The following is a 56,218-nucleotide window of genomic DNA, read 5'->3' as shown; positions in this document are numbered from 1 at the left end:
GAAACCATCGTGACCGAGGGCGGCGATGCCCTCCGGGACCAGATCGAGTCGTTTCTGGAATCGGTGGCTGCCCGCAGGGACCCGGTGGTGAGCGGAGAGGACGGGCTGCACGCCCTGCGCATCGCCTCTGCCATAAGCGAGCGCTTGTGATGACGAATCACGCATCCCCGGGGAAGCGGGCGGCCGAGGTGATGCTGGTGTGCGGGGAAGCCTCGGGCGACGCCCGCGGGGCCGAGCTGGTGCGGATCCTGAGGCGGCGCGACCCGACGGTGGAGGTTTTCGGCATGGGCGGCGCAGGCCTGCGCCAGGCGGGCATGAAGGTGGTGCACGACTTCGCCAAGGTGTCGGGCGTGGGGTTTTGGGAGGTGGTGGGCAGCTTGCGCCACGTTTGGCTGGCCTACCGGCTCTTGCGGCGCCTGTTGCTGAGCACGCGCCCGGCCCTGCTTATTCTCATCGACTTCCCGGAGTTCAACATGCGGTTGGCGCGCCTTGCGCGGCGCCACGGCATCACCGTGCTCTACTACATCAGCCCGCAGGTGTGGGCCTGGCGCCGCTACCGCATCCGCCAGCTCGCCGCTTGCGTCGACGCCATGGCCGTGGTGTTCCCGTTCGAGGCCGAGCTGTACAAGTCCTCGGGCGTGCCGACCGTCAACTTCGTCGGACACCCCCTCGTGGACGTCGTCAACCCGAGCCGGGAGCGCGACGCCAGCCTTCAAGGGCTGGGGCTGGAAGCCGCGAAGCTCACCGTGGCGATCATGCCCGGCAGCCGGGAGAAGGAAGTGGCCTCGCTCATGGGTCCCATGCTGGACGCGGCGCGGGGTCTGGCGCGCGAGCGCGAGGTCCAGTTCGTTGTGATACGGGCCAGCACCATCGAGCCCGGCGAGTTGGAGCGGGCCGTGGCGGAAGCCCCCTTCACCGTGCGCATCGCCGACGGCGACGCCTACAACGTGTTGGCGGCGGCGGACCTCGTGTGGGTGGCGTCCGGGACGGCGACCCTGGAGGCGGGTCTGCTCAAGAAGCCCATGGTCATCACCTATCGTTTGTCGCCCCTGAGCTATTGGCTGGGGCGTCTGCTCATTCGGGTGGAGCATATCGGCATGGTGAACATCATCGCCGGCGAACGGGTGGTGCCCGAGTTGATCCAGAGCGAGGTCACGGCCGAGGGGATACTGGCCGAGACCCGGCGTCTGCTCCGGCCGGAGGTCCACCGGGCGGTGGTGGCGAAACTCGAGGCGGTGCGCCGGCGCCTGGGTCCTCCGGGCGCTCCCGGACGGGTCGCGGACATGGCGATGCGGTTGCTGGCACGCGCCGGCACGGGAGCGCCGTCATGACGCCCTACCGGCGTTTGCTCTCATATCTGAGACCCTACGTGTGGCCGCACTTTTCGGGGGCGGTCGTGTGCATGCTGCTCTTCAGTGCCTCCACCGCCGCGCTTCCCTTCGTCGTGCGGGACATGGTGGACCGGGTTTTCGTGGACAAGGATCCCGGGATGCTGCTCTACGTCCCGCTCATGGTGGTCCTGGTCTTCGCGGTTCGCGCGGCGTCCAACTTCGGCCAGATCTATCTGATGGACTACGTCGGCCATCGGATCATTCGCGACCTGCGCTCGGCCCTGTGCGAGAAGCTCCAGTGGCTTTCGCTGGCCTACATCCATCGGAATCCCTCCGGCACGCTGCTGTCCCGGGTCACCAGCGACGTGAGCCTGGTGCGGGTCGCGCTTACCAGCTCTGTCGCCTCGCTGGCGCGCAATACGACCTCGGTGACGGCGTTGACGCTGGTGGCCTTCTACATGGACTGGGTGCTGGCGTCCATCGCCTTCGTGGCCTTCCCCGGGGCCGTCCTTCCGGTGCGGCGGCTCACGGGTCGCGTCCGTACGGCCACCCGGCGAAGCCAGGCCAGCACCGGCACCCTTGCCGCGATCCTTCAGGAGAGCCTGCAGGGGAGCCCCATCGTGAAGGCTTTCGGCATGGAGCAGTACGAGCTGGACCGCTTCAACCGCGAGAATCGAGAGGTCCTGCGCCACAGCATGAAGGCGAGCCGCGCCCGCGCCATCATTCCCTCGGCGATGGAGGTGCTGGCGTCTCTCGGCATCGCCGGCGTGCTCTGGTACGGGGGCAGCTCGGTCATGGCCGGCGGGCGCACCGCGGGCGAGTTCTTCGCCTTCATCACCGCCATGCTGCTGGCCTACGAACCCTTCAAGCACCTGAGCCGCACGCTGCCGGAGATCTATCAGGGCATCGCCGGGGGCGAGCGGATCTTCGACGTGCTGGACGCGCCGCTGGACATCGCCGACGACCCGGACGCCGTTCCCGCCGAACGGTTTTCCGATCGTGTCTCGTTTCGGAAAGTGACCTTCGGGTATGCGGGGGAGCCTGTCCTCAAGGACATCGACCTGGAGGTGCGGCGCGGTGAGACGGTGGCCCTGGTGGGTACGAGCGGCGCGGGCAAGACGACGCTCTCTGCCTTGCTGCCGCGTTTCTACGACGTCACATCGGGCGGCATCACCCTTGACGGGACGGACATCCGCAAGCTCACCGTCGCGTCGCTCCGGCGCCAGATCGCCATCGTCACCCAGCACACCTTCCTCTTCAATGACAGCGTCAGGAACAACATCTCCTACGGCGATCCCTCCAAGGGCATGGACGACGTCATCCGCGCCGCCAGGGCGGCTCATGCCCACGACTTCATCATGGAGTTGCCCGAAGGATACGATACCGTCATCGGAGAGTTGGGCATGAAGCTGTCCGGGGGACAACGGCAGCGCATCGCCATCGCCCGCGCCGTGCTCAAGAACGCGCCGATCCTTATCCTCGACGAAGCCACTTCCGCCCTCGACTCCGAGTCGGAGCGGCTCGTGCAGGATGCTCTCGACGCGCTTATGGAGAACCGCACCAGCCTCGTGATCGCCCACCGCTTGTCCACGATTCGCAACGCCACGCGCATCGTGGTCCTCGCCAAGGGCAGCGTCGTGGAGGAGGGCACTCACAAGGATCTGCTGGCCCAGCGGAAGGAATACAGCCGCCTCTATCAATTGCAGGCCGTCGAAGACAGCGCGACGGAAAGGAAATACCTGCACTGACGCCGGCCGCCCCTCCCACGCGGCCCGGTGGCGACGGACGGAGCCGGAACGGGTGTTGAGCCTCTACAATACCGTGTGGCACGCGGGCCTGTTGCTTGCGCTTGTGGCGTGGCCTTTGCTGTTCGTCCTCCCGCGGCGCCCCTACCGAGGCCTGCGCGAGCGCTTCGGCGTCTATCCGCCGGTGCTGCGCGACTCGCTCGCGGGTTCCCGCCCCATCTGGGTCCATGCCGCCTCCGTGGGCGAGGTACGTTCGGCCGCCGCGCTGCTTCAGTGCATCAAGGCGCGCTGGCCCGAACGCAAGCTCCTGCTGTCCACGGTCACCGCCACCGGCCGGCAGACCGGATGGGAAACCCTCCCCGACGTCGACGCCGTCACCTACCTGCCTCTGGACTTGCCATGGCTGGTCTCGGGCAGCCTTCGGCGGCTCCGTCCGGAAGTGATCATCGTGCTGGAGACGGAGATCTGGCCCAACCTCATTCACGCGGCGCACCGGCTGCGCATACCCCTGGTGGTGCTCAGCGGCCGCCTGTCGCCGCGTGGCGCGGCCCTCTTCAAGCGATTCCAACGGCTCTTCCGGCCCGTGCTGGAGCGAGTGTCCGCCTTCGGCATGCAGGACGACGAGAATGCCGCCCGCCTGCTGGATCTGGGCGTGGATCCGGCCCGGGTGACGGTGACGGGCTCCCTGAAGCACGCTCCGCACGTGCCGGCGCCGGGGCCGCCCGCGGACCTGTCGGGCTTCGGCGCGGGCCCCGTGGTGGTGGCGGGCAGCACCCACAGGGGAGAGGAAGCGGTGCTGCTGGATGTCCTCCCCGGGTTGCGCCGCCGTTTCCCGGGCCTGTCGTTGATCCTTGCTCCGAGGCATCCCGAGCGGTTCGCCGAGGTGGAACGCCTGCTGCGGCAACGCGGGTTGCGTTACCATAAGCGATCCGAACCGAAGGGCGACCCGTCCGGGGAAGCAGGCGTCCTGCTGTTGGATACCCTGGGCGAGTTGCCGCGCGTGTACGGCCGCGCGGACGTCGCGTTCGTGGGGGGAACGCTGGTCCCGGCCGGAGGGCACAATCTCCTGGAACCGGCGCATTGGGCCAAGCCGGTGCTGTTCGGTCCTCATCACGCCAACGTCGCCGCGGTCGCGCGCGCGCTGCTGGACGGCGGCGGCGGCGTCGAGGTGCGCGGCCCCGAGGACCTCCAGGCGGAGATCGGCGGTCTGCTGGAGGACCCCGCCCGGGCCGCGGCGGTGGGTCGTGCCGCCGCGCGGGCGGCGGCGGTGGACGAGGACGTGCTGTCGCGGAGCATGAGACTCGTGTGCCGGCAACTCCCGCACACCGCCTCCCGAGGTGCCCTTGGCTAGCGCGCCGGCACGACGAGTCCTTGACATCTGGCAAGGACGGGGCGTGGCCGCCCGTATCCTGTGGCCGCTCCTGTGGCCCTGGAGCCTGGTCTACCGGATCGTGATCGGGCTGCGGAACTTCTTGTACGAGATCCGGGTGCTGCGTTCCCGGAAACTCCCGCTCCCGGTGGTGAGCGTGGGCAACCTGACGGTGGGCGGCACCGGCAAGACCCCGACGGTCCTGTGGCTGTCCCATGCCCTGCGGGAGCGCGGGCTCAAGACGATGATCCTGACGCGCGGCTACGGCGGCACGGGCGCGGCGGCCGTGATCGACCCCGAAGATGCCGAGAGGCGGCTCGACGAGGCCGCCGGCACGCTTCTGGCTTACGGTGACGAACCGGCCATGATGAGCGCCCTATACGGGCAGAGGGTGGCTGTGGGCGCGGATCGCTACCGCGTCGGCCTGGAGTTGAGTCGGGACCCGCGCAACGCGGATTTGTTCGTCCTTGACGACGGCTTCCAGCACCGGCGCCTCGGGCGAGACCTCGACATCGTCCTGGTGGATTCCGGCTGCGAGGGTTCGCTCCTGCCCGCGGGGCCGCTTCGGGAGCCGGTCCGGGCGTTGCGCCGCGCCGACATCGTCCTGGTGACCGGGGCGCACGAACACTGGCGGAGCCGGCTGGAGCGCCGTTTCGACTCTTCCAGGGTCTTCTTCGTCGACCGGCGGCCGCGCGCCGTGCTGGTACGCACCGAGTCCGGTCACCAGGAGCGGACGCTGGCCGCCCTCGCCGGCGCCCGGGTCCTGGCGGTGGCGGCCATCGCCGATCCGGCGCCGTTCTATGCCATGCTCCGTGAGTGCGAGGCGATCATCGTGGACACGCTGGAGTATCCCGATCACCACGCGTACTCGGAGGGAGACTGGCGCGAGATCAATCGCCACCCGGCGGAGAAGATTGTCACGACCGAGAAGGACTACGTCAAGTTGGCACGGTTTCCCTTTTCCACCGGACGCCTGCTGGCCCTCAGGATGGAGATGTCCGTGGACCGGCCAGAGGCACTGTTGGAATACGTCCTCGCGGCGGTGCGTCCGGCGGCGCAGGATTAGTGCCCCGTCACACGCAATTGTGTACCCGGATGCGCAGGGCCTTTGTTGTCGGCTCCTCGTTTGCATTGCGGGGTCCATGAAGATAAGATCGGGCCGTTTGCCGCGCTGATGTCACGTTCGAACGCCGTGTTCGGACCTCGAAGAGGGGGTGTGCCATGGGTGATAGACTTTACGTGAGCGGACTGCCCTACGCCGTGACCGAAGAGCAGTTGCAGGAGCTCTTCGCAGCACACGGGACGGTGGCTTCGGCGAGGATCGTCACCGACCGCTTCAGCGGCCGGTCGCGCGGTTTCGGGTTCGTGGAGATGGGCTCGGACGCCGAGGCCGAGGCAGCCATGGAGGCCTTGAACGGGACCGAGCTTCAGGGGCGCGTGCTCAAGGTGAACGAGGCGCACGAACGGCGGACACGGGACTCCTGAAACGCTCCGGCCGGCAAGACTACAAGCTCGAAGGGGCGGCGGATGCGCCGCCCCTTCGCTTTGGAGCAGCCATGGAAACAACCACGATCACGGACTGTACGATCCTTCCCATGACCGGTCGCGGGGCGGTCATCGACACCGGGTACGTGACCGCCGTGGACGGCATCATCGCCGCGGTGGACAAGGGTGAAGCGCCGGCCAGGGAAGGGGAGACGCGCATCGACGGCCGCGGCAAGGTGCTCCTGCCCGGGCTGGTCAATGCCCACACGCATCTCTACCAGGTGCTGCTGCGGGCGGTGTGGGAGGACATGCCGTTCCTCGACTGGCTTGAGCGCATCTACGGCGTGGCGCGCGTGCTCAACCCGGAGCACGCGGCGGCGGGCGCCTTGCTGGGGTGCCTTGAGAATCTCAAGGGCGGCGTCACCACCGTCTGTGAGCACAACTTCCTGAACCCCGGGCCGGAGTGCGCCGTGACCACGGTGGACGCCATCACCGAGTCGGGTTTGCGCGGGGTGTTCGCGCGCACGGTCATGGATTCGGGGGAGATCGTACCGGACTGCACCAGGGAGACCCCGGAGACCGCCTTCGGGCGTATCGAGGACTTGATGGCGCGTCAGGGCGGCGCCGCGCCCGACGGACATCGGCTGTTGACCTTCCGCACGGGACCCAACACCCCGCCCATCAACGCCTCGCCCGACCTCCTTCGGGAGATCCGGCGGTTTGCCGACGCCCATTCCATCGGTATAAGCGTCCATGTGGCGGAATCGGCCTCCGTGGTGGAGCTGACGCGCCGGACGCTCGATCGCGCCGGCGTGGTCGAGCACCTGAAGGACTTCGGCATTCCCGGCGAGGACGCGATCTTCGCCCACAGCGTTCACCTGTCCGGCGACGAGATCCGTCACATGGCGGAAACCCGCACGGCCGTGTCGCACAACCCGGTGAGCAACATGATGCTGGGCGACGGCATCGCGCCCGTCGTGGAGATGCTGGCGGCCGGCGTCCGGGTCGGTCTGGGCACGGACGGCGCGGCGAGCAACCACGGCCAGGACCTGTTCGAGACCATGAAGGCGGCGTCACTGTTGCAGAAGGTCAAACACCAGGACGCCGGCGTCATCGATCCCTACACGGTTCTGCGCATGGGCACGGCCGACGGCGCCCAGGCGCTGGGCCTCGGGTCGGTCTGCGGCACGGTGGAGGTGGGCAAGCGCGCGGACCTGATCCTGGTGGACGTGGACAAGCCGCATTTCCAGCCCGTCAACGACCTGGTGAGTCAGTTGGTGCATTGCGCCAAGGCCACCGACGTGGACACGGTGATGGCCGACGGCAAGGTGCTGATGCGCGAACGCCGCTGTACCCTGCTCGACGAGGAGGCCGTGGTGCGGCGCGCCCAAGCCGCGCGCCGCGACATCATGGAGCGTATGCCCGCCTCCTAGTGCGGTGTCCGGTGGTGCACGCGGCACGCCGGTATCGGCCGTGCGTGCGCCAGTGGGTAGGTGCCTTAGTTGCGATGCCGGTAGGTAATCCGGCCGCGGCTCAGGTCATAGGGCGACAGCTCGAGCGTCACCCGGTCTCCGGGCAGAATCTTGATGTAGAACTTGCGCATCTTGCCCGCGGTGTACGCAAGTACGTTGTGCTTGTTGTCCAGTTCGACCTTGAACATGGCGTTGGGAAGGCTCTCCCTCACCGTGCCCGTAACCTCGATGTTGTCCTGCTTGCTCATACCACGTGTGCTGTGTGCACCAAGCCCCCTTTCCTCGAGTCCGCGTGGACTCCGTGTCATGTTGCGATAGAGTAGCCCAAGGGGGGTGAATTGTCCATCCCCGCCGCACCCCCACCATCCTTCCGCAACACGTTGCAATCGCGGAGTCCGTGTGAAAGACTAGCGGATCGCGCGGGCACCGCCTCCGAAGGCTTTCTTGGGGGGCGGTCCGGCGGACACCCTGTCTTGTTTCGCATCGCGTTCCGTATGCCGGAGCGGTGCGCCGGAGTTCTCGTGGGCGCCGATCGTCTGTTCCTGCTGCTGGGTTCCTTGTCCGGGTTTGCCGGGGTCGCGCTGGGCGCGTTTGCCGCCCACGGCCTGCGCAGCCGGCTCTCGGTCGAGATGTTCGACATCTTCGAGGTAGGCGTGCGCTATCAGATGTACCACGCGCTGGGACTGGTGGCCGTGGCGCTGGCGTTCGGGCGCTGGCCCCGTCCCGAGTTCCTGGTGGCCGGCTGGTCGTTCGTCGTCGGCACGGTGGTGTTCTCGGGCAGCCTTTACGTCCTGAGCCTTTCGGGCATCCGCTGGCTGGGCGCGATCACCCCCATCGGCGGGCTCGCGTTCCTGGTGGGGTGGCTCAGCCTGGCGTGGGGCGCCTGGAAGGGATAGGCCGGGTCCGAGTCCGACGGGAGGAACAGATGGCCAAGAACGGATACCGCATTCTCGACAGCGACATGCACATCATGGAGCCGCCGGACTTGTGGGAGAAGTACCTGGAGCCCGAGTTCAGGCCTTACGCCCCCCGCGGCGTCACCAGCGAGAACGTGCGCGACCTGCGCATGGTCCATCCGGACGGAAGGCTCTGGGGCCTCCCCGAGGTCCATGCCGGCAACGTCACTCAGGGGCACAACTTCAAGAAGAACCAGGGCATCTACGGCACCCACGCGGAGCGGGGCTGGACGCCGGAGGTGCAACTGGAAGCCATGGACATCGAGGGCATCGATGTGGCGGTGCTCTATCCCACGCGCGGCCTCCAGGCCCTGAGCGAGGCGGACATGGAACCGCGTTTCGCCGCCGCCGTGGCGCGGGCCTACAACAACTGGCTTCACGATTTCTGCGCGGCCGACCCCACGCGCCTGCTGGGCGCGGGCATGCTGTCGCCCTTCGACGTCGACGCGGCGGTGGCGGAGGCGACCCGCTGCGCCAGGGAACTGGGCTTCCGGGGCATCTTCATGCGCTCGAATCCCGTCAACGACCGCAGCTTCCACGACCCCTGTTACGAGCCCCTCTGGAGCGCCCTGGAAGAGCTCCACATGCCCCTGGGACTGCACGAGTCCTCGTCTTCGGGCGTGCGTCAGGTGGGCGACCAGTTCGAACCCAACTTCATGCTGCGGCGCGTGTTCGCCCAGCCCGTGGAGCAAATGCTGGCCATGGGCAGCATCTGCGCGGGAGGCGTGCTGGCGCGGCATCCGAACCTGAGGGTGGCCTTCTTGGAGGCCAACTGCGGCTGGCTGCCCTGGCTCCTTTGGCGCATGGACGAGGCATGCGAGAGGGAGGCGGACGTCTGGTCGCCGGATCTGGCCATGCCCCCGAGCGAGTACTTCAAGCGCCAGTGCTTCGTGTCCGTGGAACCGGACGAGGAGCCGGTGAAGTACGTCATCGACTACCTCGGCAACGAGCGTATCGTGTTCTCCACCGACTATCCCCACGGTGACTCCAAGTTCCCCCACGCGGTGGAAAGCTTCCTCGATCTCGCCACCATCAGCGAGGAAGACAAGCACAAGATCCTGTGGGACAACTGCGCCGCCTACTACGCCCTGGACCGGGACGGATAAGGGCGCGGCGGATACCCGCCCCCCGCCTCCAACCAGACATTCGATGAACGATACGGGCCGCATCCGACCGGCGCGGGGAATCCTCTTCGCGGGCGCGCTCCTGTGGAACATGTGCAACGGCATGTTGTTCGTGCTCACGCCGCTCGTCGGCGTGAGCCTGGGGCTCTCCGTGCTCGACATCGGGTCGCTGGTGGGGCTCCCCTACTTGCTGACCATCATCATGCGCTTCGTTGGCGGCGCCCTGGCCGACCGCTACGGCGAGCACCGCATGCTCCAGGCCTGCTATTCCCTGAACGTGCTTGCGGCCGTCACGCTGGCCCTGGCGGGGGGGTTCCTCTCGCTGATGTTGTCAAGCGGCCTGGCGAACCTCTCGCGCAGCATGTTCTGGGTTCCGGCCCAGTCCATGGCGAGCCAGCTCTCCAGCCGCTATCCGGGCAAGATGCTCGGGCAGTTGTCGGCGGCCAACTACACGGGCCAACTGTTGGGGCTGGCCCTCGGCGGCGTGCTCGCGGGCTGGCTGGGATACGGCTATACGTTCGCCCTGGTGACTTTCGCTTCGGTGCTGGGCATGTTGCTGGGCTTCGTGCTCCCGCCCATCCGCGTGCACGGCGGCCGCACGGTGTGGGAGACGACCGTGGGGATGAGCCGCCGTCTGCTGCGGGGGCGGACCTGGCTGCTCATCTCGAGTTCGTGCGCGGCGGCCGTGCCCTTCGGCATCACCCAGTCCATCTACCCAGTCTACATGAGCGACTTGAGCTTTGCCGAGGGCTGGATCGGCGTGATCATCGCGGTGCGTTCCATCGGTCCGGTGGCCATCGGACTGGCCTTGGGCTCCGAGATCACCATCGAACGCGAGAAGGGGTTCTACGCGATCAGCATGGCCGGGTTGGGGCTGTGCATCCTCGCCAGCATCTGGACGCAAGGATGGCTGCTTCTAGGTCTTTGCATCGCCGGCCTGGGCATGGCCGGGGCCGTGGCGGACCTGCTCAATCAGGTTCAGGCGGTGGACCTCAGCCGCGCCAGCGATCGGTCGGCGGTGATGGCCGCCACCGGACTCGGCTGGAACATGTCGCCCATGGCTCTTCCGCTGGTGCTCGGGTGGGCGGCCAACACGTGGGGTTTCGCGCCGATGTTCGCCGGCGCCGGCGTCTTCTTCCTGCTCGTCGCCTTGGGGACGCCACTCTGGTATCGCCTTTTGCGCTAATGACATTAGCGGTTAACGATTAGTGAATTTGCGGAACCCAGTTGACAAAAAGGGTAGCGGGTCAATATAAGGTACAACGGGTTGACAAATGAACGATATCTTTTTCGCCTTGTGAGAGATCGCGTAAGATCCAAACCCGGTCCGAGAGCTTCGATCGTCCCTATTGCGTTCGGCTTTCATCGTGTCCTGTCGCGGGGTCGAAAAGAGAAAAGACGGAGGAAAGCATGAACGAGAAGCTGTATGTGGGCGGTCTGCCCTACGCGACAACGGAAGATCAACTCCAGGACGTGTTTGCCGCGCACGGCACGGTGGTGTCCGCCAGGATCATCACCGACAAGTTCACGGGCCGCTCGCGCGGATTCGGTTTCGTGGAGATGGGGTCGGGGGACGAGGCACAACAGGCCATCGATGCCCTGCACGAAACGGAGTTGGGGGGACGCAAGTTGACGGTCAGCGAGGCGCGTCCTCAGGAACGCCGCGGCGGATTCGGAGACAACCGCGGCGGTGGTGGGAACCGGGAACGCTGGTAGCCGGTCCCGTCAGGTGAGCTTCTCCGGGTCCGCCCGCTCAACCAGGTTCCCGTCGGACGTGCCGATGAGGATCCGGGTGGCGAGCCCGCTGAAGATCCCGCACTCCACGACACCGCAGGTCCCGACGATCTCGCGTTCCAGGGTGGGCGGATCCTCAATGACGCCGAACGAGCAGTCCAGGATGTAGTTGCCGTTGTCGGTCACGAACGGGGCGTTGTCCGACGAGCGGAAACGCGCGTCGCAGCCGAGGTCCCGCAGGCGCTTTCGCGTCATCTGCCAGCCGAACGGCACGACCTCCACGGGCAGGGGAAAGGCGCCTAGGCGCTCTTTCAGCTTGCTCTCGTCGACGATGATCAACTCGGTCTCGCTCGCGGAGGCGACGAACTTTTCGCGCAGGAGCGCTCCGCCGCCGCCCTTGATGAGGTTGAATGCCGGGTCCACCTCGTCGGCGCCGTCGATGGTGACGTCGACGTGAAGCACCTCCGCGAAACTGGTGAGGGGGATGCCGAGTTCCCGCGCCAGGGTCGCCGAACTCTCGGACGTGGGGATGCAGCGAATGCGCAGCGATTCGTCACGGATTCTCTGGGCCAGCCGGACGATGGCGAAATAGGCCGTCGAGCCCGTTCCCAGACCTACGATCATGTCGTGCGTTACATAGTCCGCGGCGTGTTCACCGGCGATCTTCTTGGGATTGGAAGCCATGACGCTGGATTGTAACGCACCGGAGGGTCTTGAGAAACCGCCCGGCAGCGGCCGCCGCGACCCGGCCGGTCCCGAGGGCGCAACGGCGCCCGCAACGCTTGTAAGGCAAGGTTGCGCCGGTTAATCTTAGGCGATGCGTTTCCCGGGATTTGTCCGGTCGGCGGTGGGCACGCTGCTGATGGCGGTGTTGGGGGCTTGTGCCCCCTTGAGCGTAGAGGACGAGCGCAGCCTGGGAGCCGACTTCTCACGCAATTTCGAGCTCCGCACCGAATTGGTGCGCGATGCCACCGTTGCCCGATACATCTCCGCCATCGGTGCGCGGCTTCTTGAACACGCGGCGCCCCAGCCGTTCAGCTACCGTTTCAAGGTCGTCCCCAATGACGACGTCAACGCGTTCGCCGCGCCCGCGGGCCATATCTACCTTTACACCGGTACCATTCTCGCGGCGCGGAACGTGAGCGAGCTGGCCGCGGTCATCGCCCACGAGATCGGGCATGTGGCCAAGCGCCACGTCGCCCGCAACTTCAACCGCGCCCTCGCCACCAACATTCTGCGGCAGGCGGGTGCGGCCGCCGCCCAAATCGCCGCGGGCGCCGAAGCGGGGCGGGCCACCGCGGCTCTCGGCGGCCTGGCGGCCATGGGATACCTCAACACGTTCAGCCGCGAGGCCGAGCACGAAGCGGACGTCTTTGCCCTGGGGCTCATGCACCGGGCGGGCTACGATCCGCGTGGGCTCGTCAGCTTCTTTGAAACGCTGCAAAAGGAGAAGGGCGGCGGCTCCGCGCCGAGCTTTCTGTCGACCCACCCGGCGACCGCGGTGCGTATCGCCAACGCGCGCAAGCTGATCGAGGGGCTGCCCCCGGGGGTTCGCCTGGAAGCCGAGGATGAAGGCCGCCTGCGGCAGATCCAGCGCATTCTCCGACAAGGCGCACGAAAACCAAGGAGACACTCGTGAAGCAGATCGGATTCATCGGTACGGGCGGAATGGGCAGCGGCATGGCCGCCAACCTGCTCAAGGCCGGCTTCGGCGTCGTGGTCAACGATGTCCGCCGGGAGGTGACCCGGCCGCTCGAGGAGAACGGCGCGGTGTTCAAGGGCAGCCCACGGGAGGTGGCCGAGGCCAGTGACGTGGTGCTCTCCATGCTGCCCTACGGCGCGGCCGTGCGCCAGGTGGCGCTGGGTGAAGGGGGCCTGTCGGAGGCGGCCGGAGGCGCGCGCACCTGGGTGGATTTCAGCAGCATCGACAAGAAGACCGTCCTGGACGTGAACGGGACCCTCGGGGAGCGCGGCTGGGCGCTGCTCGACGCCTCCGTCAGCGGCGTGGAGGAAGCCGCCGCGGCGGCGACCCTCTCCATCTGGGCCTCCGGCCCGCGGCCGCTCTACGACGAGAACCTGGCTGTCTTCCAGGCCATGGGGAAGAAAGTCGTCTACATGGGCGAACTGGGCAACGCCAAGCTCGTGAAGACCGCCAACGCCATGTTCAGCGGCATCATGCACATGGGTATGGTGGAGGTGTATAACTGGCTCAAGGCGGGGGGTCTCAACGAGGAGGACTTCGAGAACTTCATTCGCAGCTCGCAGAACTACTCCGACGCCCTGGAGCGCGTCACCCGGATCATCGTGAGCGGCGAGTTCAAGCCCCGAAAGTCGTGGATGCCCAAGGACGTGGGCTTCGGCCTCGACGTCGCCCGGGAGATGGAGATCCCGGTGCCCTTCAGCTCACTGGTCTACCAGATGTTCGCCATCGCGCAGGCCAACGGCGTGGACGGCTACGAGGCCACCGGCATCGCCTGTGAAGTCTTCTCGATTCTGTGCGGGCGCAAGGAAGCCCGATAACGGTTGGGCCGGGTGCGTAGAAATTGCCCTGGCGGGCATGCGGAAAGGAGCCGAATATGAAGTCACGCGCGGCCGTTGCATTTGAAGCCGGCAAGCCCCTGGAAGTGGTCGAAGTCGACGTCGAAGGACCCCGGGAAGGGGAGGTGCTGATGCGTATCGTCGCCACCGGCGTTTGCCACACCGACGAGTTCACCCTCTCGGGCGCCGATCCCGAGGGACTGTTCCCCTCCATCCTCGGACACGAGGGCGGCGCGGTGGTGGAGGAGGTGGGCGCGGGCGTCACCACGGTGAAGGCCGGCGACCACGTGATTCCCCTGTACGTGCCCGAATGCCGCGCGTGCGACTACTGCCGCTCGGGCAAGACCAACCTGTGCCAGTCCATCCGCGTGACCCAGGGCCAGGGCGTCATGCCCGACGGCACCGGCCGGTTCACCCTCGGCGGCAAGCCCATCTTCCACTACATGGGAACGTCCACGTTCAGCGAGTACACGGTGTTGCCGGAGGTCTCCGTGGCGAAAATCGACCCCAAGGCCCCGCTGGAGAAGGTCTGCCTGCTGGCGTGCGGCGTCACCACGGGGATCGGCGCGGTGCTCAACACCGCCAAGGTGGAGGCCGGCGCCACGGTGGCCGTGTTCGGCCTGGGCGGCATCGGCCTGAGCGTGATCCAGGGCGCGGTCATGGCCAAGGCCGGCCGCATCATCGGCGTCGACACCAACCCGGCCAAGTTCGACATGGCGCAACGCCTGGGCGCCACGGACGTGTTGAACCCCAGGGACTCGGACCGCCCCGTCCAGGAGGTGCTGGTGGACATGACCGACGGCGGCGCGGACTACTCCTTCGAGTGCATCGGCAACGTCGACACCATGCGCGCGGCCCTGGAGTGCTGCCACAAGGGTTGGGGCGAGTCCACCATCATCGGGGTGGCGGGGGCCGGCAAGGAGATCAGCACGCGGCCGTTCCAGCTCGTCACCGGTCGGGTGTGGCGCGGCACCGCCTTCGGCGGCGTCAAGGGCCGCTCGCAGCTTCCCGGCTACGTCGACCGCTACACCGCGGGCGAGATCAACCTCGACGACATGATCACCCACACCATGCCGCTGGAGGACATCAACGGTGCCTTCGACCTCATGCACGAGGGCAAGAGCATTCGTTCGGTGGTGATCTATGGCTAGAGCGGGACGCGCATCCACGGCCATGGAGGTCGTCGGCACGCCCCGGAACCGCATCGAGGGCGTCGACAAGGTCACCGGCGCGGCCATGTACGCCGGCGACCTGGACATCCCCGGCACCCTTGAGGCGCGGGTGCTGCGCGGCACGCATGCCCACGCCCGGGTTCGTTCCATCGACGTGAGCGCGGCGCTGCGCGTCCCGGGCGTGGTGGCGGTGCTGTCCCGGGACGACTTGGGCGACATGGACCCCTACTACGGCCACTGCCTGCGCGACCGTCCGATCGTGGCCATGGAGCGGGTGCGCCACGTGGGCGAACCCGTGGCCGCGGTGGCCGCGCACGGCGCGCTGGCGGCCGAGGAGGCGATCTCGCGCATCGAGGTCGAGTACGATGAGCTGCCCTGCGTCACTTCGCTGGACGAGGCCCTGGCGGACGGCGCCCCGGTGCTGCACGAGCGCGCGGCGGGGTCGGGCGACTTCCACGACGTGAACCTCTCGGACGCGCGCGAGCACCCCAACATCTGCCACCACGAGCACATCGAGCTCGGCGATGCCGACCGGGGCTTCGCGCAGTCCGACGAGATCTTCGAGGACACGTTCCATTTCCCCATGGTGTGCCACTACTCCATGGAGCCCCACACGACCACCGCGCTGGTGCGGGGGCGGCAGGTCACGCTGTGGTCCGCCTCGGCGCATCCCTTCCTGATCCGCTCCGAGCTGGCGAAACTCTTCGGTCTCTCCATGACCGACGTGCAGGTGGTGGTGCCCTACGTGGGCGGCGCCTTCGGCGGAAAGTCGTACCTCAAGATCGAGCCCTTGGTGGTGGCGCTGGCGCGCAAGACCCCGGGGCAGCCGGTGCGCCTGCAACACTCCGTCACGGAGTCCATGCTCACCGCCCGGCGCCATTCGGCCCGCTGCCACATCAAGACCGGCGTGAAGCGCGACGGCACCATCATGGCGCGCGAGGTCAAGATGTACCTGGACACGGGCGCCTATGCCGACAACGGGCCGCGAGTGGTGGCGCGGGCCGTCCTGCGCGTGCACGGCGCCTATCGCTGCGCCAACTTCCGCTCCGACAGCTACGGCATCTACACCAACTCCGTGCCGGCCGGCTCCATGCGCTCCATCGGCGGCCCCCAGTCGATCTGGCCGGTGGAGGCGCAGATGGACCGCATCGCCGAAGCGCTGGGGCTGGATCCCCTTCAGTACCGCCTGCGCCACCTGCTGGACCGCGACGAGGCGATCCGCCCGAACTCCCGCGGCGTCGACGGTGACCTGCGCGAGGGACTCAACCGAGTGGCCGAGATGGTCCGGCAGACGGGAGCCCCGCCGGCCGGCGGCGGCACGGGCTTCGCCGTGGGCATCACCGACAGCGAGGCCAATCCCGTATCCACGGCCATCGTGCGTCTGCTGAGCGACGGCGACGTGGTGGTCATGGCCGGCAGCACCGAAGTGGGGCAGGGCGCGCGCACGGTGCTGAGCCAGATTGTGGCGGAGGAGTTGTGCGTGCCGTTCGAGCGCGTGAGGCTGCGCGGCACCGATACCCATACCACGCCGTTCGACCGCTCTACCGGCGCGAGCCGCTCCACCACGGTGATGGGCACCGCGGTCAAGTTCGCCGCCGCCGACGTCCACCGGCAGGTCAAGGCCATCGCCGCGGAGCAGTTCGGCGTCGAGCCGGAGCGGGTGATGCTCAAGGGTGGGGCGGCCTGGTGCGGCGAGGCCCGGCGGGATTTCTCGGAGGTGGTGTCGGGCTACTTCGGCATGCCGGGCGGCGAGCTCATCGGCCGCGGCTACGTGCGTGCCGGCGGCGGCATCTCGCCGATCCTGCCGATCTTCTGGGAAGTGGGCATCGGCGGTGCGGTGGTGGCGGTGGACCGGGACACCGGCGAGTTGACGGTGGAGCGTTACAGCAGCGTGGCCGACGTCGGCCGCGCCATCAACCCGCGCCAGGCCGAGGGCCAGGACGAGGGCGCCGCGGTCATGGCCATGGGCCATACCCTGTTCGAGTCGCTGATCTACGCGGACGGACAGCCGCTCAATCCGAACCTCGTGGACTACCGGGTGCCGGCCTTCCGGGACATTCCCCGGATCTTCGAGTCATGCCTGCTGGAGAACGGTGACGGCCCCGGCCCCTACGGCGCCAAGGGCATGGGGGAGGGCGGCATCATCCCGGTGGCGCCGGCCGTCTGCAACGCCCTGGCGCAGGCCACGGGGGTCCGCATCCACGAGTTGCCGCTGACGCCGGAACGCGTGTGGCGCGCACTGAGGAAAGCGGCGGCCGAGACCGCGTAGGCGGTGAGCGCCGGCCTGACCAGACACTAGCAGTCCATGCGTTCCGCCATCGTGCTCCTGTGGCTCAGCCTCGGCTGGACCGTGCTCTGTTTCCTGCTCTACCGGGATCGCGATGTGATCCTGCAGGCCAGCGCCCCGGTGTGGATCGCCGCCGCGGTCGGCTGGATGGTCTACAGGACGGTCACGGCCCTGCTGGCCCGGCGGCGCGCGGCAGGCAAGCCCCGGACAAGAAAGCGCGCCGCATCCGCGACGGCCTCCCGAGCCGGTGCCCGTCGAACCCCGCGCTCAAGCGCGTCCGGATCGCGGAAACGGACATCGTAACGGGCGGCGGGAGAAACGACGGACGTCGATACTACCGGGCGAGCATCCCGTCGATGGACAGCGCTCCCGCGCCGCCCACCAGAAGCGCGAACGCCATCAGGAAGAGGGCGAGGCAATATTCGATGCCCATGCCCTTGCGGCCGCCGCCGGACAGGAAGAAACCGAACTCCACGTGACTCTTCCAGGTGGCCACCGCGAGGAAGATCATCAGGCCGAGGGCCAGCGGGCGGGTGAAGAAGCCCAGGATCAACGCTGGCACGCTGAGCGCCTCCGTGAGGATGCCGATGACGCCGATCCACACGGGGATGTGATACTTGTCGCGCCAGTTGCCCGTCTGTCCCTTGATGCCCCTGCCGCCGAACCAGCCGATGAGATGCATTGAACTGTGGGCGAAGAAGGTCACGGCCAGGCCCAGGCGCAGGATGACGAAGGCCATGTTGGGTTCCGTTTGAAAGATCGCGTTCATCCTTGTCCTCCCGCGGGCCGCGTCCATGGCGGCGTCAAGGCGGCGGCGTGGCGCCGCGTCGGCCGTTTCCGGGTCAACCGGCCAGGAACTTCCGGATCGCGGCGTGGGCCGCGTCGGGGTTCACGAAGAAATAGCTGTGCCTCTCGCCCTCGAGCTCGACGAATTCCGCTCCCGGAATTCCGGCGGCCAGCTCGTCCGCGGCCTGCCGCAACGACGTGTCGCTGGTGACGTTGTGCTCCTCCGCCCCCACCAGGATCAGCGTGGGCATGCGGATTTCCTTGAGGCGTTCCTTCACGTCGTGCGCTTGGCGCGCGATGACGTGGCGAAAATACTGTTCCACCGGGTTGAGGTGTGCCAATCGCACCGCCAGATAGCCTTCCACCCGGTGAGGGTACCGCTTGACGAACGCGTCGGTGAAGCCCACGAGGATGCCGTGGTCGCGCAGGTACTGTTTGTAGCCCCACTCCACCATTTCCTTGGCGATTCGCAGCGGGATGCCCGGCGTCGGATTGAAGGCGCGGCCCGAGGCGCAGATCAGGGCGGAGACCCGGTCGGAATGGTCCAGGGCCATGACCTGGGCCACCGAGCCACCCATGGAATGGCCGCATACGACCGCGTCGCGAGCGTCCAAGTGTTCCAGGACCGCCGCCGCGTCGTCGGCGAAATCCTTGACGCTGTAGGGCCCCGACGGCCAGGTCGAACGGCCGGTGCCGCGATAGTCGTACAGGATCACCTGATGGCCGCGGGAGAACTCGGGCACCTGGTGGAGCTTCCACACGTCGCAGTGGCACGCGGTCTCGCTCAGGAACAGGAACGGACGCCCCGCGCCGTGGGTTTCGTAGTAGAGGGTGACGCCTTGTCTCTCGATGGTCGGCACCGCGGCCTCCTCGGACGCCCGTCGGGGCGCCTGAAAGAGGTGCTCCCGAGACCTTGGCGTCCCTGGTCGGATTGACACCACACTAGTCCAACCGGCTGTTCAACGCGGCCGCACCGGGTAGCTCATGGGGGCCACGTCGTCGATGGTCTCGCCCAGGGCGCGCCATTCGGGCACGGAGTCCCACAGCGGCTGGGCGCCTTCCTGGATCTCGGTCAGCAATTCGGCTTCATCGAAACGCGTGGGACGGCCGCCTTCCAGCAGCGTCTCCCCGTCCACGATAATGGTTTCGATGTCGCTGCCGCTGCCGCCTTCCACCAGGGACTTGATGGGATCGCGCACGGCGCCGAAGTGGGTGCGGCGCAGGTCCGCGAGGATCATGTCGGCCTTGGCGCCCGGCGCCAGCCGTCCCAGGTCGTCGCGGCGCAGGGCCTTGGCGGCACCCAGGGTGGCGGCGTGGTACACGTCGTAGGGCTTGCCGGCGCGGAAGCTTCCTTCCACCAGGCGGCAGGCGAGGCCCGCCAGACGCATCTCGTGCACCATGTCCTGCGGGAAGGTGTCCGTCCCCAGCACCACGTTGATGCCGCGCTGCCGGTACGCGTCGAAGGATTCCAGCGCGATGCCCATCTTGGCGTACTTGTAGGGGGCGTGCGCCACCGAGGCGCCACTGTCCGCCAGCATCGCCAGGTCGTCGGTGTAGGGGTAGTGGCACCAGGAGTGCCGGCTGTGAAACACGCAGTGTCCGAGGATCACTTCCTCGCCCAGGAAGTCCAGGTCGTGCAGGTACTGGATCGGCGTCACCCCGCGCTGCCGCAGGGTCGACTGGAACTCCAGGGGATTCATGGCGGTGTGGAGCTGGATGCCGATGCCGAGATCGGCTGCGGCGCGCTTCGTCGCCTGGAGCAGCTCGGGTGTGCAGGTGTCCAGTTGCCCGGGGTACAGCATGGCGCGGATGCGGCCGTCGTGGGCGCCGTCGTGCTGTTGCGCGTATTCCACGGCCCGTGCCAGCCCCTGTTCGCCGCTGGCCTCGTTCCAGTCCCACTGGATGCGTCCCTGGTCGTCGAGCACGTAGGCGGCGCTGCGATAGCCGGCGCCGAGGTAGGCGCGCGCACCCAGCTCACCGATCATCTCGGTAAAGCCGTCGATCATGGTCCCGCGGGTACCCACGTCCAGGATGGTGGTGGCGCCGCCGCGCATGGCGGCCCACACGCCGAACTTCCCCTCCACCCCCGCGCGCGGCGGCGGCCCCATGCCCTTGGCGCCACGCCGCATGGCCCCGTAGGACAGGAAGTTCATCCCGAGGTAGTCTGTTTTGGTGGCGTCGTTCAGCATGACGTGGCGGGCGTTGGTGCCCGCGTGGATGTGGCAGTTGATGAGTCCCGGCCCGATCAACCGGCCGCGCGCGTCGATGGTGCGGTCCACCGGTCCGTCGAAGCCGTAACCCACGTGAATGATGCGATCATCCTCGTAGACCACCACGCCGTCGGGCAGGAGCTCGTGGCCGCCGCCGTCGTAACCCACCACCCAGCCGCCCTGAATGAGTGTTTTCATGGTCGGTTCACCTCGTGATGCTGTCCCGGTGTGCTGTACTCGAAAGATGAGCGGACTGTCAAATACACCCTTGCCGCCTCACCCGGGGTCGCTCCCGAAGAGGGAAAGGGCCGAAGGCGCTGCGGCGCTGCCGGCGAGCCGGGCGGCGAGGTTCGTGAGGCGGCGCGTGGCGCGGGCGTTCCCTACCGCCATGCTCAGGGCGCGGGGCTGGCCGATGATGACCACGAGGCGCTTGCCGCGTGTGACCGCGGTGTAGATCAGGTTGCGCTGCAGCAGCAGGTAGTGCTGCATGGCCAGCGGGATCACCACCGCCGGGTACTCGGAGCCCTGGCTCTTGTGCACCGAGGTGGCGTAGGCCAGGGCGATCTCGTCCAGCTCGGTGAAATCGTAGGGCACCGTGCGGTCGTCGAAGACGACGTGGAGCTGGCCCTCGTCCAGGTCGACCCGCGACACCTGCCCGATGTCGCCGTTGAAGACTTCCTTGTCATAGTTGTTGATGGTCTGGATGACCTTGTCCCGCGGCGCGTAGCTCCAGCCGAAGCGGCTCACCTGGGGCTCGGCGCCGGCGTTTAGTCGCTTCTGCAACTCCACGTTGAGCGAGCGCGTGCCCAGGCTGCCGCGGTTCATGGGGGTCAGCACCTGGATGTCCCGGATGGGGCTCAGGTCGAAGCGCTTGGGTATGCGCTCGGTGACCACCTGGAACAGCTTGTCGTGGATTTCCTCGGGGGACTCGGCCGGAATGAAATAGAAGTCCTGCAGCTCGCCGCTCCCGTCCGGGGTTTCGACGGCCATGCCGTCGTTGATGCGGTGGGCGTTGACCACGATGCTTGAGGATGCCGCCTGCCGGAAGATCTCCGTGAGCCGCACCGTGGGTACCTGTCCGGACTCGATGATGTCCTGCAGCACCGAACCCGGTCCCACCGAGGGGAGCTGGTCCACGTCCCCCACGAACAGCACCGCGGCGTGGGTGGGCACGGCCTTGAGGAGCTGGTTCATCAGCAGCACGTCCACCATGGACGCCTCGTCCACCACCAGCAGCTCCACGTCCAGGGGATCGGCTTCATCCTTGCGAAAGCCCATCTGCCTGGGATCGAATTCCAGCAGGCGGTGGATGGTGCGTGCTTCGGCGCCGGCGGACTCCGACAGGCGCTTGGCCGCGCGCCCGGTGGGCGCGCACAGCAGCACCTGGGCGCGTCGTGCCTCCACCAGCTTGAGGATGCTGTTGACGATGGTGGTCTTGCCCACCCCCGGTCCGCCGGTCAACACGGTGACCTTGCCGTCGAGCACGGTCTCCACCGCCCGGCGCTGGGACTCCGACAGGCTCAGGCCGGTGGCCTGCTCCACCCATGGAATCGCCCGCGCGCCGTCGACCTTGCCCCAGGGCGGTGCGCCGCGCAGAAGCCGTTGCAGATGGCCGGCGACGCCGGCCTCGGCGCGGTGGAGCGGGGTGAGGAACAGCGCCGGCTCGCCCCCCACGTGCTCCGCCACGAGGTTTCCCGCCGCTACCTCCAGCCCGATGGCCTCTTCCACCAGCGCGGGCGTCACTTCGAGAAGCTCCACCGTGCGCTCCATCAGGTTCGGTCGCGCCGCCGCGCAGTGCCCTTCGGACGACAATTCCCAGAGCACGTGGTGCAGGGCCGCGCGGATGCGAATCACCGAGTCCGACGGGATGCCCAGCTTTTGCGCGATGACGTCCGCGGTGAGGAAGCCGATGCCGTGGATGTCCAGGGCCAGCCGGTAGGGGTTCTCCCGGATGCGCTCGATGGCGGCGTCGCCGTACACCCGGTAGATGCGCGCCGCGCGCGCGTTGCCGATGCCGTGGGTGTGCAGGAAGACCATGATCTCGCGGATGGCCTTCTGCTCGCGCCACGCCTCGACGACGCGCTCCTGGCGCTTGGTGCCGATGCCCTCCAGCGTGCGCAGCCGGTCCGGGTCCTGCTCGATGACGTCGAACACCTCGGCGCCGAACTCCTTGACGAGCTGGTGCGCGAAGTGCGGGCCGATGCCCTTGATCAACCCCGACCCCAGGTACTTCTCGACCCCTTCGAGGGTGGTGGGGGGAATGACTCTCAGGGCCGCCGCGCGGAACTGGAGGCCGTAGGTGGCGTCGTTGACCCAGCCCCCCTGGCAGTCGATCTCCTCGCCCGCGTTCACCGCGCCCGCGTTGCCCACCACCGTCACCAGGTCCCGCTGGCCGCGGGCCTTCACCTGCAGGACGCAAAAGCCGCTGTCCTCGCTATGGAAGGTGACCCGCTCGACGAACCCCTGGAGCTGTTCGGTGGTGGTCGCGGGCTGTCTGACTGCCTTGTCCCACATAGGGTGGTTTCCGGACCTTGCGGCTCTGCTCGCGTTCTCGGGAGGTGTTTCGCTCGCGGGCTCAATCGTTGCCGCGGAATAGCCTGAGTCCGCGGTCGATGAGCTGTTGCAGCGGGTCTTCGGGTTGCCGCGTCGCCCGGGGCTTCTCCTGTTTGTCCTCCGCTGCTTCGGGAGTGTCCTTGGGCGACTTCCGAGTTTCCGGCGATTCCGCGGCGCTTTCCTCCGGCACCAGTCTGGTCTTTATTCCAGGGAAGAGGTCCAACAGCCGTCCCAGGCGTGCGCGCACGCCTATCTGACGCAGGCGCGCGACCAGTTGGGGCCCGGGCCTCACGTGAACACCCGGCAATGTGCCGTCGACGGAAAAGGGCAGCTCGATCTCGCCCTGGCCGTTGGCGAGGACGCGGAGCCGGGAGGGAGGCACCAGGTCGGCGGACAGGCCCTGGGACACGGTCAGCACGCCCTCGATCTCGGTGACGCCGTCGAGGTCCACGGAGCCCGTGCCGGTGACGTCGTAGTCCTTGGCCTTGAGGGTGATGCGCTCGATGGCGACTTTGCCGCCCTCTGCCTTGAATTCTCCATCGAGCTGCTCCAGGACGGTGGTGCCGCGCTGGAAGATGTGCGGATAGCGGTCCCTGAGGCCGCGGCTGAAGAGCTCGGTCAGACCCTGGATGCCGGTGATGCCTTCGAGGGCCTGCTCGGCCAGATTGAACTCCAGCACCCGGCCGCCGAGAACCGCGGCCTTTCCATTCCCGGCGAGCGTGGACTTGACCGCGTCCCAGGTGTGTCCTTGTCCGGCCATGCGCAGGTCGGCCTCAAGGGTTCCTCTTGCCGGGGGGATGCCGGCGGTGCCGTCGAGGTAGGCGCCGATATCCATGCCGCGCACACGCAACGCGGCCTCGAACGGGAAAGGGGCGTCCCGGAGTTGCATGCGGCCATCGGCTTCCAACTCACCGTTGAGAGCCTTCAGCCGAAGGGAATCCAGTACGAGCCATGGCCGGGCTACATCGACCGTGGCCGCGAGGTCCGTGTAATCGAGACCCAGGAGGCTGCCCCGCGACGCGGTCAGAGTGGCGCCGCCGGCAAGACTTCCGGTCCAGGTGAGGCGCCCGCTGGCATGGGCCTCTTCCAGGACCCCGTCCGGTTGAAGCTGGAGATCGGCCAGTTGTAGTTGGGGTGAGCGCAGGTCGTAGCCGATCGCCAGGGGGTTGAAGCTCTCGATGACCCCGTTCCCGGAAACTTGCGCCTGGCCCAGGCGGAAGTCGAGCGTGCGTACGGTGGCGCGGTCACCGTCGGAATCGACCTCCAGCTTGAGATCCCGCAGGCGCAGGTGCCGGCGGCCGTCCCGGTGGTGGAGAACAGCGCCGGCGGTGTCGACGCGGGTGACGGTGACCTGCCGGCGCAGGGGATGGATCTCGAGCCCGACCCGTACTTCGGGAGCGTCGAAGAAACGGCCGGAGCCCAGGGCGGGGTCTTCGGACACGGCGAGGCCGAGGATGCGGACGCGGATGCCGCCTCTGAACGTGACGTGCACGCGGTCGAAGTCGATGGTCCGGCCGGTGCGCCGCGCGGCCGCGGCAATGATCCGGTCCTTGTTCCAGGTGATGATCGTGTCGATATTGTAGAGCGCCCAACCTAGCAATGCGGCGGCAACTATAATAAGGACCATCAACGCGATGAGGAGGCTGCGCATGAAGGGCGTCCGGTTCCCTGGCCGGCCAATCTACACCATCGCGTCGCGGAACTGAAGATGGGTTTTTCGGCGCGCCGCCAGGAGGCTCGTGGATGCCCCGCGGGGCCGCGCCGGGACGGAGGTTGGCCCTTGAAACGCTTCGTATCCGAACGCCGGGTGGAGTTCGCTGACTGCGATTCTGCCCGAATCGTGTTCTATCCCAACTTTTACAAGTGGTTCGACCGCGCCACGGAACGGCTGTTCGCCTCCGTGGGACTGACCTACCGTGCCATGGAGGAACGCCACGGCGTCATCGGCCTGCCCCTCCTGGAAACCGGCTCCAAGTACCTGCGTCCCTGCCGCCACGGAGAGCGGGTGCGCCTGGAGAGTTGGGTGGACTCCTGGCGCGAGAAGGTGTTCGTGGTGCAGCACCGCATCGAGTGCGAGGGCGAGCCGGCGGTGGAGGGCTACGAGACCCGCGCCTGGGCCGCCTTGACCGAGACGGAACCCCGGTCCATGCGCGCGGTCGCCATCCCCGCCTCCGTCCGGGAACTGTTTCTGTAGTGGAACCCACCGACTCCCGAAACAGCGAGCGTTGGGCGCGCCGGCTCAACTACCTGGCGGGCGCCTGTGTCTCCAGTTCCATGAGCGCGGCGGTCACTTACGTGCCGCTCTACATGAAGAGCCTGGGCTCTTCGTACTTTGTCAGCGGGCTCCCCCTGGGAGTGCGGGCCATCGGCCGGTTCACCTTTGACGCCGCGGCCATCGTCGTGGCCGGGCGGGGGGTTCGCCCGCAGACGATACTTGCGCTGGGGGTCACGTTCACCGGTCTGGCTCTGCTGGCTTGCGCGCTGTTCCCCGGCGCCTACCCCGTCACCGCGGCGTTCTTCTTCATAGGCGCCGGCGTCGCATGGGTGCAGATCGCGCTCCGGCAGATCGTGTTCGAGGGGGCACAGGCGGGCCGGCGAGGCCGCGCCCTGGGAATCCTGAGCCGGCCAAGGGCTGGTGGGGGCGGAAGCCGATGCTGGGCGGGCCGGCGAGGCCGCGCCCTGGGAATCCTGAGCCTCTTCCTGGCCTCGGGTCCCATGGTAGGCATCGCCCTCGGCGGATTCGTCTCCGAGCACCTGGGGTACCGCACGCTGTTCGCCGTGGGGGCGGGCTTCGTTCTGTGGCTGCCGCTGCTGCTGGTGCGGCTCACGCCGCGGGAGAAGAAACCCAAAGGCCGGGAAGGGTCGCTGCACGGGCGGGTGATCCGCGAGATCCTGTGCACGCCCGGCGCGGGGCTGCTGTGCGCCGCGAGCTTCTTCTCCCTGTTCTACCAGCCGGCGCGCGCGCTGGCGCTGGCGTTCTACGCCACCGACTCCCTGGGCCTGTCGCTCAGCTCCTACGGCATCATGCGCGGCATCAGCCAGCTCGGCAACGTGAACGGTCGCTTCTTCGGCGGACTCTGGACCGACCGCTCGGGGGTCGGCGCGTGTCTCGCCACCGGTTTCTTTATCTCGGCGGCAGGCTACGCGCTGGTACCGTGGACGACGGACTTCTGGTCGCTCCTGGTCGTGCACACCGCCGTGGGTGCCGGCGCCGGCATGGTGAACCTCGCGGGCCAGGTGGGGATCCTGTCGCTGTTCCCGTCGGCCATGCGCGGGCAGGCCATGGCGCTGCACCGCGCGGTGGGGGACGTGGGACTGTTCCTGGGCCCGATGGTCGTCACCGCCGGTCTGGACGCCTTCGGCTTCTACCCGGTGTTCATGGGCCTGGCGGCGCCGCCGCTGGTGTTCGGGTTGTGGACGGTGCTGGGAAGGTCGCTGCCACGCGCGGACGCGGTGCCGGACGGTTGAACCGCTATCCGAGATGGGGCACGACGTCTTCGGCGAGCAACTCCAGGTGCTCCATCTCGTCGAAGGCCGGGTTGAGGAGCAGGTGCCGGGCGCCGAAGCCCACCACTTGGTTGAGCTTGTCGATGACCTCCTGGCGCCCGCCCCAGACGCACACCTGCGAGGCCATGTCGGCGTTGCGGTAGCGCACGGCGAAGAACTCGCGCAGGCGCCGTTCCGCCCGGTCGCGGTCGTCGTCCACCGCGAGGTAGACGCGCTTGGAGATGGTGAAGGTGGCCGGGTCCCGCCTGGCTTCGTCCAGCAGGCGCACGATGCGCCCGTGCTCCTTGACGAAGCGGTCGGTGCCCGAGGACCCGGCGCCCATCCAGCCGGCGCCGTAGGTGATGGCCCGTCGGAGGGCCGGCTCGGCGTGGCCGCCGAACCAGAGCGGGAACGGCTGTTGCAGCGGCTTGGGCTCCATGGCGACGTCGGTGAAGTTCCAGAACCGTCCCTCGAAGCTGACGCGTTCCTCGCTCCACAGCGCCTGCATGACCTTGATGCCTTCCACGAAGCGGGTCACGCGGTGCTCGGAAGGGTAGCCGAAGACGGTCTCGGGCTCGGGCCACATGCGTCCGCGGACGCCTCCGAGGCCGATGCCGGGAACGATGCGCCCGCCGCTCAACTGGTCCAGGCTCGCGAGGCTCTTGGCGAGCTGCAAGGGATTGCGCAGCACGGTGAGCAGCACCGAGGCGCCGATCCTGAGGCGGGAGGTTGCCGCGGCCACGTAGGTCATCAGGGTGACCGGCTCCAGCATCGAGAAGTTGCTGAGGATGCGCTCCTGGGTCCAGAGGCTGTCGTAGTCCAGTTCCTCGGCCCGGGCCACGAACTTCTTGATGTGGTCCGTGTCCACGGGTCCACCGATGAACACCTGGGGGATCTCGATGCCGCAGGGGATGTGGCCGTCCGCCATGTCGTTACCTCGTGGATTCCCGGACGGCGCGGGCGATGCGCTCTTCCGATGGGCCGATGTAGTCCTCGAGCGGTTGACTGTAGGGGACCGGCACATCCAGCGTCGCCACCCGGCGGATGGGCCCCTTGAGCTTGTCGAAGCCGCTCTCGGCGATGCGCGCGGCGATCTCGGCGGCCACGCCGCAACTCTGGTGGGTCTCGTCCGCGATCACCACCCGGCCGGTCTTTTCCACCGAGGACATGACGGTGTCGAGGTCGAAGGGCACCAGGGTGCGCGGGTCCACGACCTCCACGTCGATGCCGTCGGACGCGAGCGCTTCGGCCACGGCAAGGGCGCGCTGGACCGTGAAGGAAGTGGCGATCAGGGTGACGTCGGCGCCGGCGCGTTTCACGTCCGCCTGCCCCAAGGGGATGCGTTCGCCCTCCGGCACCGGTCCTTCGGTCTCGAACAGGTTCGAGTGGTCGACGAAGACCGTGGGATTGTCGCTCGCCACCGCCGCCTTGAGAAGGCCCTTCACGTCGCGCGGGGACGACGGCAGCACGATCTCCAGGCCCGGACAGTTCCACAGCATGGCCTGGGGGCTGGCCGAGTGCTGCGCCGCGCCGCCGCCCCGGAGGCCGTGGAGCATGTGGAACACCACCGGCGCCCGCGCCTGGCCGCCGGACATGTACAGGACGTTGGCCGCTTCGTTCACCACCTGGGGCCAGGCTTCGAACAGGAAGCTGCCCGTGGTCACGTCCACGACGGGCCGCAGCCCGGCCATGGCGGCCCCCGTGGCCAGTCCGCAGAAGCCCAGTTCCGATATGGGCGGCGAGGCCACGCGATCGGGCCAGGCCTTTTCGATGGCGGCGAACTTGAGCCGGTGCGGGCTCAGGCTGAAGAACGTCCCGCCGATGAGATGGACGCGTTCGTCCTCCTCCATGAGCTCGCGCAGAGCTTCGAGCTTTGCCTCGTGGTACTTCAGGTTTCGCATTTCAGTTCAGTCGTCGACACAGCCTGTTCCGCGGAAATCCATGGGCGGAGCGGGGGATCGCGGGGCTCTACGCGAACACGTCGGTCTCGGCTTCGGCGAGATCGGGATAGGGGCTGTCGAAAGCGAAGTCGACGGCCGCCGCGATCTGTTCCACCACCGGCCGGTTGATGGCCTCAAGCTCGTCCCGGTTTGCGTGCCCGTTCTCCACCAGCTCGCGCATGAACCGGAGCACCGGATCACTGTCCCGATACCAGCCGCGCACGTCCTCGGGCGCGGTGGACACGTCCCAGGCCAACTCCACGGTGGTGGGCGCCTTGACCACCGGCCAGTTGGTCTCGCTGCCCGGCCATCGGACCGTCAGGGTCTCGATGAAGCGCGGGCCTTCGCCCGAACGGATCGCGTCGATGTTCTCACGCAGCGCCTCGTGCACCACGCCGGCGTCGGTGCCGTCTACCTGGACCGCGGGGACCTTGTACGCCTTGGGCAGATCGGTGAGCGGGTAGGCCGCCATGGTGGACGACTGGGTTGCGCCCACGGCGTTGCCCGCGCCGTACTTGCCGTTGTTCTCGCACAGGAAAAGGACCGGCAGTTTCCACAGCGACGCCAGGTTGAAGGTTTCGGGGATGGCGCCTTCCTCCAGCGCGCCGTCGCCGAACAGGCACACCGCGATCTGTCCGGCGCCCCGGCTCTTGGCCGCGTACGCGGCGCCGGCCCCCAGCGGCAGGATGCCGCCCACCACGCCCGAGCACTGAAGGAACCCCAGCTCCCGCGGGCTCGTGTGGAAGGAGCCGCCCTTGCCGCGGTTGTAGCCGTCGCGCCGGCCCAGGATCTCCGCCAGGAGCCGTCCGGGGTCGCCGCCTCGGGCAAGGATGTGGCCGTGGTTCCGGTGCGTGGAGAACAGGAGGTCGTCGGGACGGAGCAGCGAGATCGCCGGCACGCCGGTGGCTTCCTGGCCGATGTAGACGTGGTAGTGGCCGCGGAAGCGCCCCTCGTGGTGCAGGCCGATGAGCCGTTCCTCGAAGTGCCGGATGAGCAGCATCCTCCGGCACTGGTCCAGCAGTTGTTCCTTGGCGATGTCGGGGAGCATTTCGGCAACCGGTATAGGCCATCGCGCCGCGGATGCCAACCCCCTTCATGACCCTGAGTGAAGCACGCCGAGGCGCCGGCGCTGTTTGACAAGCCCTCCGGGCCGGGCTAATCACGGTGCGAGCAACAAGACCCGCAGATTATGATGCGAATGGCCCAGACAGGACACTAAAGGAACGGATCATGACGCTTGAGAACATGGTCGCCGTGGTTACGGGCGGCGGACAGGGCCTGGGGCGGGCCATCACCCTGGCGCTGGCGGGGGCGGGCGCGAAGGTGGTGGTGGCCGACATGAACCCGGACACCGCCGAGGCGGTTGCCGCCGAGGTCGCGGACGCCGGTGGCGAGGCGCTGGCGGTGCAGGTGGACGTGGCCGACGAGGCCTCCGTGGCCGCGTTGCGGGAACGCGCCCTGGAGCGCTTCGGACGCGTGGACGTCCTGGCGGCCAACGCGGGGCTGTATCCGCGTTCCATGGTGGTGGACATGTCCGAGGAGGAGTGGGACCGGGTGCTGGACGTCAACGTCGGCGGTCAGTTCTTGTGTGCCCGGGCTTTCGCTCCGGCCATGAAGCAGGAGGGCAGCGGCCGCATCATCTGCACGGCGTCGTCCATCGCATACAAGGGCGCCGCCGGGCATTCCCACTACGCCGCATCCAAGGCCGCGACCCTCGGTTTCGTGCGCGGGCTGGCCCGTGAGCTGGCGCCCCACGGCATCACCGTGAACGCGGTGGCGCCGGGGACCGCCAACACGGCCATGCCGCGCCAGCACCGCTCCGAGGAATCGCTGCGGCAACGCGGCGAACAAACGCCGCTGGGCCGCATCGCGGAACCGGAGGACATCGCCAACGCCGTCGCCTTTCTCGCAAGCGGCGCGGCCGCCTACATCACCGGGCAGACCCTGGTCGTCAACGGCGGAGACTTTATGATTTGATCTCCGGACCTGGTGCCGGAGTCCCTTGACGTGGAAGGGAAGACCTTATGCTGAGAAAGAAGGTGTGTCTCGTCGGCTACGGCTCGACGGAATACTCGCGCAAGTCCGACCGGCCGCTCCTGTCGTACTACGCCGAGGCCATGCAGAACGCCATGGCGCAGACCGGTCTCACCAAGAAGGAGATCAACGGGTTCTCCATGGTGACCCAGGCGAGTCCCGACTACTCGCCCTACGTGGCCGAGCAGTTGGGCCTGGAGCTCGACTGGGTGCTCAACGGCGACTGCGGCGGCGCCGGCGCGGTGTGCGCCATCCGGCGCGCGGCGGACGCCATCGAGGCGGGCTATCTGGACGTGGCCTTCATCGTCGCGGGCAACGCCTTCGACAAGAACGTGTCCCACCAGCGGGTGCTGGAGTACCAGCGGGCCAACTACGTGGACGTGTACGGCTACGGCGGACCGAACACGCTGTTCGCGCTGGTGCAACGGCGCCACATGGAGGAGTACGGCACCACCCTGGAGCAGATCGGCAAGATCGCCGTGAGCCAGCGCTTCAACGCCGGCCCCAATCCCCAGGCGCTTCTGCGCACCCCCATGACCATCGAGGACTACCTGAACTCGCGCCTGATCTCCGATCCCATACGGCTGTTCGACTGCGTGATGCCGTGCTCCGGCGGCGAGTGCGTGGTGGTGGCCTCCGAAGAGCGCGCCAGGCAGATCACCGACAAGCCCATCTACCTGGTGACGGACGCCGAGAAGATCGGCTTTCAGGCCTCGAACATGCTGCCGGACAAGACCGTCACCGGCATGAGCGTGGTGGGCGAGCACCTGTTCTCGGAGATGAGCCGGGACAACATCGACCTTCTGGCCGTTTACGACGATTACCCCATCGCGGTGATGATGCAACTCGAAGACCTGGGCTACTGCGCCAAAGGGCAGGGCGGGCCGTTCGTCGACGACCATGACCTGACCTTCGCCGGCGACTTCCCCGTGAACACCGGCGGCGGCGAGATCTCGGTGGGGCAAGCGGGCTTGGCAGGCGGTATGCTGCACGTGGTGGAAGCGCTGCGGCAGTTGCGCGGCGAGGCCGGCGAACGGCAGGTCAAGGCGGCCGAGACCGCGCTGGTCACGGGCATCGGCTGGCTGTCCTACGCGCGCAATCTCAACACCACCGCGGCGCTGATCCTGGAGAGGAGGTCCTGATGGCCGGCAAGAGTCTTCCCGCCGTAAACGCGATCGACCGCGGGTTCTGGGAGGGGGCCGCCAAGAGTGAGTTGCGGCTCCAGAAGTGCCGCGCCTGCGGCAAGATGCAGTTCTTCCCGCGCATCGCCTGCACCGGCTGCCTCGGCGGCGACTTGGAGTGGGTGCCGGTGAGCGGCAAGGGCAAGGTGCACACCTTCTCCCTCTGCCGGGTGCCGCGCAACCGCGCCTTCATGGACGAGGTTCCCATCTACGTGGCCGAGGTGGAGTTGGACGAAGGCGTGCGCATGGTCACGCGCATCGTCGGCGACAACCGCGACCAGGTGACCCTCGGCGCACCCGTCACCGTCACGTTCATGGAGACGGAGGACCCCGACATCAAGCTGCCGGTGTTCGAGCTGGCCTGATTTGCAGCCGCGCCGGGAGTGTCTAGTGCAACGGACGCTCCTGGCGCGGCCCTCCGCTACGCCATGGCAACCGTCGAAGTCTACAGTAAGGGTTGGTGCCCGTTCTGCCGGATGGCCAAGCGCCTTCTGGAGGAGAAGGGCCAGGAGTTCGTCGAGTTCGACGTGGAGCTGGAGCCCGCCAAGTACGACGAGATGCTGGAGCGCTCCCAGGGCCGGTGGACCGTCCCGGAGATCTTCATAGACGGCGACCTCATCGGCGGCTTCGACGAGCTAAGGGCGCTGGATGACAGCGGCCGGCTCGATGAGTTGCTCGGGTCGTGAAACGATCTCTCCGGCGGTCGTAGCGGGCTCGCCCCTGACCCCCGTACCCACTTCCTCGCGTGGTGCCCGCCACCGGGGGGCGACCGCAGGTCGCCCCTACAAGTCATCGCGCCTTGCCGACGACGAAAAATCCTGCGCAACTCATGCCAGGCATTTGCGGGACACGACACTAGCTCCCCTTGATGAAATCCGCCACCCGTTCGCCGATCATCATGCAGGTCACGTTGGTGTTGGCATGGGTGACCGTGGGCATGATGGAGGCGTCGGCAACCCTCAGGTTGTCGATACCGTGGACTCTCAACTGCTCGTCCACTACGGTCATGGGGTCGGACGCCGGCCCCATGAGGCAGGTGCCGGCGGCGTGGTGGTAGCTGTCGAGGGTCGAGCGGGCCCACCGCGCCCAGTCCTCGCCGCGTTTGGGCTGGATCGGCGGGCCGTAGAACTCGGGCATGTCGCCGGTCTGGGTCAGCAGGTCCAGGAACTCCAGGGTCGACACCACGGCCGCGATGTCTCCAGGGTGCTCCAGCATCCGCGCATCCACTCCCGGCAGCTCGTGGGGATCGGCGCTCTGGAGGAAGACCCGGCCGCGGTTGCGCTGTTCCAGGAGCGCCGCGGAAATGTTCAGCGTCCGGCCCACGCCCTCGAGCACGGTAGGCGGGCGCATGAAGACGTGGAAGTCGCCGGTCTCCCGTGACGGGTCGCTCTTGGTGATCAACCGGAAGGGCGGCACCACCCAGTCCACGTCGAAGCCGCCGCGTCCCTCGAAGCCCATGTGCAGCATGGCGTGGTCCTGGTAGTTCTCGCCCACCCCGGGACGGTCGTGAAGCACCTCGATGCCGTGCCGCTCCAGCTCCGCCGCCGGTCCGATGCCCGAGATCATCATGATGTGGGGGCTGTGGAACGCGCCGGCGGTGAGCACCACCTCGGTGCCCGCGGCCGTGTGCCGCTGGCCGTCCTTCTCGTAGTTCACTCCGGTCACGCGGTTGCCCGACATGGAAAGCGAAACCACGGGGGCCTCGGCGATGACGGTGAGATTGGACCGCTCCCGGGCGGCGTCCAGGTAGGCCACGGTGGTGGACTGCCGCATGCCCTCCTTGATGTTGTAGGGCGAGGTGCACAGGCCCCAGGGATTCGGGTCGTTTACATCGCCGCGCGGCAGCCCGAGTTCCCGCGCCGCGTCCATGAAGACCTGCACCGCTCTGGGGACTTCCTGGCCGAAGAGGTAATGGCGCTCGAAGTAGAGCGGGCCCTCGTGACCGTGGTCGGTACTGTCGGGATTGTCCTGGTCGTTCTCGAGCCGCTTTAGGATTGGCAGGACGTGCTCCCACGACCAGGAAGGGTTCCCCGCCGCCGCCCACGCGTCCATGTCCGCCTTGATGGGACGGATGACCGACATCACGTTCACCGAGGAGCCGCCGCCCATGATCTTCCCGGCCAGGGAATAGAAGGTGCTGCCGTCGACCCTGCGCTCCGAGGGATACATGTTGATGTAGGGGGTCTCCAGCAGGAGCCGCACCCTCCCGGCGGCCTGGGCCACCAACTCGGGGATGGGCAGCGGATCGGGGCCCGCTTCCAGCAGCAGGACCTTCCTGTTCGGGTCCTCCGAAAGACGCGCCGCCGCCGCGCAGCCGGCCGAGCCGCCACCTACCACAATCACATCGTATTCGTTTGCCATGACATCCCTTTCCCGTTCCGCGCCGTTGATCTCTTTCCCGTACCAACTCCGCGGTTGCCGTTCAACGGTGCACGTTTTTTTCTTGACACCGACTCGAAGCGGACCTAGACTCGTCTTGTCTGGTTCGCGAACGGACAAGAGCCCGAAAACCCCGCGCGACGGTTCCGGGCTCGGTCATCAAACCGCCAGGAGGTGTCGGATGACTACAGACAATCCGCCGGACACGGGACGCCCGCTCTTGAGCGGGCAGGCGGGGTTCCCCGGAGGTTTGCCGAAGGCGGCTACCGGCTGACCGTCCCGACTCAGGTGTTGGACAACACGGCTTTAACGCCGTAATACGTGAGGGGAAAAGGCAGCACAGGACACAATCCCGGAAGCTCGTTGAAGGCAACCCGCGGCCGGGGAGCCGGACAAGAAAAGACACGCATCGACCGGCGTGGATAAACGCCGGGAGCGGGCTCTTCTCGGGAGGGGGGCCCGCTTTTCTATGTGAGGTGCGTTCAAGACATGATCGGGGCAGAAACATGACGCAAGAGGCAACCGAAATCTCCGGCTATCACGCCCACGTCTACTACGACCGTGACACCAGGGAGGTGGCGGGGCGTGTACGCGAAGGACTCGGCGACCGTTTCGACGTCGTCCTGGGCCGCTGGCACGACGTTCCCGTGGGTCCCCACCCCAAGGCCATGTACCAGGTGGCCTTCACCCCGGACGAGTTCGCCAACGTGGTCTCCTGGCTCATGCTCAACCGCGAAGACCTGGACATTCTCATCCACCCCAGCACCGGCGAGCACGTGGGCGACCACCGCGACAGGTCGCTGTGGCTGGGAACCCGGCTGCCGCTGAGGCTGGGGAAGCTGAGCTGAACGACGGCACGACACTAGTGCTGGAGCCCACCGTCCCGCACCCGCAGCTTCGCTTCGATGAATTCCTTGTGTGAGACGCCGATGAGGTTGGCGATCTTGCGGACGAGGTACTCCTCGTGCTTGTCGACGTTGGCGTCGGCGTAGGCGACGGCCCACAGGTACTCCACGACTTTCCGTTTCTGTTCCTGGGAGAAGCCGCTCTTGATGAGCGAGGTGAACTGGTAGTGGTCGATGGCGTCGTCGGCTTCGGCCTCGGCGAGTTCCATCAACTGGTGCGTTTCCTCTTCGGTGAGGTCGAACTTGTCCTGGAGGGCGCCGAGAACCACGGCGCGCTCGCCCTCCGTGCACTCGACGTCGGTGCGCATCATCTCGACGAGCAGGGCGCCGGTGGCTACCTGGAGCCGGTGCTGGTCCGTTTGGCGCACATCGCGGTGGCCGGGGTCGATCTGGTTCGTGAAGAACCGCTGGATGGCCGCGAGCATCAGGCGCCGCTCCCGTTGAGGAACCGCACCTGGTAGTCCCTCCACTTATCGGCCGGACGGGTGATGTCGCCCGTGTAGGTGCCGAAACGGCCGCGCCGGCGGTCGCGAAAATAGAGTCTAAGGGTCTGCTCGACGACGGGAAACGCGATCTCGTCCCAGGGGATCTCCTCCTCGCGGCACAGGCGTACGTCGAGGCTCTCTTCACCGGCACCGAACTTGCGCTCGCGCAGACTGCCGCGGAACATGACGTAGACTTGATTGATCTGCGGCAGGTTGATGAGGGTGTAGAGCTCCGCGATGTCGACGTCGGCCAGAGCTTCCTCGCGAGTCTCGCGGGCGGCGCCCTCGATGGTGGTCTCGTAGTCCTCCAGGAACCCCGCGGGCAGGGTCCAGTAGCCGTAGCGCGGCTCGATGGCGCGCCGGCAAAGCAGGATGGTGTCGTCCCACTCCGGGATGCAGCCCACCACGACCTTCGGGTTCGTGTAATGGATGGTGTTGCAGGAGGCGCACACGTGGCGGGGGAGGTTGTCCCCATCCGGGATGCGGAACTCCAAGGGGGCGGCACAGTCGCTGCAATAGTTCATCACCAACCCTCTCGCCGGCTCTGCCGGCAAACGTCGCGGACAGAGTGTGTGCGTCGACACGAGGCATGTGACGCGACACATGCGTGTGCCGCGCGGGCCGCCGGCACCGGATACTATAGGGGCATACCCGGGCAGGGTCAAACTTCGGCGGAACCGGCTTTCGTGCTATACACGATGCGACGGGAGACAGCATGTCCACTCCGATAGAACGCCTTGAAGCATGGTTTCGGGAAGCCGGGCCCGCGGTGAGTTTCTGCTCGCTGCGCTATGTGAGGGAACGTTCCGAGCACGTTTCCGTGCGGCGCGGGGTGGTGGAACCCATCGCGTCGGGGGACGACGCCGGCGTCATGATCACGGTGGCCGACGGCCGGGGCCTGGGCTACGCGGGCACGTGCGATCTGAGCCGCACGGGGCTGCAGCGCGCCCTGGAACGCGCGCGGGACTGGGCGCGGCGGACCGAGGCGTGCGCCGTGACGGACTTCGCCGCCGCGACGCTTGGTGAGGTCCGCCAGGGTGAGTACCGCACGCCGGTGGAGTCTTCCTGGGACTCGATGCCGTTGCCCGACAAGATCGGTCTGCTGCGGGACCAGAGCGAGCGGCTGCACGCGGACCCGCGCATCGTCGACTGGGATGCCTCCCTGTGGCACACGGAGACCGAGACCCTTTTCCTGACCGTGGACGGAACGCGCGTGCACCAAGTCCTGAGCCACTTGGTTCCGGGTTTGGGCTGTACGGCCAACGATGGCTCGGAGACCGCGAGCCGCACTTTCGGTGGCCGCGGCTTCTGCCGCCAGGGCGGCCTGGAGGTGCTGGAGCAGACGGGTTTCTCCGAGGCCGCGCCGGTGTTGGCGCAGGAAGCCCTGGAACTTCTGGCGGCGCCCAACTGTCCCACGGACACCATGGACCTCTTGCTGGCGCCCGACCAGCTCATCCTTCAGATCCACGAGTCCATCGGCCATCCGCTGGAGCTGGACCGCATCCTGGGCGACGAACGTAACTACGCCGGCACGAGCTTCGTCACGCCGGACATGTTCGGGCGCTACCGCTACGGCTCCGATCTCCTGAACGTCACCTACGATCCCACCGACCCGGGACAGTTCGCGAGCTACGGCTTCGACGACGAAGGGCTCGCGGCGCGGCGCGAGCACATCATCAAGGACGGGATTCTCATGCGCGGCCTCGGCGGTCACCTGTCCCAGCAGCGCACGGGGCTTTCGGGGGTGGCCAACTCCCGCGCCACGAGCTGGAACCGTCCGCCCATCGACCGCATGGCCAACCTCAACCTGGAGCCCGGCGACGCGGCGTTCGACGACATGGTGCGTTCCATCGAGCACGGCGTGTTCATGCAGACCAACTGCTCGTGGTCCATCGACGACTCGCGCAACAAGTTCCAGTTCGGCTGCGAGCGCGGTACCCTGATCCGTGACGGCGAGTTGCGCGAGGTGGTGAAGAAGCCCAACTACCGCGGCATCTCGGCCACGTTCTGGCGCAACCTGACTCACGTGGGACGCCCAGAGACTCGCGAGGTGCTGGGGACGCCGTTCTGCGGCAAGGGGGAGCCCAACCAGGTGATCCGGGTGGGTCACGCCGCCCCCGCGTGCGTGTTCGCCGGCGTGCAGGTCTTCGGCGGCGAAGGCTGAAGGGACTGAACGGACCGCGCGGCTGTCCGTGGGGTTTTGAAGCGCGCTCCCGTGACGGGGCGCCCGGATGCGCGATGCAGGACTATTTCTACGAACTGGCGGATTTTGGCGAAGCGCTGCTGAAGGCGCCGGAGGTGCTGCTGCTGGGCTTCTCCGGAGAGGAGTCGAGCTTCGTGCGCTTCAACCGAAGCGCCGTGCGCCAGGCCGGCGCGGTGGAACAACGCCAACTGGCGCTTCATCTGATCGGCGACGGACGGAGAGTCAGCACGCACCTCACGGCGTCCGGTGACGCCGCGCTCGACCGGGAGCGCATACGCACGGCGCTCGACGACGCCCGCGAGCGGCTGTCGGTCGTTCCGGAAGACCCCTATCTGCATTACGCGACGGAGGTCCATTCCACGGAAAGCGTACGGCCCAACCGCTTGCCCGAGAACGAAGGGCAGGTGGTGGACGCCATCGTGAAGGCGGGGGAGGAGCGGGACCTCGTGGGCATCTACATGGCCGGCGGGATCCACCGGGGCTTCGCCAACTCCCTGGGCCAGCGCAACTGGTTCTCCACCTACAGCCACCACTTCGACTGGAGCTTCCATCTGGACGGCGACAAGGCGGTCAAGTGCGCCTACGCCGGGTTCGTGTGGAATCCCGCGGAGTTCGAGGAAAAGATGGCGCGGGCCAAGGCGGAGTTGGAAGCCTTGCGCCGGCCTCCGCGAACCCTGAAGCCCGGACGCTACCGCGTATACCTGGCGCCCCAGGCCCTGGAGGAGGTCGTCGGCCTGCTGCGCTGGGGCGGGTTCGGGCTGAGCGCCCGGCGCACGCGCCGGACGCCGCTGCTGCGCATGGTCACGGACGCCGCCGCTCTCGACCCTTCGGTGCGCATGGTGGAGGACACCCGCGGAGGACTGAGCGCGGGGTTCGACGACGCCGGTTTCCTCAAGCCGGACCAGGTGACCCTCATCGAGGGGGGGCGGCTGGGCGATGCGCTGGTGTCGGCGCGGGCGGCGAAAGAGTACGGCGTTCCGGCCAACGGAGCGAGCCGGCGGGAATCGCCCGAGTCCCTGGCCGTGGCCGGCGGCACGATCCCGCGGCAGGACGTGCTCGCCACGCTCGGCACCGGCATTTTCATCAACAACCTGTGGTACCTGAACTACTCCGACCGGGACGCCTGCCGCATGACCGGCATGACCCGCTTCGCCGCGTTCTGGGTGGAGAACGGGGAACTGCGGGCCCCGGTCAACGTCATGCGCTTCGACGAAACGCTTTACCGGATGCTGGGCGACAACCTCGTGGGCCTGACGCGCGAGGTGGAACTCCTGCCCGATGCCAACTCCTACGGTGGCCGCTCCACCCGGAGCCTGAGTCTGCCCGGAGCGGTGGTGGACGATTTCGCGTTGACGCTGTAGCTTCGGTGGGGAGGTCGAGGTTCGTGGGTCGGCCCGCGTGGCTCACTAGTGTCCTGCGTCACAAATAGCTTGATGAAACCGCGAGGGCATTTTTGTCGTCGGCAAGGCGCGATGACGAGCAGTGGCGGGCACCACGCGAGGAAGAGTAACGCAGCCGACGGCGAAAAGGACCCGCGGATTCATCAAGCTATTTGTGACGCAGGACACTAGCATGGCCCTTGGGGCATTGCAGCCGTCGAAGTCAAGTGTTTTATTTGTTCGAAGCCATTATCACGGAGGCAAAGATGAACAGCAACGGTTATGATCGCAAGGCTGACGACCTCGGCAACATCGTCGGGCTCGAACACGTGAACATTACCATACCCGACCAGTCCACGGCCGTGACGTTCTATGTCCTGGGCCTCGGCTTGACCCGCGACCCCTACATGAACGTCGGCCTGAACAACATGTGGGTCAACGTCGGCGGCCAGCAGTTCCACCTGCCGACCCGCGGCACTCAGAAGATTCCCGGCCACATCGGACTGGTTCTCTCCGACCTGGAAGCGCTGAAGCGCCGCTTGGCCACGGTGCAGCCGGAGCTCAAGGGGACCCGCTTCAAGTGGCGCGAGGCCGCCGACCACGTGGCGGTGACCGGCCCTTGGGGCAATCGCTTTCGTTGCCACGTCCCCGGACCGGAGTTCGGCGACATGACCATCGGCATGCCTTACGTGGAGTTCCTCACCCCTCCGGGCACCGCCCGCGCCATCGGCAAGTTCTACAAGACCGTGCTGCAGGCCCCGGTGGTTTACAAGAACGGCAGCGCGCGGGTGAAGGTAGGCCGCAACCAGAGTCTGATCTTCACCGAAACCGACGGGCGGATTCCCAAGTTCGACGGCCACCACATCGCCATCTACATCGCGAACCACTCTCGCGCCCATGAGTTCCTGCTGCGCCGGGACCTGATCATGGAAGAGAGCAACGCGCACCAGTACCGCTTCAAGGACATCGTGGACCCGACCACGGGCGAGAAGGCCTTCGAGCTGGAGCACGAGGTGCGGAGTCTCTACCACCCCATGGTCGGCCGCATCATGGTGAACCGGAACGCGGGGCAGACCCAGCGGAACTACATGCCCGGACAGGACGCCTACTATCCGTAGGCCGTTCCGCTTCCTTACACCTTCTTCCTGAACAGGGTGTCCATGCGCCCGAGCGCGTCGACCATGTCGATGCCGGGCGCGTCCACCACCGGCAACAGCGGATCCGCCTTTTTTGCGAAGCGTCGGAGTGCCGTTTTGATCGTGAAGCGTCCGGGGTCGAGCTTCGCGGTCACCTCGGACCAGCGCAGCGGGCAGGAGACCGGCGCGCCCGGCAGTGGCCGCACCGAGAAGGGCGCGGCGATGGTGCGGCCGTAGCCGTTCTGGCCGAAGTCGATGTAGACCTTGCCATCGCGGGCGTGGAGCGGCCTTTGTACGGTGGCGATGTCGGGGAGCGCCTGCGTGCCCGCCATGGCCAGCAGGCGCGCGAAGGTGCGGCACTGTTCGTAGAGGTAGCGCCGTCCCATGGGCACCAGGATGTGGAGCCCGGTGGCGCCGGAGGTCTTGACGTACGAGGCGATCTCCAGCCCGTCCAGGATACGTTTGAGCTCCCGCGCCACGCGCACGACGTGTGTGAACGGGGCTCCCTTGGGGTCCAGGTCCAGCACCAGCCAGTCGGGGTGTTCCAGGGAATCGAGCCGGCTGCCCCAGATGTGCAGCGGGATGGTGCCGAGGTTGGCCACGTAGCGCAGGCTGTCCGTGTCGTTGACGATGAAGTAGTCGATGTCGCGCTCCGCGTCCTTGGAGTAGATGCGCCGGGTGGCGACCCAGTCGGGAACGAAATCCGGTGCGTCCTTCTGGAAGAACGACTTGCCGTGGATGCCGTCGGGAAAACGCGTCAACACCAGCGGGCGGTCCCGGAGGTAGGGCAGCAAGAACGGCGCGATGGCCGTGTAATAGTCGATGAGGTCGCTCTTGGTGTAGCCGTCCTCGGGCCAGAACACCTTGTCCGGGTTGGTGAGGGCGAGCTGCGCGGGCGCGGGATGCCGCGGCGCGGCGCTTGTTTCCGCCGCGCCGCCGGTGGAGACTTCCGGCGGATCTTCACGGAGACAATCCTCCGGCGCCTTGTCGTCGCGCAGGCCCAGAAAGGACGGGTGGCGCAGGCCGCCGTCTTTCGTCCACTCGGTGTATTCCACCTCGCAGACCAGCCGGGGCTCCACCCACCGGTGCGCTCTGCCCGCGGGCGATCCCGCGGGGAAAGGGGAGTCCTCGCGTTCCAGTTCCTGGAGCCATCGGTGCACGGCGCCCAGGGTCTTCCGGTCGAAGCCCGTGCCCACCTTGGAGACGTACTCCAGCGCACCGTCGCGGTAGAGCCCCAGGTGCAGCGCGCCGAAAAGCGGGCGCGTACCCCCGGGCTGGGTGTAGCCGCCGATGACGAACTCCTGGCGCTTGCGGCACTTGAACTTCAGCCAATCGCGCGAGCGCCCGGCGCTGTAGCGGCTGTCCGCGCGCTTGGCGATGATGCCTTCCAGGTGGTTCGCCGCGGCGGCGTGATAGAACTCCTCTCCGCGCTCCGGGATATGCTCCGTGTACTGGACCAGGCCGCGCTCCGGCACGAACATGGAAAGGCACTGCTTCCTTTGCGCCAGGGGCACGGCACGCAGGTCCCTCTTTTCGGCCTCCAGGCAGTCGAAGAAGAAGCCGCGCACGGGCACCGTCCGCGCCGCCTGCTCGATGTCGAAGCGGTTGTTCAGGTGCATGCGCCGCTGCAGGCGCTGGAAGCTCGGCCGGCCGTCCTCGTCCATGGCGACGATCTCGCCGTCGATCAGGAAGTCGGTGGGGGCGGCCTTGTTCAGTGCGTGGACGATCTCCGGATAGCGCAGCGTCACGTCGTCGCCCTTGCGCCCCAATAGGGTCACCGCGCCGTCACGGCGCCGGGCGAGAACGCGGACGCCGTCATACTTGATCTCGAAGAGCCATCCGGGATCCGAGAAAGGCGCCGTGCCGAGGGAGGCCAGCATCGGTCTCGGCTTGCGCCCACTCCCCGCCGCCGGGGCCGGCATGCGCTTCAGCGCCCGATCGAGACGGGCCAGGCGCGAACGCGGGTCCCGCCGCTCCGCCACGGTAAGGCCGGACAGGATGGAGGCGGGCAACGCCTCCACCGGCTCCGCGCCCGCCTCGGCCCCGTCCTTGCTGAACAGCAGCCACTCCTTGTCGCCCCGTCCCATGCGCACGAGCATCCACACGCCGCGCAGCTTGTAGCCCTGGAGCTCGATTTCCAACGTGCCCTTTTCGAGTTGTTGGAGCGGGTCCGATGCGTGGAGCAGCCGGTAGGAGCCCTGGTCCCACAGGATGACGGCGCCGGCGCCGTAGTTGTCTCTGGGGATGACGCCCTCGAAGTCGGCGTATTCGACGGGGTGGTCTTCCACGTGCACCGCGAGGCGCTTCTCGTGGGAGCGCACCGACGGGCCCTTGGGAACGGCCCAGCTCTTGAGCACGCCGCCCATCTCCAGGCGCAGGTCGTAGTGCATCGCCCGGGCGGCGTGCTGCTGCACCACGAACAGGCCGCCGCGCCACGAACCGTGGGCGCCGAAGGCTTCCGGGGTGCGCTCGGGATCGCGCTTGCGCCGGTATTCATCCAGCGGCGCGGCCATGGCCATTCTCCGGACTGTGCATAACGTATGGAATTCTAAGGGTATTGCGTGGTAAACTCCAACCCATCCAAACGTGTGCGGATCACGGAGGCCCTATCATGGCAGCACGCGCCATCAGTTCCGGGACCATTTCCTTCGGCCTGGTATCCATCCCCATCAAGCTTTACACCGCGGCATCGTCCGGCGGCGTCGCTTTCAACTTCCTGCACAACAAGTGCGGCTCGCGCATGAAGCAGCAGCAGTTCTGCCCCGTGTGCGAGGAGGTGGTGCAGCGTTCGGACCTGGTGCGCGGCTACGAGTTCGCCAAGAACGAATACGTCCGCTTCGAGAACGACGAGCTCAAGGCCCTGGAGGAAGAGACGTCCAAGGTGATCGAGCTGGAAGAGTTCGTGCCGCTGGAAAAGGTCGATCCGGTCTACTTCGAGAAGACCTACTACCTGGGGCCCGACAAGGGCGGCGACAAGGCCTACCGCCTGCTGGCCGACGCCATGACCGAGTCCAACCACGTGGCGCTCGCCAAGTACGTGATGCGTGGCAAGGAAGGGCTGGTGCTGGTCCGCGCGGTGCGCGGCGGACTCATGCTGCACACCATGTACTACGCGGACGAGGTGCGCGACTTCGACGAGATCGAGCGCGGCCAGACGGTCCAGATCAAGGACGGCGAGCTGGACTTGGCGGTGCGCCTCATCAACGAGCTGGTACGCAAGGAGTTCCACCCGGAGAACTACCACGACGCGTACAAGGAACGGGTGCTGCGCCTGGTGGAGCAGAAGGTGGAGGGGAAGGAGGTCACGGCGCTGGAGCCGCAGGTGCGTCAGAGCCAGGTCGTGGACCTGATGGAAGCCCTCAAGGCAAGCCTCGGCCAGCACGAAGGCGCGGCCAAGGCCAAGCCCCGGCCGGCGCGTCAGGCCGCGCGCACGCCCAAGACGCCGGCGGTCGAGGCCGAGGTCACCTTCGAGGAGTTCCAGACGGCGGTGGGCGAGTCCGGTCTGGAGGTGGGCGCCGCCGAATTGAAACGCAGCTTCAGCGGGCTGGCGTCCCTCAAGAAGCGCAAGAAGCTTGTCGCCGGCGACGTGCGCGCCAAAGTCGTGAACCTGCGCAAGGACCTGGAGGTCATCCGCTCCGACCCGGACCTTTTCGGCGACGCGCCCAAGAAGCTCAAGGCTGCCCGCATCCCTCTGACCGGGCGGGACTGGGAACGCTACTGACCGCTCCGGCGCGCCTTCCCGCCAGCATCCACCGACATGAGCGAGGAGACCACAGGCCGGGCGCACCGTGTCCTGGAGGCGGCCGGCCGGCTCCTCGATGACTGTGCCATAGAGCGCGCGCCGGTGGATCTGGTGCGGCTGGCGCGGCATGTGGGCATCGGACGCATACGGGAATTGGACATACGGCTCGACGGCCAGCTCGTGGAACTCGGGGACGGCGACTACGAGGTCATCCTCAGCCGCAACGCGCCGCACACGCGCCGGCGCTTCACCCTGGCCCACGAAATCGGCCACCTACTCGTCGCCGCCCACGAGAACGGGTCCATGAGTTGCGGCGACGGCCCCACCGAGGAGTTGTGCAACCGGGTGGCGGCGGAGTTGCTGATGCCCGGCCGTTTCGTCAACGCGGCGGTCACGCCGGACCTGGACGTGGCCGGCTTCCGGCGCTTGGCGACGCGGTTCCAGTGCTCGCTCGAGGCCACCGGCTGGCGCGTGCTCAACGTGGGAAAGGTCACGGGCGCCTTGCTGGTCTGGCGGCAGCAGGACGACGGCAGCCTGGAACTCTCCGCCGCGCCGCGCACTTTCGGCTTCGATCTTCCGTTCGAATCCGGCCACATCCTTGATGGCGACCTGCCGTTCGTGCGACAGTTGGCGCAACGAAACGACGGGCCGGTCACCTACACGCATCCGGCGAGCGGCAAGACCTACCGGGGCGACTATGTCCGTTTGAACAAGGTACTGTTGATGTTCTTCAAGACAGCAGGAACCGCGGTCTCGAGGCGCCGGCGGCGCGCGGCCGCGGCGCCGGGACAGCTCGATCTGTTCGCCCCCCGGGGAGCAAGTGAGTAGATTCCCGCTTCCGCGGGAATGACGTTCTGGTACGTAGGTGCGTCGTTGGTTTGACACGGTCTGATCGAGGAGAAGAAGTCATGAAGCCAATGGAGACCATCGATCTCACGGCGCTGATGGAGAAGACCGAGGCCGAGGGCAACGGCCGCACGGTGGTGTGGCAGGACTCGGAGTCCATCGCGTTCCTCAGCAGCGGGCGCAAGCGGCGCATCGACTTCCACGTGGACCCGAGCGACGAGGTGACGCTGGTGCTGAAGGGGGAGCAGCGCCTCCATTGCCTCACCGGCGAGGGCGAGGAAAAGGTCGTGACCATGGGGCCCGGGCAGATGACCTTGTGCCCGGGCGGGGTACCGCACTCCCCGCGCGTCGATGCGGGGACCTGGTTCCTGGTGTTCGAGCGGGTGCGCCAACCGGGGGAGCAGGACCGGTTCATGTGGTTTTGCGAGAACTGCGGTAAGAAGGTGTACGAGGTGGACGTCACCGTGGGGAACTACGGCGACGATCCCGTGGGACAGGTTCACCGGGATTTTTACGGCGACGAGAAGCTCCGGACCTGCAGTGACTGCGGCAGCGTCGTTCCCCAGCCGGAATAGGCGCGAATCGAGCCAGACACTCTGGGACGCGACGGAACGGAGTTCCCCTGGACGGACGCAAGATGGATTACGGCAAGGCATTGGAACGGCTGGCCGAGGGCTACGGCAAGGCCGAGCGGGAAGTCGTCGGCGCCTACTTCGGCACGCCGCACACACCCGCGGACCACATCCCGTGGCTCAAGGCCCAGGCCTTCAAGGAATACTCGGCCATTCAGCCCCTGGTGCACGCCCTCGACAAGCTCTACCCGCAGCTCGACCGGCAGGTGGACCGCCACGACTACGAGGAGCTGTGCCACAAGCTCGGCGACGAGATGAGCCACGCGCGCCTGATCATGGATTTCCTGGAGGAGTTGACCGGGGAGCGGCTCACGCAGAAGGACCTGACGTGGCTGCCGGAAGACCGCAAGCTCGCCGAGGTGCGGGCGCGCTACTCGCGCAGCTATGCCGGGCTGCTGCACGGCTCGGAGCGCATCACCACCAGCGAGATACAACGGCGCGACGAGGCCCTCGAGCGCGCGGCCATCACCCTGACCGAAGGGGGCGGCGGCGCGTTGTACGAGGTGTGCCGCCACCTGAAGGGGAGCCGCCCCAACCGGCGGATCGCGTCCATCTTCGGCCGCATCCACCGGGACGAGACCAAGCACAGCGACGCCAACGAGCTGGAGACGCTGGTCAAGACCCGCAAGGACCACGACCGCGCGCGGCGCATCCTCGCCGACGTATCATCCCAGCGTCTGCGCATGCGCAACGAACAGTTCGGATTCCCGCTGAGCAGGAGCGAGCTCCGAACGCTGGAGCGGGAGTGCACACGGCCGGCATAGCCGGTGGTATCGGGCGCGGCGCAGGGCGGGCCTGACCGCCGGCCCGCGTCAAACAACGAGGAGGTTACCGTGAGCACGGATGCAATGCCGGTCATCGACATGGACTCGCACGTCGAGGAGCCCAAGGAGGCCTGGGATCACCTCGACTCGAAGTACGCGGATCGGAAGCCCTTCCCCGTGGTGGCCGAAGACCTGCCGCAACTGGGGGGCATCAACGCCTTCTGGTACATCGACGGCACCGTTTACCCCAAACCCATGGGGCGGGGAAACCTCGTGTACGGCACTCCCATCGAGATGCGCTTCGCCACCCAGAAGGAGTTCACCATCGGCTCCCAGACCATGACCGACATCCCCGCCCGCCTGAAGGACATGGACGCGGTGGGCATCGACGTCCAGGTGGTGTTCTCCACGGTGTTTCTCCAGCCGGTGACCGACGACCTCATGTTCGAGGCCGCGCTCATGCGCAGCTACAACACCTGGATGGCGTCGGCCTGCGCGGAACGCCCGGACCGTATGAAATGGGGCGCCATCCTGCCCATGCGGGACCCGCGGCTGGCCTTGGATGAGCTCAATCGCAGCCTCAAGCTGGGCGCCTCGGTGGCCGGCATCTACGGCACCGTGGGCGAGACCATGCTGCACGACCTTTACTACGACGAGTTCTTCGCCGAGGTGGAGCGGTTGGGCGTGCCCCTGGCCATCCACGCAGGCTGGAGCCATCCCGGTATCACCCGCAGCATGGACGATGTCTCCGGCTCCCGCGCCATCGGCTTTACCCTCCCGGTCATGATGGGATTCTACAGCTTCCTGGGCGGCGGCATCCTGGAGAGGCACCCCCGCCTCAGGGTCGCCTTCATGGAGATCGGGGTGCAGTGGCTCCCCTACCTGGTGCAACGCATCGATCACTACCATCACGCCGACAGCGCCCTGGGCCTGCCGTTGCCGGTCAAGCAACCGGTTTCCGAAACCCTCAAGCAGAGCGACGTCTACTTCACACCGGAGGCGGATGAACTCTTCCTGCCCCAGGTGGCGGAGTACGTCGGCGAGGACCGGCTGCTGTTCGAGGGCGACATGCCCCACGCCGAGGCCCGGGAGGGCGCCAAGGGGGAGCTGCTGGAGCGGGAAGACCTGTCGGAAGAGCTCAAGTGGAAGATCCTGAGCGTCAACGGCCGGCGGTTCCTGAACCTGTGACGGAAGCGGCATGACTCCCGAAACGCTGGCGGACAAGGTACTGGAGCGGCTGAAGGACGGGCCGCTCCATTTCGAGGACATCCTGCTGGAGTTCAAGGACACACCCTATCGCGTGATGCTCCAGGCCTGGGGCCGATTGCGGGAAGCGGACTGTCTGGACCGGGAGATCGAGACCGGGCGCTACATCGCCAAGAGGACCGAACATGTCGCAGGACTTTGACGGCAAGGTCATCATCGTCACCGGCGCGGCCCGGGGCATCGGCCGTGTTTACTCCACCGAGTTGGCCAAGGCGGGGGCGAAGGTGGTGGTGTCGGACATCCTGGACGGGGAGCCTTGCGCTTCCGAGATACGGGAGCAGGGCGGAGACGCCTTCTTCGTCACGGCCGACGTCACCAATGAAGAGAGCGTCAAGGCCATGGCCGCGGCGGCCCACGACCGCTACGGCCGCATCGACGGACTGGTGAACAACGCGGCGATCTTCGCCGACGTCCGCTATGCTCCGTTCGACGAGATCAGCGTGGCCGAGTGGGACCAGGTGATGGATGTGAACGTCAAGGGCGTATGGCTGGCGTCGCGCGCGGTCTACCCCTACATGAAGGCGCAGGGTTCCGGAAAGATCGTGAACATCGCCTCCGGCGTGCCCTTCAAGGGTATCCCCGTGTACATCCACTACACGGTGTCCAAGGGCGCGGTGGTGGCGCTCACGCGCACCCTGGCCCGAGGTACCGGAAAGGACGGCATCTGCGTCAACGCCGTGGCGCCCGGACTGACCCGCAGCGAGAGCCTGCTGGAGGTGCGCGGCGGCCTGGTGGACGAGGACGACGTGCCCCAGATCCAGAGCCGCGCCATCCCCCGCAGCCAGTATCCCGAGGACATTGTCGGCGCGGTGATGTTCTTCCTCTCGGACGCCGCGAACTTCATTACCGGGCAGACGCTGTTGGTGGACGGCGGCTCCTACATGCACTGAGACATCCCATGAGCCAAGCGGACAGATTACCGTACCACGACATGCGCGGCCTGCTGGCGTTGCTGGAGGCCGAGGGCGAGCTCCGGCGCATCACGAAGCCGGTGGAAGCCCGTTACCTCAACACGCTGCTGGCACAGGCCGACACCGCGCTGCTCATGGAGAACGTCGAGGGCTACGGCATGCCGGTGGTGGGTGGGCTCGTAGGCTCACGCCGGCGGGTGGCGCTGGGACTCGGCTGTGACCAGCGGGAGCTGGGACGCAAGTTCATGGAGGCCCTGGACAACCCGGTCGAGGCCAAGGTGGTGGAGGCCGGTCCGGCCCAGGAGGTGGTGAAGATCGGCGACGAGGTGGACCTCACCGAGCTGCCCATTCCCTTTCAGCACCGGAAGGACGGCGGCCCGTATCTTTCCGCCGGCATCTCCGTGTCCAAGGACGCCGCCGGACGGCGCAACGCCGGCTGCTACCGGCTCATGTACCGCACCTCGCGGGAGACCAGCATCGACTTGGTATCGCCGTCGGACATGCGCTTCAGCTACGAGGCGTCGCTCAGGCGCGGCGAGCCTTTGCCCATCGCCGTCGCATTCGGCACCGGCACGCCCGAGATCATCGCGGCCGCCTACAAGGCGCCGCCGGGCTACGACGAGTTCGCCGTGGCGGGCGCCCTCTACGGCCGGCCGGTGCCGCTGGTGAAGTGCAAGACCGTGGACCTGGAGGTGCCCGCCCACGCGGAGATGGTCCTGGAAGGGGAGATTTCCACCGACGGCTGGACCATCGACGAGGGGCGCTACGGCGACTTCACCGGCCACCAGTGCTCGATCCGCTGGAACCCTGTCTTCAAGGTCAAGGCGGTCACGCACCGGAAAGACCCGATCCTTCAGACCATCCTGATGCCGTGGGAGAACGACTGGCTGGAGGCGCCGCCGCTGGAGGCCGCGGGATGGCGCGCGCTGCGCGAAGCCAGCATCAGGACCGTCGCGGTCTACGCCACCCCGGGGAGCGCCTGCTACTGGCACCTCTACGCCGCCATCGACAAGCGCCCTGGGGAAGGGAAGAACGCGCTGCTGGCGCTGATGTCGCTCCACGCCATCAAGCTCGTGCTGGTCACCGACGGCGACGTGGACCTCACCGACCCCATGGCGGTGGAGCGCGCCATGGCCTTCCGGGTCCAGCCCGACGAGGACGTCATCATCGTCTCCGGCGCCCGCGGCAAGCACCTCGACCCCACCCTCAAGGCTTCCCGCCTTCCCAAGGGCGCCCTCCCCACCACCTCCAAGATGGGCATCGACGCCACCATCCCGGACGACGTCGACCCCGCGGAGTACGAGCTGCTGGAATATCCGTTCATGGACGAGGTCAAGCTGGAGGACTACCTGTAGCGCCCGCGGGGCCGCGCCTCCGTTCCATTTTCGGATGTAACTCTTGGCCAACACAGATGGTTTATCCTGACGGCGCTAAAGAACTCCGCCTGGACGCCGATCCTATCCTATGTGGACAAGGCAGATTCGCGCGATTCCCGATGGCCGGGAAGATGGGTCCGTCCGGTGTTCGAGGCGGTGCTGGACATCGTGTTTCCACCATCCTGCATCGGTTGCGAGGCGTGGCTCCCAGCGACGACACCCGGCGCCTTCTGCTTCCCGTGTCTTGACCGGATCCAACTTGCCCGGCCGCCGTTCTGTCCGCGCTGCGGGCGACCCTATCCGCACGATTGGCGGGGCGATCATCTGTGCGGCGGTTGCCTGCTGCGGCCACCGGCCTTTTCCATGGCTCGGAGCTGGGGGTGCTATCCGCGGGAATCGGACGCGACGCACCCGCTGCGACAGGTGATCCACCGTTTCAAGTACGGCCGGCAGGCTTCTCTCGGCAAGCCCTTGGGGCGGCTCATGGCGCGAGCGTGCCAGCCCTGGGAGGGGGATTCCGGCTTCGATCTCATCATTCCGGTGCCGTTGCATCCACGGCGGCTGCGCTGGCGCGGCTTCAACCAGTCCGTCCTGCTGGGACGGGAGGTAGGGCGTGGCTGGGGCGTCACCATCGATCCCTTCGTCCTGACGCGAAAGACCGAGACGGCCCCGCAAAGCACGTTGAGTTTGCGGGAACGCGGGCCGAACGTCAGAGGCGCCTTCGCCATCGCCCCGGGCCGTGCCGTCGCGCGGACGCGCGTCCTGCTCGTGGACGATATCTACACCTCCGGGGCCACCCTCGACGAGTGCACCCGTGTGCTGTTGCACGCGGGCGCGCGCGAAGTGCGGGCACTCACCCTGGCGCGGACGGTTTCCTGAGATGCATCGACGTCCGCCGGTTCAGGGTCGCCACCATGCCGTACCGCGGCCTCAGCGTGACCTTGGCGGTGGTTTCGATGGGGTGGCCGGGGACCATGTGGACGTTGAACCGCTGGAGGATCTGGGCCAGCACCAGTTGGGTCTCGAGCATGGCCATGGCGGCCCCGATGCAGGTGCGCGGTCCGGCGGCGAAGGGCAGGTAGGAGAAGGGGTGGTGGCCTTCGGTGGCGTTGCGGTCGAAGCGTTCGGGATCGAAGCGTTCGGGGTCGGGCCAGAACTCCGGATGCCGGTGGAGGGAGTAGGGCACCACGGCAACATAAGCGCCGGCGGGGAGCAGACGGCCGTTGAACTCCTCCTGTTGCTCCGCCCGCCGTGAATAGCTCCACACCGGCGGATACAGGCGCATGGATTCCTGCACCACCTGTTTCAGATACGGGATCCGCGGGAGGTCGTCGGCCGTGGCGGGGGCGCCGTTCAGGGTCGCGGCCAGGCTTTCGACCAGCCGCTCCTCTACATCGGGACGCGTGGACAGCAGATACAGAGTCCAGGCCAGGGCGTTGGCCGAGGTCTCATGGCCGGCCAGCATCAGCGTCACCACCTCGTCGCGCAACTGCTTCTCGTCCATTCCCTTGCCGGTCCCCTCGTCGAGCGCGTGGATCATGCGGTCGAGGAGGTCGTCGTCGCCCGCGCCGCGGCGCCGGCGCGCCCGTATCAACCCGTACACGATTTGGTCGAGCCGCTTCATCGCGCGTCGCCACTTGAGGTTGTAGGGGGTGGGGACCCACGAGCACAGGGTCATCAGGGCGCGGATCTCAAGGGTGTTCAAGTTGGCCACCTCGAGGATCTCCGCGATCTCCTGGCCGTGACGGTCGAGGTCGATGCCGAACAGCGTTGCGCCGACGATCCGGAACGTCAACCGGCTCATTTCCTGGTCGATCCGGAGAGTTTCTCCTCCGGTCCGGGTCTCCCACTCATCCATCAAGGATGACGTCAGCGCGTTGATGCTCGCGTCGAAGCCGTTGACCCGGCGGTTGCCGAACATGGGCTGGATGAGGTTGCGCTGCTGCGCCCAGTGGGGGCCGTCGTTGGTGACGAGGCCGTTGCCCATGACCTGCGCCAGCACGCGGTAATCGAGGATGCGCTTGGAGAAATGCCGGTAGTCCCGTGTCAGGACCGGGCGAATGAAGTCCGGATGGTTGAGCAGGTAGACATCCCGGAATCCACGCCAGCGCATGAAATCCCCGTGCGTCCGGAGCAACTCGTGCAACAGGACGTGCATTTCCGCGCCCAGATGGAGCATCTGGTGGAACCGGGCCGTTGAGGGCGGAGGCCTGAGCGGGGCGGCTGTCTTGCCGTTCATGGACACACGGACAGTTTAGCGGCAGGTCATCGGTGCATCAAGCGGGGTCTCTCCGTCCCTGTTTGCACCATTTCGGTTTTCCGATAAAAGGGGGTAAACGTTCTGTAACTCGCGCTGATTTCGGCGCACTCAAGCACATCTGTGGAGAGGAACCGTCGATGGCCGAGTATCCCGTCGAGCCCGTATCCCATACCGAGCCCGCGACCACCCGGAAGGCCTATATCAGCGCCCAGTCGCTGCTCGAGGATTCCTTCCGGCTCGGGATGCAGATCCTGGAGAGCGGCTTCCGTCCGAGCTTCATCGTCGGCATCTGGCGCGGCGGCACGCCCGTGGGCATCGCCGTGCAGGAGTTGCTCGACTACTTCGGCGTCGAGACCGATCACATCGCCATCCGCACCTCCTTCTACAAGGGCATCGGACGGACGGATTCCCGCATCCGCGTGCACGGCATGCAGTACATCATCGACAACGTCGAGGCGGACCAGGGTCTGCTCATCGTCGACGATGTATTCGATACCGGCCTCAGCATCGAGGCGGTGCTCTCGCATCTCAAGCGCAAATCCCGCCGAAACGCCCCCGTGGACAGCCGCGTGGCCACGGTGTACTACAAGCCCGGCAACAACCGCACCGAGCGCGAACCCGACTACTACGTGCACAAGACCGATCACTGGCTGGTGTTCCCGCACGAGCTCCACGGATTGACACGGGACGAGATCATCAAGCACAAGCTCGGTGTCACGCCCTTCATGCCGCGGCTGTGACGCGCGCATTTCGGGGTTGCATCCCCGGACAACACCATATATAGTGCGTGCCCGTCTTCACCAACGCTTCATATTGTAGGACCAGACGGAACCGCGATCATGGAAGACACGCACGACGGCGCCCGTGGCGGCCATCTTCTCGAAGCCGAGGAGATCGTCAAGCGCTTCGGAGACTTTGCCGCCAATGACCGGATTTCGCTGCGGCTTCGTCCGGGCGAGATCCACGCGCTGCTGGGCGAGAACGGGGCCGGCAAGTCTACCCTGGTGAAGATCATCTACGGCTCGCTGCAGCCCACCGCGGGGCGGCTGCGCTGGCGCGGCGAGGCGGTCACGGTGCCGAACCCGGCGGCGGCGCGCCGTCTGGGCATCGGCATGGTCTTCCAGCACTTCTCCCTCTTCGACGCCCTCACCGTGGTGGAAAACATCGCCTTGGCGGTGCCGAGACCATTCGACCGGGAAGCGCTGGCCGAGCGCGTCGCCCGGGTGTCCGAGGAGTACGGCCTGCCGCTGGACCCCAAGGCGCTGGTGGCGGACCTGTCCGTGGGAGTGCGCCAGCGCATCGAGGTGGTGCGCTGCCTCTTGCAGGAGCCGCGGCTGCTGATCATGGACGAACCCACCGCGGTCCTCACGCCCCAGGAGGCGCGGGAATTGTTCGTCACCTTGCGGCGGCTCGCGGACGAGGGTTGCGCGGTGCTCTACATTTCGCACCGCCTGGAAGAGGTGCGCGAGCTCTGTCACGGCGCCACCATCCTGCGTCATGGCCGGGTCGTGGCCCAGGTGGACCCGGGCGCCGAGACCGCGGCGTCGCTGGCGCGGCTCATGGTGGGGGCGGACGTGCAGTCCGTGAGCGCGGCGGCACGCGAGTCGTCCGGGGTCGCGGCGCTGACCGTCACCCGTCTGTCCCTGCCGGCCGCCGGACCTTTCGGAGTGCCTTTGCGCGACGTGTCCCTGGAGGTGCGCAGCGGCGAGGTCACCGCGGTGGCGGGGGTGGCCGGAAACGGTCAGTCCGAGTTGTTCGAGGTGCTGTCGGGCGAACGGCCGTCGCCTAGCCCCGAGACGGTCACCATCGCCGGTGAAGCGTGCGGCGTGCGCGACATCACCGGGCGGCGGCGCCTGGGCGCCGCGTTCGTACCCGAGGAGCGGCTGGGGCACAGCGCCGTTCCCGGTTTCGGCCTGGGGGACAACGTGCTGCTGACGCGCCACGCCTCGGGCGACGGCCTCGTGCGCACCGGCTTCATCAGCGCTGGACGCGCCCGCGCCCTGGCGGCCCGAGTCACCAAGCGCTTCGACGTGCGCTTCAGCCGCCAGGACCAGGAGGCCAACGCCTTGTCGGGCGGCAACCTCCAGAAGTTCGTGGTGGGACGCGAGCTGGACCGAAAGCCTCGGGTACTGGTCATCAACCAGCCCACCTGGGGTGTCGACGCGGGCGCTGCCACGCTTATCCGGCAGGCGCTGGTGGACCGCGCGCGGGAGGGCGCGGCCGTGCTGGTCATCAGCCAGGATCTGGACGAGATCTTCGAGATCGCCGACCGCATCGCGGTCATCTCTCGCGGTACCTTGTCGGAAGCCTATCCGGCGGACGGCATCGATCGGGAGCGCATCGGCATGCTCATGGCCGGGGCGTACGCGGCCAGTCCCGCGCCGGACCCGGACGCACGCACGTGAGACTGGTGCTGGAGAAGCGCCCGGAGCGCAGCCGGGCGATGCAGATCGCCTCTCCGCTCCTCGCCGTGGCTCTCACCGTCCTCTTCGGCTGCATCCTCTTCGCCGCCCGCGGCATCGATCCGCTGCACGCCATCTACGTCTACTTCGTCGGACCCCTGACCACGCTGTGGTCCATCGAGGAACTCATCGTCAAGGCCACGCCGCTGGTGCTGATCGGCGCGGGCCTGGCCATCTGCTTCCGTGCCGACCTGTGGAACATCGGCGCCGAAGGCCAGTTCATCGCCGGCGCCTTGGCCGGGTCCACCATCCCCATCCTGGCGCCTCAATGGGACTCGGCCCTGGCCATCCCCGCCATGCTGCTCCTGGGCATGCTCGGCGGCATGGCGTGGGCGGCGGTGCCGGCGCTTCTGCGCAACCGCTTCGGCGCCAACGAGATCCTCACCAGCCTGATGCTGGTGTACGTGGCGCAATACCTCCTGGACTGGCTCGTGCGCGGACCGTGGCGCGACCCGCAGGGATTCAACTTTCCCAAGTCCATCAGCTTCAACGACTGGCATCTGCTGGCCACCTTCGGCGACGGACGGGTGCATCTCGGCGCGGTCTTCGCCCTCGTCGCGACGGCGCTGCTGGCCGTGTTCATGGCGCGCACGCTCATGGGCTTCGAGATCCGGGTGCGGGGAGAAGCCCCGCGCGCGAGCGCCTTCGGCGGCTTTTCCGTGCCCGGGACCACGTGGCTGTGCTTCGGCATCTCGGGCGCCCTTGCCGGGCTGGCGGGCATCTGCGAGGTGGCCGGTCCCGTCGGACAGCTCCAGCCCACCATCTCGCCGGGCTACGGGTTTACCGCCATCATCGTGGCGTTCCTCGGACGGCTCAACCCGCTGGGAGCGCTGTTCGGCGGGCTGGTGCTGGCCATCTGCTACCTCGGCGGCGAGGCCGCCCAGGTGGAGCTCTCCATCTCGGAGAAGACCGCCCAGGTGTTCCAGGGTACGCTGCTGTTCCTCATCCTCGCCTGCGACACGCTGATCCGTTGCCGCGTGCGGCTGGAGCGGGGACCGAAGGCATCCTCGTCGGCGGAGGGGGCGGCGCCGCTGGGGCTTGGCGACGCCGGGTCGCGCACGGCGAACGAAGGGGCCACGCGGTGAACGCCCTGGAAGCGATCCTGCTCACCATCGTCACGGCGTCGACCCCGCTGTTGCTGGCGGCGGTGGGGGAGTTGGTGACGGAACGTTCCGGGGTGCTCAACCTCGGCGTCGAGGGCATGATGATCATGGGCGCGGTCACCGGCTTCGCGGCCGCGTACACCACCGGCTCGGCCGCGGTCGGCGTGGCCGCGGCCATCGGAACCGGCGTCGCCATGGCGCTGCTCTTCGCCTTTCTCACCCAGACGCTGGCGGCCAACCAGATGGCCACGGGCCTCGCCCTCACGCTCTTCGGCATCGGCCTCTCGGGGCTCATCGGGCAGCCCTTCACCGGACTGCCGGGCGTGAAGCTCGGAGCGGTCCACATCCCGGGGCTGAGCGACCTGCCGCTCATCGGTCCGGTGCTCTTCGCCCAGGACGTGCTCGTGTACGCCTCCCTGGCCATCACCGCGGCGGTGGCCTGGATGTTCAAGTGGACGCGCCCGGGGCTGGTGATCCGCGCCGTCGGCAGCAACCACCATTCCGCCCACGCGTTGGGCTTTGACGTGGCCGGGGTGCGCTACCGCTGCATCGCCTTCGGCGGCGCCTGCGCCGGATTGGCCGGGGCCTACCTGTCGCTGGTCTACACCCCGCAGTGGATCGAGAACATGACCGCCGGACGCGGGTGGATCGCGTTGGCCCTGGTGGTGTTCGCCACCTGGACACCGGCCCGCGTGGCCGTGGGCGCCTATCTGTTCGGCGCCGTTTGGATCATGGGCCTCTACGCCCAGGGGGTCGGTGTCGCCATCCCGCCTCAGTTCCTGGCATCGTTGCCGTATCTGGTGACCATCGCCGCACTGCTGGCCATTTCCGGCAACCGTATCTTGACGAAAGTGAATACACCTGCTTGTATCGGTCAAACATTCGTGCCCGACCGTTAGACTCAACTGAACCGTACCTTTCACCCATCCGGAGGAGGAGAAATGAGAAAGCTCATCGTGCTGGCCG

The 56,218-nt window shown here is 67.3% G+C and carries 55 protein-coding genes (2 of these 55 cut by a window edge); 40 read left to right on the top strand and 15 right to left on the bottom strand.

What is annotated here, in order from left to right:
• From OXF11_19020 to OXF11_18990, 7 genes are all read left to right on the top strand, one after another.
• Window positions 1-150, top strand: the end of a protein-coding gene (locus OXF11_19020; protein ID MCY4489189.1) for a Gfo/Idh/MocA family oxidoreductase. It extends 783 nt beyond the left edge of the window; only the last 150 of its 933 coding nucleotides appear in the window; its start codon lies beyond the left edge, outside the window; its stop codon occupies window positions 148-150.
• On the top strand, window positions 150-1,331 hold the full coding sequence (gene lpxB, locus OXF11_19015) for a lipid-A-disaccharide synthase (GenBank protein MCY4489188.1): 1,182 nt from the start codon (window positions 150-152) through the stop codon (window positions 1,329-1,331). Before OXF11_19020 ends, lpxB begins: the two co-directional genes overlap by 1 nt.
• A gap of 71 nt (window positions 1,332-1,402) precedes the next feature.
• Entirely contained in the window at window positions 1,403-3,079 is a 1,677-nt protein-coding gene (locus OXF11_19010; GenBank protein ID MCY4489187.1) for an ABC transporter transmembrane domain-containing protein, read from the top strand.
• Window positions 3,080-3,134: 55 nt separating this feature from the next.
• Window positions 3,135-4,427, top strand: a complete 1,293-nt coding sequence (locus OXF11_19005; protein MCY4489186.1) for a 3-deoxy-D-manno-octulosonic acid transferase — start codon at window positions 3,135-3,137, stop codon at window positions 4,425-4,427.
• A 43-nt stretch (window positions 4,428-4,470) separates the two neighbouring features.
• Window positions 4,471-5,511, top strand: a complete 1,041-nt coding sequence (gene lpxK / locus OXF11_19000; protein MCY4489185.1) for a tetraacyldisaccharide 4'-kinase — start codon at window positions 4,471-4,473, stop codon at window positions 5,509-5,511.
• A gap of 155 nt (window positions 5,512-5,666) precedes the next feature.
• A complete protein-coding gene (locus OXF11_18995; protein MCY4489184.1) occupies window positions 5,667-5,930 on the top strand; it encodes an RNA-binding protein in 264 nt (87 codons plus the stop codon).
• A gap of 71 nt (window positions 5,931-6,001) precedes the next feature.
• The gene (locus OXF11_18990; GenBank protein ID MCY4489183.1) at window positions 6,002-7,363 is read left to right on the top strand and encodes an amidohydrolase; all 1,362 of its coding nucleotides are present in this window, start codon (window positions 6,002-6,004) and stop codon (window positions 7,361-7,363) included.
• A 65-nt stretch (window positions 7,364-7,428) separates the two neighbouring features.
• Here OXF11_18990 and infA read toward each other — a convergent pair whose 3' ends face one another.
• Window positions 7,429-7,650 carry a translation initiation factor IF-1 gene (gene infA, locus OXF11_18985; protein ID MCY4489182.1) on the bottom strand — a complete coding sequence of 74 codons (222 nt, stop codon included), beginning with the start codon at window positions 7,648-7,650 and terminating at the stop codon, window positions 7,429-7,431.
• 273 nt (window positions 7,651-7,923) lie between these two features.
• Here infA and OXF11_18980 point away from each other — a divergent pair, with 273 nt between their 5' ends.
• The 4 genes from OXF11_18980 (at window position 7,924) to OXF11_18965 (ending at window position 11,198) form a co-directional block, all read left to right on the top strand.
• Complete coding sequence (locus OXF11_18980) at window positions 7,924-8,298, top strand: DUF423 domain-containing protein (GenBank protein MCY4489181.1); 375 nt, start codon at window positions 7,924-7,926, stop codon at window positions 8,296-8,298.
• A gap of 29 nt (window positions 8,299-8,327) precedes the next feature.
• Window positions 8,328-9,464, top strand: coding sequence for an amidohydrolase family protein (locus tag OXF11_18975; GenBank protein ID MCY4489180.1), 1,137 nt, complete (start codon window positions 8,328-8,330; stop codon window positions 9,462-9,464).
• 43 nt (window positions 9,465-9,507) lie between these two features.
• Window positions 9,508-10,668 (top strand): MFS transporter, encoded by a 1,161-nt coding sequence (locus OXF11_18970; protein ID MCY4489179.1) that lies wholly within the window; start codon window positions 9,508-9,510, stop codon window positions 10,666-10,668.
• Between the two features lie 224 nt (window positions 10,669-10,892).
• A complete protein-coding gene (locus tag OXF11_18965) occupies window positions 10,893-11,198 on the top strand; it encodes an RNA-binding protein (protein MCY4489178.1) in 306 nt (101 codons plus the stop codon).
• Between the two features lie 9 nt (window positions 11,199-11,207).
• On the opposite strand, the gene rpiA is transcribed toward OXF11_18965, so the two are convergent.
• Window positions 11,208-11,900 (bottom strand): ribose-5-phosphate isomerase RpiA, encoded by a 693-nt coding sequence (gene rpiA / locus OXF11_18960; protein MCY4489177.1) that lies wholly within the window; start codon window positions 11,898-11,900, stop codon window positions 11,208-11,210.
• A gap of 133 nt (window positions 11,901-12,033) precedes the next feature.
• On the opposite strand from rpiA, the gene OXF11_18955 reads away from it, so the two are divergent.
• From OXF11_18955 to OXF11_18935, 5 genes are read left to right on the top strand one after another with little or no spacing between them, the layout of a single operon-like run.
• Window positions 12,034-12,855, top strand: a complete 822-nt coding sequence (locus OXF11_18955; GenBank protein MCY4489176.1) for a M48 family metallopeptidase — start codon at window positions 12,034-12,036, stop codon at window positions 12,853-12,855.
• Window positions 12,852-13,736: an NAD(P)-dependent oxidoreductase gene (locus tag OXF11_18950; GenBank protein MCY4489175.1), complete on the top strand. Its 885-nt coding sequence runs from the start codon at window positions 12,852-12,854 to the stop codon at window positions 13,734-13,736. The genes OXF11_18955 and OXF11_18950 overlap by 4 nt, the downstream gene beginning before the upstream one ends.
• A gap of 56 nt (window positions 13,737-13,792) precedes the next feature.
• On the top strand, window positions 13,793-14,905 hold the full coding sequence (locus OXF11_18945; protein ID MCY4489174.1) for an S-(hydroxymethyl)glutathione dehydrogenase/class III alcohol dehydrogenase: 1,113 nt from the start codon (window positions 13,793-13,795) through the stop codon (window positions 14,903-14,905).
• Window positions 14,898-17,195 carry a xanthine dehydrogenase family protein molybdopterin-binding subunit gene (locus OXF11_18940; protein MCY4489173.1) on the top strand — a complete coding sequence of 766 codons (2,298 nt, stop codon included), beginning with the start codon at window positions 14,898-14,900 and terminating at the stop codon, window positions 17,193-17,195. The genes OXF11_18945 and OXF11_18940 overlap by 8 nt, the downstream gene beginning before the upstream one ends.
• Window positions 17,196-17,231: 36 nt before the next feature.
• Window positions 17,232-17,516 carry a hypothetical protein gene (locus tag OXF11_18935; protein MCY4489172.1) on the top strand — a complete coding sequence of 95 codons (285 nt, stop codon included), beginning with the start codon at window positions 17,232-17,234 and terminating at the stop codon, window positions 17,514-17,516.
• Between the two features lie 31 nt (window positions 17,517-17,547).
• Here the strand turns inward: OXF11_18935 and OXF11_18930 are convergent, their stop codons facing one another.
• The 5 genes from OXF11_18930 to OXF11_18910 form a co-directional block, all read right to left on the bottom strand.
• A complete protein-coding gene (locus tag OXF11_18930; protein ID MCY4489171.1) occupies window positions 17,548-17,982 on the bottom strand; it encodes a DoxX family protein in 435 nt (144 codons plus the stop codon).
• A 73-nt stretch (window positions 17,983-18,055) separates the two neighbouring features.
• The gene (locus OXF11_18925) at window positions 18,056-18,859 is read right to left on the bottom strand and encodes an alpha/beta fold hydrolase (protein MCY4489170.1); all 804 of its coding nucleotides are present in this window, start codon (window positions 18,857-18,859) and stop codon (window positions 18,056-18,058) included.
• A gap of 99 nt (window positions 18,860-18,958) precedes the next feature.
• Entirely contained in the window at window positions 18,959-20,407 is a 1,449-nt protein-coding gene (locus tag OXF11_18920; GenBank protein MCY4489169.1) for a chlorohydrolase family protein, read from the bottom strand.
• A 78-nt stretch (window positions 20,408-20,485) separates the two neighbouring features.
• Entirely contained in the window at window positions 20,486-22,723 is a 2,238-nt protein-coding gene (locus OXF11_18915; protein ID MCY4489168.1) for an ATP-dependent RecD-like DNA helicase, read from the bottom strand.
• A gap of 61 nt (window positions 22,724-22,784) precedes the next feature.
• Window positions 22,785-24,413: an AsmA-like C-terminal region-containing protein gene (locus tag OXF11_18910; protein ID MCY4489167.1), complete on the bottom strand. Its 1,629-nt coding sequence runs from the start codon at window positions 24,411-24,413 to the stop codon at window positions 22,785-22,787.
• Between the two features lie 129 nt (window positions 24,414-24,542).
• Here OXF11_18910 and OXF11_18905 point away from each other — a divergent pair, with 129 nt between their 5' ends.
• Complete coding sequence (locus OXF11_18905) at window positions 24,543-24,956, top strand: thioesterase family protein (GenBank protein ID MCY4489166.1); 414 nt, start codon at window positions 24,543-24,545, stop codon at window positions 24,954-24,956.
• Window positions 24,956-26,230, top strand: coding sequence for an MFS transporter (locus OXF11_18900; protein MCY4489165.1), 1,275 nt, complete (start codon window positions 24,956-24,958; stop codon window positions 26,228-26,230). Before OXF11_18905 ends, OXF11_18900 begins: the two co-directional genes overlap by 1 nt.
• A gap of 4 nt (window positions 26,231-26,234) precedes the next feature.
• Here OXF11_18900 and OXF11_18895 read toward each other — a convergent pair whose 3' ends face one another.
• The 3 genes from OXF11_18895 to OXF11_18885 all read right to left on the bottom strand — a co-directional run bounded on the left by OXF11_18895 (window position 26,235) and on the right by OXF11_18885 (window position 29,236).
• A complete protein-coding gene (locus tag OXF11_18895; protein MCY4489164.1) occupies window positions 26,235-27,176 on the bottom strand; it encodes an LLM class flavin-dependent oxidoreductase in 942 nt (313 codons plus the stop codon).
• Between the two features lie 4 nt (window positions 27,177-27,180).
• Window positions 27,181-28,149 (bottom strand): alpha-ketoacid dehydrogenase subunit beta, encoded by a 969-nt coding sequence (locus tag OXF11_18890; protein MCY4489163.1) that lies wholly within the window; start codon window positions 28,147-28,149, stop codon window positions 27,181-27,183.
• A 67-nt stretch (window positions 28,150-28,216) separates the two neighbouring features.
• Entirely contained in the window at window positions 28,217-29,236 is a 1,020-nt protein-coding gene (locus OXF11_18885) for a thiamine pyrophosphate-dependent dehydrogenase E1 component subunit alpha (GenBank protein ID MCY4489162.1), read from the bottom strand.
• Window positions 29,237-29,418: 182 nt separating this feature from the next.
• Here OXF11_18885 and OXF11_18880 point away from each other — a divergent pair, with 182 nt between their 5' ends.
• The 4 genes from OXF11_18880 (at window position 29,419) to grxC (ending at window position 32,089) form a co-directional block, all read left to right on the top strand.
• Window positions 29,419-30,165 carry a 3-oxoacyl-ACP reductase FabG gene (locus tag OXF11_18880; GenBank protein ID MCY4489161.1) on the top strand — a complete coding sequence of 249 codons (747 nt, stop codon included), beginning with the start codon at window positions 29,419-29,421 and terminating at the stop codon, window positions 30,163-30,165.
• Between the two features lie 47 nt (window positions 30,166-30,212).
• Window positions 30,213-31,364 carry a thiolase family protein gene (locus OXF11_18875; GenBank protein ID MCY4489160.1) on the top strand — a complete coding sequence of 384 codons (1,152 nt, stop codon included), beginning with the start codon at window positions 30,213-30,215 and terminating at the stop codon, window positions 31,362-31,364.
• Window positions 31,364-31,768, top strand: coding sequence for an OB-fold domain-containing protein (locus OXF11_18870; GenBank protein MCY4489159.1), 405 nt, complete (start codon window positions 31,364-31,366; stop codon window positions 31,766-31,768). Before OXF11_18875 ends, OXF11_18870 begins: the two co-directional genes overlap by 1 nt.
• Before the next feature lie 63 nt (window positions 31,769-31,831).
• Window positions 31,832-32,089: a glutaredoxin 3 gene (gene grxC, locus OXF11_18865; GenBank protein MCY4489158.1), complete on the top strand. Its 258-nt coding sequence runs from the start codon at window positions 31,832-31,834 to the stop codon at window positions 32,087-32,089.
• Window positions 32,090-32,258: 169 nt separating this feature from the next.
• Here the strand turns inward: grxC and OXF11_18860 are convergent, their stop codons facing one another.
• Window positions 32,259-33,764 (bottom strand): GMC family oxidoreductase N-terminal domain-containing protein, encoded by a 1,506-nt coding sequence (locus tag OXF11_18860; protein MCY4489157.1) that lies wholly within the window; start codon window positions 33,762-33,764, stop codon window positions 32,259-32,261.
• 524 nt (window positions 33,765-34,288) lie between these two features.
• Here OXF11_18860 and OXF11_18855 point away from each other — a divergent pair.
• Window positions 34,289-34,630, top strand: coding sequence for a 4,5-dioxygenase (locus OXF11_18855; protein ID MCY4489156.1), 342 nt, complete (start codon window positions 34,289-34,291; stop codon window positions 34,628-34,630).
• Between the two features lie 14 nt (window positions 34,631-34,644).
• Here the strand turns inward: OXF11_18855 and OXF11_18850 are convergent, their stop codons facing one another.
• Window positions 34,645-35,112, bottom strand: coding sequence for a TerB family tellurite resistance protein (locus tag OXF11_18850; GenBank protein ID MCY4489155.1), 468 nt, complete (start codon window positions 35,110-35,112; stop codon window positions 34,645-34,647).
• Window positions 35,112-35,696: an NUDIX hydrolase gene (locus OXF11_18845; GenBank protein ID MCY4489154.1), complete on the bottom strand. Its 585-nt coding sequence runs from the start codon at window positions 35,694-35,696 to the stop codon at window positions 35,112-35,114. Before OXF11_18845 ends, OXF11_18850 begins: the two co-directional genes overlap by 1 nt.
• A gap of 191 nt (window positions 35,697-35,887) precedes the next feature.
• Here OXF11_18845 and OXF11_18840 point away from each other — a divergent pair, with 191 nt between their 5' ends.
• The 3 genes from OXF11_18840 to OXF11_18830 all read left to right on the top strand — a co-directional run bounded on the left by OXF11_18840 (window position 35,888) and on the right by OXF11_18830 (window position 39,872).
• Window positions 35,888-37,336 carry a TldD/PmbA family protein gene (locus OXF11_18840; GenBank protein ID MCY4489153.1) on the top strand — a complete coding sequence of 483 codons (1,449 nt, stop codon included), beginning with the start codon at window positions 35,888-35,890 and terminating at the stop codon, window positions 37,334-37,336.
• 74 nt (window positions 37,337-37,410) lie between these two features.
• Window positions 37,411-38,736 carry a metallopeptidase TldD-related protein gene (locus tag OXF11_18835; GenBank protein ID MCY4489152.1) on the top strand — a complete coding sequence of 442 codons (1,326 nt, stop codon included), beginning with the start codon at window positions 37,411-37,413 and terminating at the stop codon, window positions 38,734-38,736.
• A 284-nt stretch (window positions 38,737-39,020) separates the two neighbouring features.
• The gene (locus OXF11_18830; protein MCY4489151.1) at window positions 39,021-39,872 is read left to right on the top strand and encodes a hypothetical protein; all 852 of its coding nucleotides are present in this window, start codon (window positions 39,021-39,023) and stop codon (window positions 39,870-39,872) included.
• 14 nt (window positions 39,873-39,886) lie between these two features.
• Here OXF11_18830 and ligD read toward each other — a convergent pair whose 3' ends face one another.
• A complete protein-coding gene (gene ligD, locus OXF11_18825) occupies window positions 39,887-42,403 on the bottom strand; it encodes a DNA ligase D (protein MCY4489150.1) in 2,517 nt (838 codons plus the stop codon).
• Between the two features lie 98 nt (window positions 42,404-42,501).
• Between ligD and OXF11_18820 the strand changes: the two genes are divergently transcribed.
• The 9 genes from OXF11_18820 to OXF11_18780 all read left to right on the top strand — a co-directional run bounded on the left by OXF11_18820 (window position 42,502) and on the right by OXF11_18780 (window position 50,306).
• Complete coding sequence (locus OXF11_18820) at window positions 42,502-43,611, top strand: Ku protein (GenBank protein ID MCY4489149.1); 1,110 nt, start codon at window positions 42,502-42,504, stop codon at window positions 43,609-43,611.
• Between the two features lie 36 nt (window positions 43,612-43,647).
• The gene (locus tag OXF11_18815) at window positions 43,648-44,460 is read left to right on the top strand and encodes an ImmA/IrrE family metallo-endopeptidase (GenBank protein MCY4489148.1); all 813 of its coding nucleotides are present in this window, start codon (window positions 43,648-43,650) and stop codon (window positions 44,458-44,460) included.
• Between the two features lie 80 nt (window positions 44,461-44,540).
• Complete coding sequence (locus tag OXF11_18810) at window positions 44,541-45,053, top strand: 3-hydroxybutyryl-CoA dehydratase (protein MCY4489147.1); 513 nt, start codon at window positions 44,541-44,543, stop codon at window positions 45,051-45,053.
• Between the two features lie 62 nt (window positions 45,054-45,115).
• Entirely contained in the window at window positions 45,116-45,874 is a 759-nt protein-coding gene (locus OXF11_18805) for a hypothetical protein (GenBank protein MCY4489146.1), read from the top strand.
• Between the two features lie 69 nt (window positions 45,875-45,943).
• On the top strand, window positions 45,944-47,062 hold the full coding sequence (locus tag OXF11_18800) for an amidohydrolase family protein (protein MCY4489145.1): 1,119 nt from the start codon (window positions 45,944-45,946) through the stop codon (window positions 47,060-47,062).
• A gap of 10 nt (window positions 47,063-47,072) precedes the next feature.
• Window positions 47,073-47,282: a hypothetical protein gene (locus tag OXF11_18795; protein MCY4489144.1), complete on the top strand. Its 210-nt coding sequence runs from the start codon at window positions 47,073-47,075 to the stop codon at window positions 47,280-47,282.
• A complete protein-coding gene (locus tag OXF11_18790; GenBank protein MCY4489143.1) occupies window positions 47,266-48,030 on the top strand; it encodes an SDR family oxidoreductase in 765 nt (254 codons plus the stop codon). The genes OXF11_18795 and OXF11_18790 overlap by 17 nt, the downstream gene beginning before the upstream one ends.
• 8 nt (window positions 48,031-48,038) lie before the next feature.
• On the top strand, window positions 48,039-49,406 hold the full coding sequence (locus tag OXF11_18785; protein MCY4489142.1) for a UbiD family decarboxylase: 1,368 nt from the start codon (window positions 48,039-48,041) through the stop codon (window positions 49,404-49,406).
• 384 nt (window positions 49,407-49,790) lie between these two features.
• A complete protein-coding gene (locus OXF11_18780) occupies window positions 49,791-50,306 on the top strand; it encodes a ComF family protein (protein ID MCY4489141.1) in 516 nt (171 codons plus the stop codon).
• Here the strand turns inward: OXF11_18780 and OXF11_18775 are convergent.
• Complete coding sequence (locus OXF11_18775) at window positions 50,281-51,666, bottom strand: cytochrome P450 (GenBank protein ID MCY4489140.1); 1,386 nt, start codon at window positions 51,664-51,666, stop codon at window positions 50,281-50,283. The two genes, OXF11_18780 and OXF11_18775, sit on opposite strands and share 26 nt — an antisense overlap.
• Before the next feature lie 158 nt (window positions 51,667-51,824).
• On the opposite strand from OXF11_18775, the gene OXF11_18770 reads away from it, so the two are divergent.
• The 5 genes from OXF11_18770 to OXF11_18750 all read left to right on the top strand — a co-directional run.
• Window positions 51,825-52,427: a phosphoribosyltransferase family protein gene (locus tag OXF11_18770; protein ID MCY4489139.1), complete on the top strand. Its 603-nt coding sequence runs from the start codon at window positions 51,825-51,827 to the stop codon at window positions 52,425-52,427.
• A gap of 99 nt (window positions 52,428-52,526) precedes the next feature.
• A complete protein-coding gene (locus tag OXF11_18765) occupies window positions 52,527-54,092 on the top strand; it encodes an ABC transporter ATP-binding protein (GenBank protein MCY4489138.1) in 1,566 nt (521 codons plus the stop codon).
• Window positions 54,089-55,234, top strand: coding sequence for an ABC transporter permease (locus tag OXF11_18760; GenBank protein ID MCY4489137.1), 1,146 nt, complete (start codon window positions 54,089-54,091; stop codon window positions 55,232-55,234). Before OXF11_18765 ends, OXF11_18760 begins: the two co-directional genes overlap by 4 nt.
• Window positions 55,231-56,151, top strand: a complete 921-nt coding sequence (locus OXF11_18755; GenBank protein ID MCY4489136.1) for an ABC transporter permease — start codon at window positions 55,231-55,233, stop codon at window positions 56,149-56,151. Before OXF11_18760 ends, OXF11_18755 begins: the two co-directional genes overlap by 4 nt.
• Window positions 56,152-56,193: 42 nt before the next feature.
• On the top strand, window positions 56,194-56,218 hold the start of the coding sequence (locus OXF11_18750) for a BMP family ABC transporter substrate-binding protein (protein MCY4489135.1). Its footprint extends 1,043 nt past the window's final position; only the first 25 of its 1,068 coding nucleotides appear in the window; the start codon lies at window positions 56,194-56,196; its stop codon lies beyond the right edge, outside the window.

It is taken from the genome of Deltaproteobacteria bacterium, from assembly GCA_026712905.1.
GTDB lineage: Bacteria > Desulfobacterota > Binatia > UBA9968 > JAJDTQ01 > JAJDTQ01.
This window is presented reverse-complemented; position numbering and strand designations above follow the sequence as displayed.

Bases quoted from the DNA above. Each gene is read 5' to 3' on its own strand.
- lpxB (MCY4489188.1), top strand. From the start codon at position 150: ATGACGAATCACGCATCCCCGGGGAAGCGGGCGGCCGAGGTGATGCTG.
- OXF11_19010 (MCY4489187.1), top strand. From the start codon at position 1,403: ATGCTGCTCTTCAGTGCCTCCACCGCCGCGCTTCCCTTCGTCGTGCGG.
- OXF11_18995 (MCY4489184.1), top strand. From the start codon at position 5,667: ATGGGTGATAGACTTTACGTGAGCGGACTGCCCTACGCCGTGACCGAA.
- OXF11_18990 (MCY4489183.1), top strand. From the start codon at position 6,002: ATGGAAACAACCACGATCACGGACTGTACGATCCTTCCCATGACCGGT.
- infA (MCY4489182.1), bottom strand. From the start codon at position 7,650: ATGAGCAAGCAGGACAACATCGAGGTTACGGGCACGGTGAGGGAGAGC.
- OXF11_18975 (MCY4489180.1), top strand. From the start codon at position 8,328: ATGGCCAAGAACGGATACCGCATTCTCGACAGCGACATGCACATCATG.
- OXF11_18970 (MCY4489179.1), top strand. From the start codon at position 9,508: ATGAACGATACGGGCCGCATCCGACCGGCGCGGGGAATCCTCTTCGCG.
- OXF11_18965 (MCY4489178.1), top strand. From the start codon at position 10,893: ATGAACGAGAAGCTGTATGTGGGCGGTCTGCCCTACGCGACAACGGAA.
- rpiA (MCY4489177.1), bottom strand. From the start codon at position 11,900: ATGGCTTCCAATCCCAAGAAGATCGCCGGTGAACACGCCGCGGACTAT.
- OXF11_18955 (MCY4489176.1), top strand. From the start codon at position 12,034: ATGCGTTTCCCGGGATTTGTCCGGTCGGCGGTGGGCACGCTGCTGATG.
- OXF11_18945 (MCY4489174.1), top strand. From the start codon at position 13,793: ATGAAGTCACGCGCGGCCGTTGCATTTGAAGCCGGCAAGCCCCTGGAA.
- OXF11_18940 (MCY4489173.1), top strand. From the start codon at position 14,898: ATGGCTAGAGCGGGACGCGCATCCACGGCCATGGAGGTCGTCGGCACG.
- OXF11_18935 (MCY4489172.1), top strand. From the start codon at position 17,232: ATGCGTTCCGCCATCGTGCTCCTGTGGCTCAGCCTCGGCTGGACCGTG.
- OXF11_18930 (MCY4489171.1), bottom strand. From the start codon at position 17,982: ATGAACGCGATCTTTCAAACGGAACCCAACATGGCCTTCGTCATCCTG.
- OXF11_18920 (MCY4489169.1), bottom strand. From the start codon at position 20,407: ATGAAAACACTCATTCAGGGCGGCTGGGTGGTGGGTTACGACGGCGGC.
- OXF11_18915 (MCY4489168.1), bottom strand. From the start codon at position 22,723: ATGTGGGACAAGGCAGTCAGACAGCCCGCGACCACCACCGAACAGCTC.
- OXF11_18910 (MCY4489167.1), bottom strand. From the start codon at position 24,413: ATGCGCAGCCTCCTCATCGCGTTGATGGTCCTTATTATAGTTGCCGCC.
- OXF11_18895 (MCY4489164.1), bottom strand. From the start codon at position 27,176: ATGGCGGACGGCCACATCCCCTGCGGCATCGAGATCCCCCAGGTGTTC.
- OXF11_18890 (MCY4489163.1), bottom strand. From the start codon at position 28,149: ATGCGAAACCTGAAGTACCACGAGGCAAAGCTCGAAGCTCTGCGCGAG.
- OXF11_18885 (MCY4489162.1), bottom strand. From the start codon at position 29,236: ATGCTCCCCGACATCGCCAAGGAACAACTGCTGGACCAGTGCCGGAGG.
- OXF11_18880 (MCY4489161.1), top strand. From the start codon at position 29,419: ATGACGCTTGAGAACATGGTCGCCGTGGTTACGGGCGGCGGACAGGGC.
- OXF11_18875 (MCY4489160.1), top strand. From the start codon at position 30,213: ATGCTGAGAAAGAAGGTGTGTCTCGTCGGCTACGGCTCGACGGAATAC.
- OXF11_18870 (MCY4489159.1), top strand. From the start codon at position 31,364: ATGGCCGGCAAGAGTCTTCCCGCCGTAAACGCGATCGACCGCGGGTTC.
- grxC (MCY4489158.1), top strand. From the start codon at position 31,832: ATGGCAACCGTCGAAGTCTACAGTAAGGGTTGGTGCCCGTTCTGCCGG.
- OXF11_18860 (MCY4489157.1), bottom strand. From the start codon at position 33,764: ATGGCAAACGAATACGATGTGATTGTGGTAGGTGGCGGCTCGGCCGGC.
- OXF11_18855 (MCY4489156.1), top strand. From the start codon at position 34,289: ATGACGCAAGAGGCAACCGAAATCTCCGGCTATCACGCCCACGTCTAC.
- OXF11_18850 (MCY4489155.1), bottom strand. From the start codon at position 35,112: ATGCTCGCGGCCATCCAGCGGTTCTTCACGAACCAGATCGACCCCGGC.
- OXF11_18845 (MCY4489154.1), bottom strand. From the start codon at position 35,696: ATGAACTATTGCAGCGACTGTGCCGCCCCCTTGGAGTTCCGCATCCCG.
- OXF11_18840 (MCY4489153.1), top strand. From the start codon at position 35,888: ATGTCCACTCCGATAGAACGCCTTGAAGCATGGTTTCGGGAAGCCGGG.
- OXF11_18835 (MCY4489152.1), top strand. From the start codon at position 37,411: ATGCAGGACTATTTCTACGAACTGGCGGATTTTGGCGAAGCGCTGCTG.
- OXF11_18830 (MCY4489151.1), top strand. From the start codon at position 39,021: ATGAACAGCAACGGTTATGATCGCAAGGCTGACGACCTCGGCAACATC.
- ligD (MCY4489150.1), bottom strand. From the start codon at position 42,403: ATGGCCGCGCCGCTGGATGAATACCGGCGCAAGCGCGATCCCGAGCGC.
- OXF11_18820 (MCY4489149.1), top strand. From the start codon at position 42,502: ATGGCAGCACGCGCCATCAGTTCCGGGACCATTTCCTTCGGCCTGGTA.
- OXF11_18815 (MCY4489148.1), top strand. From the start codon at position 43,648: ATGAGCGAGGAGACCACAGGCCGGGCGCACCGTGTCCTGGAGGCGGCC.
- OXF11_18810 (MCY4489147.1), top strand. From the start codon at position 44,541: ATGAAGCCAATGGAGACCATCGATCTCACGGCGCTGATGGAGAAGACC.
- OXF11_18805 (MCY4489146.1), top strand. From the start codon at position 45,116: ATGGATTACGGCAAGGCATTGGAACGGCTGGCCGAGGGCTACGGCAAG.
- OXF11_18795 (MCY4489144.1), top strand. From the start codon at position 47,073: ATGACTCCCGAAACGCTGGCGGACAAGGTACTGGAGCGGCTGAAGGAC.
- OXF11_18790 (MCY4489143.1), top strand. From the start codon at position 47,266: ATGTCGCAGGACTTTGACGGCAAGGTCATCATCGTCACCGGCGCGGCC.
- OXF11_18785 (MCY4489142.1), top strand. From the start codon at position 48,039: ATGAGCCAAGCGGACAGATTACCGTACCACGACATGCGCGGCCTGCTG.
- OXF11_18780 (MCY4489141.1), top strand. From the start codon at position 49,791: ATGGCTCGGAGCTGGGGGTGCTATCCGCGGGAATCGGACGCGACGCAC.
- OXF11_18775 (MCY4489140.1), bottom strand. From the start codon at position 51,666: ATGAACGGCAAGACAGCCGCCCCGCTCAGGCCTCCGCCCTCAACGGCC.
- OXF11_18770 (MCY4489139.1), top strand. From the start codon at position 51,825: ATGGCCGAGTATCCCGTCGAGCCCGTATCCCATACCGAGCCCGCGACC.
- OXF11_18765 (MCY4489138.1), top strand. From the start codon at position 52,527: ATGGAAGACACGCACGACGGCGCCCGTGGCGGCCATCTTCTCGAAGCC.